56 protein-coding genes and 4 pseudogenes (1 of these 60 running past the window's edge) are annotated in these 57,671 nt (G+C 50.8%); 8 read left to right on the forward strand and 52 right to left on the reverse strand.

Translation table 11 applies throughout. From position 1 onward, the window contains the following. Nucleotides 1-473: 473 nt before the first annotated feature. From OCV64_RS12550 to OCV64_RS16280, 32 genes and pseudogenes are all read right to left on the reverse strand, one after another. The gene (locus OCV64_RS12550; RefSeq protein ID WP_262670228.1) at nt 474-1,508 is read right to left on the reverse strand and encodes a reverse transcriptase family protein; all 1,035 of its coding nucleotides are present in this window, start codon (nt 1,506-1,508) and stop codon (nt 474-476) included. Beyond that, nucleotides 1,498-1,803, reverse strand: coding sequence for a helix-turn-helix domain-containing protein (locus OCV64_RS12555; protein ID WP_083833808.1), 306 nt, complete (start codon nt 1,801-1,803; stop codon nt 1,498-1,500). The genes OCV64_RS12550 and OCV64_RS12555 overlap by 11 nt, the downstream gene beginning before the upstream one ends. A 103-nt stretch (nt 1,804-1,906) precedes the next feature. Beyond that, a complete protein-coding gene (locus tag OCV64_RS12560; protein WP_262670229.1) occupies nt 1,907-2,098 on the reverse strand; it encodes a hypothetical protein in 192 nt (63 codons plus the stop codon). Nucleotides 2,099-2,597: 499 nt separating this feature from the next. Further along, the gene (locus OCV64_RS12565) at nt 2,598-2,774 is read right to left on the reverse strand and encodes a hypothetical protein (RefSeq protein ID WP_262670230.1); all 177 of its coding nucleotides are present in this window, start codon (nt 2,772-2,774) and stop codon (nt 2,598-2,600) included. Continuing rightward, nucleotides 2,771-4,633 (reverse strand): antirestriction protein ArdA, encoded by a 1,863-nt coding sequence (locus tag OCV64_RS12570; RefSeq protein ID WP_262670231.1) that lies wholly within the window; start codon nt 4,631-4,633, stop codon nt 2,771-2,773. Before OCV64_RS12570 ends, OCV64_RS12565 begins: the two co-directional genes overlap by 4 nt. A 12-nt stretch (nt 4,634-4,645) precedes the next feature. After that, nucleotides 4,646-5,173 (reverse strand): hypothetical protein, encoded by a 528-nt coding sequence (locus OCV64_RS12575; RefSeq protein WP_262670232.1) that lies wholly within the window; start codon nt 5,171-5,173, stop codon nt 4,646-4,648. After that, nucleotides 5,163-5,777: pseudogene (locus OCV64_RS12580) on the reverse strand (DNA topoisomerase); the annotation flags it as partial. The gene OCV64_RS12575 and the pseudogene OCV64_RS12580, both read right to left, overlap by 11 nt. A gap of 41 nt (nt 5,778-5,818) precedes the next feature. After that, nucleotides 5,819-6,016, reverse strand: coding sequence for a hypothetical protein (locus OCV64_RS12585; protein ID WP_005335835.1), 198 nt, complete (start codon nt 6,014-6,016; stop codon nt 5,819-5,821). Nucleotides 6,017-6,267: 251 nt separating this feature from the next. Then, nucleotides 6,268-7,644, reverse strand: a complete 1,377-nt coding sequence (locus OCV64_RS12590) for a virulence-associated E family protein (RefSeq protein WP_262670233.1) — start codon at nt 7,642-7,644, stop codon at nt 6,268-6,270. Next, complete coding sequence (locus OCV64_RS12595; protein ID WP_110437422.1) at nt 7,556-8,194, reverse strand: CHC2 zinc finger domain-containing protein; 639 nt, start codon at nt 8,192-8,194, stop codon at nt 7,556-7,558. Before OCV64_RS12595 ends, OCV64_RS12590 begins: the two co-directional genes overlap by 89 nt. Nucleotides 8,195-8,256: 62 nt before the next feature. Beyond that, nucleotides 8,257-9,486 (reverse strand): serine/arginine repetitive matrix protein 2, encoded by a 1,230-nt coding sequence (locus tag OCV64_RS12600; protein ID WP_172592759.1) that lies wholly within the window; start codon nt 9,484-9,486, stop codon nt 8,257-8,259. Nucleotides 9,487-10,031: 545 nt separating this feature from the next. Then, nucleotides 10,032-10,889 carry a metallophosphoesterase gene (locus OCV64_RS12605; RefSeq protein ID WP_097780881.1) on the reverse strand — a complete coding sequence of 286 codons (858 nt, stop codon included), beginning with the start codon at nt 10,887-10,889 and terminating at the stop codon, nt 10,032-10,034. Between the two features lie 432 nt (nt 10,890-11,321). Continuing rightward, on the reverse strand, nt 11,322-11,612 hold the full coding sequence (locus OCV64_RS12610) for a molecular chaperone (protein ID WP_097780880.1): 291 nt from the start codon (nt 11,610-11,612) through the stop codon (nt 11,322-11,324). Further along, nucleotides 11,590-11,838 carry a ferredoxin gene (locus tag OCV64_RS12615; RefSeq protein ID WP_097780879.1) on the reverse strand — a complete coding sequence of 83 codons (249 nt, stop codon included), beginning with the start codon at nt 11,836-11,838 and terminating at the stop codon, nt 11,590-11,592. Before OCV64_RS12615 ends, OCV64_RS12610 begins: the two co-directional genes overlap by 23 nt. Nucleotides 11,839-11,947: 109 nt before the next feature. Continuing rightward, entirely contained in the window at nt 11,948-12,331 is a 384-nt protein-coding gene (locus OCV64_RS12620) for a TnpV protein (RefSeq protein ID WP_097780878.1), read from the reverse strand. After that, a complete protein-coding gene (locus tag OCV64_RS12625; protein ID WP_262670235.1) occupies nt 12,328-14,250 on the reverse strand; it encodes a recombinase family protein in 1,923 nt (640 codons plus the stop codon). The genes OCV64_RS12620 and OCV64_RS12625 overlap by 4 nt, the downstream gene beginning before the upstream one ends. Further along, nucleotides 14,247-15,719 carry a DNA topoisomerase gene (locus OCV64_RS12630; protein WP_455429794.1) on the reverse strand — a complete coding sequence of 491 codons (1,473 nt, stop codon included), beginning with the start codon at nt 15,717-15,719 and terminating at the stop codon, nt 14,247-14,249. Before OCV64_RS12630 ends, OCV64_RS12625 begins: the two co-directional genes overlap by 4 nt. Continuing rightward, nucleotides 15,716-16,465, reverse strand: coding sequence for a DUF4366 domain-containing protein (locus tag OCV64_RS12635; protein WP_262670236.1), 750 nt, complete (start codon nt 16,463-16,465; stop codon nt 15,716-15,718). The genes OCV64_RS12630 and OCV64_RS12635 overlap by 4 nt, the downstream gene beginning before the upstream one ends. Then, a complete protein-coding gene (locus tag OCV64_RS12640) occupies nt 16,455-16,736 on the reverse strand; it encodes a DUF4315 family protein (RefSeq protein WP_262670237.1) in 282 nt (93 codons plus the stop codon). Before OCV64_RS12640 ends, OCV64_RS12635 begins: the two co-directional genes overlap by 11 nt. After that, nucleotides 16,723-17,457 carry a phosphoadenosine phosphosulfate reductase gene (locus tag OCV64_RS12645; protein WP_455429795.1) on the reverse strand — a complete coding sequence of 245 codons (735 nt, stop codon included), beginning with the start codon at nt 17,455-17,457 and terminating at the stop codon, nt 16,723-16,725. The genes OCV64_RS12640 and OCV64_RS12645 overlap by 14 nt, the downstream gene beginning before the upstream one ends. Nucleotides 17,458-17,480: 23 nt before the next feature. Then, nucleotides 17,481-19,106 carry a C40 family peptidase gene (locus OCV64_RS12650; protein WP_394803840.1) on the reverse strand — a complete coding sequence of 542 codons (1,626 nt, stop codon included), beginning with the start codon at nt 19,104-19,106 and terminating at the stop codon, nt 17,481-17,483. Continuing rightward, entirely contained in the window at nt 19,067-19,381 is a 315-nt protein-coding gene (locus OCV64_RS16225) for a hypothetical protein (protein ID WP_394803841.1), read from the reverse strand. Before OCV64_RS16225 ends, OCV64_RS12650 begins: the two co-directional genes overlap by 40 nt. Continuing rightward, the gene (locus tag OCV64_RS12655) at nt 19,382-20,398 is read right to left on the reverse strand and encodes a DNA cytosine methyltransferase (protein WP_262670238.1); all 1,017 of its coding nucleotides are present in this window, start codon (nt 20,396-20,398) and stop codon (nt 19,382-19,384) included. Beyond that, complete coding sequence (locus OCV64_RS12660; protein ID WP_262670239.1) at nt 20,386-21,024, reverse strand: hypothetical protein; 639 nt, start codon at nt 21,022-21,024, stop codon at nt 20,386-20,388. Before OCV64_RS12660 ends, OCV64_RS12655 begins: the two co-directional genes overlap by 13 nt. Before the next feature lie 2 nt (nt 21,025-21,026). Then, nucleotides 21,027-23,432 carry a VirB4-like conjugal transfer ATPase, CD1110 family gene (locus OCV64_RS12665; RefSeq protein ID WP_262670240.1) on the reverse strand — a complete coding sequence of 802 codons (2,406 nt, stop codon included), beginning with the start codon at nt 23,430-23,432 and terminating at the stop codon, nt 21,027-21,029. After that, nucleotides 23,398-23,784 (reverse strand): PrgI family protein, encoded by a 387-nt coding sequence (locus tag OCV64_RS12670; protein WP_262670241.1) that lies wholly within the window; start codon nt 23,782-23,784, stop codon nt 23,398-23,400. Before OCV64_RS12670 ends, OCV64_RS12665 begins: the two co-directional genes overlap by 35 nt. 316 nt (nt 23,785-24,100) lie before the next feature. Beyond that, nucleotides 24,101-24,319 carry a Maff2 family mobile element protein gene (locus OCV64_RS12675; RefSeq protein ID WP_005944806.1) on the reverse strand — a complete coding sequence of 73 codons (219 nt, stop codon included), beginning with the start codon at nt 24,317-24,319 and terminating at the stop codon, nt 24,101-24,103. 30 nt (nt 24,320-24,349) lie between these two features. Next, a pseudogene (locus OCV64_RS12680) lies at nt 24,350-24,745 on the reverse strand (TraM recognition domain-containing protein); the annotation flags it as partial. Continuing rightward, nucleotides 24,744-26,555 carry a reverse transcriptase/maturase family protein gene (locus OCV64_RS12685; protein ID WP_262670242.1) on the reverse strand — a complete coding sequence of 604 codons (1,812 nt, stop codon included), beginning with the start codon at nt 26,553-26,555 and terminating at the stop codon, nt 24,744-24,746. The pseudogene OCV64_RS12680 and the gene OCV64_RS12685, both read right to left, overlap by 2 nt. A 582-nt stretch (nt 26,556-27,137) precedes the next feature. Next, nucleotides 27,138-28,511, reverse strand: a pseudogene (locus tag OCV64_RS12690) (VirD4-like conjugal transfer protein, CD1115 family); the annotation flags it as partial. Next, a complete protein-coding gene (locus OCV64_RS12695; protein ID WP_262670243.1) occupies nt 28,508-28,990 on the reverse strand; it encodes a PcfB family protein in 483 nt (160 codons plus the stop codon). The gene OCV64_RS12695 and the pseudogene OCV64_RS12690, both read right to left, overlap by 4 nt. Before the next feature lie 5 nt (nt 28,991-28,995). Next, nucleotides 28,996-29,897: pseudogene (locus OCV64_RS16280) on the reverse strand (DUF6017 domain-containing protein). Nucleotides 29,898-30,447: 550 nt separating this feature from the next. On the opposite strand from OCV64_RS16280, the gene OCV64_RS12710 reads away from it, so the two are divergent. Continuing rightward, complete coding sequence (locus OCV64_RS12710) at nt 30,448-31,059, forward strand: hypothetical protein (RefSeq protein ID WP_262670246.1); 612 nt, start codon at nt 30,448-30,450, stop codon at nt 31,057-31,059. 266 nt (nt 31,060-31,325) lie between these two features. On the opposite strand, the gene OCV64_RS12715 is transcribed toward OCV64_RS12710, so the two are convergent. Continuing rightward, nucleotides 31,326-32,018, reverse strand: coding sequence for an N-acetylmuramoyl-L-alanine amidase (locus OCV64_RS12715; RefSeq protein ID WP_186852587.1), 693 nt, complete (start codon nt 32,016-32,018; stop codon nt 31,326-31,328). A gap of 249 nt (nt 32,019-32,267) precedes the next feature. On the opposite strand from OCV64_RS12715, the gene OCV64_RS12720 reads away from it, so the two are divergent. From OCV64_RS12720 to radA, 3 genes are all read left to right on the forward strand, one after another. After that, nucleotides 32,268-32,735: a spore coat protein CotJB gene (locus tag OCV64_RS12720; protein WP_240287650.1), complete on the forward strand. Its 468-nt coding sequence runs from the start codon at nt 32,268-32,270 to the stop codon at nt 32,733-32,735. Beyond that, nucleotides 32,736-33,362, forward strand: a complete 627-nt coding sequence (locus tag OCV64_RS12725) for a manganese catalase family protein (RefSeq protein ID WP_147571795.1) — start codon at nt 32,736-32,738, stop codon at nt 33,360-33,362. It begins immediately after the preceding gene. A gap of 137 nt (nt 33,363-33,499) precedes the next feature. Further along, the gene (radA, locus tag OCV64_RS12730; protein ID WP_262670247.1) at nt 33,500-34,873 is read left to right on the forward strand and encodes a DNA repair protein RadA; all 1,374 of its coding nucleotides are present in this window, start codon (nt 33,500-33,502) and stop codon (nt 34,871-34,873) included. Nucleotides 34,874-35,142: 269 nt separating this feature from the next. Here radA and OCV64_RS12735 read toward each other — a convergent pair whose 3' ends face one another. From OCV64_RS12735 to OCV64_RS12770, 8 genes are all read right to left on the reverse strand, one after another. Then, a complete protein-coding gene (locus tag OCV64_RS12735) occupies nt 35,143-35,292 on the reverse strand; it encodes a flavodoxin family protein (protein ID WP_147571797.1) in 150 nt (49 codons plus the stop codon). Beyond that, on the reverse strand, nt 35,292-36,278 hold the full coding sequence (locus OCV64_RS12740; protein WP_394803842.1) for an alcohol dehydrogenase: 987 nt from the start codon (nt 36,276-36,278) through the stop codon (nt 35,292-35,294). The genes OCV64_RS12735 and OCV64_RS12740 overlap by 1 nt, the downstream gene beginning before the upstream one ends. 197 nt (nt 36,279-36,475) lie before the next feature. Then, nucleotides 36,476-37,645 (reverse strand): pyridoxal phosphate-dependent aminotransferase, encoded by a 1,170-nt coding sequence (locus tag OCV64_RS12745; protein WP_240287646.1) that lies wholly within the window; start codon nt 37,643-37,645, stop codon nt 36,476-36,478. Nucleotides 37,646-37,683: 38 nt separating this feature from the next. After that, entirely contained in the window at nt 37,684-38,394 is a 711-nt protein-coding gene (locus OCV64_RS12750; protein ID WP_262670248.1) for an ABC transporter ATP-binding protein, read from the reverse strand. Then, the gene (locus OCV64_RS12755) at nt 38,381-39,160 is read right to left on the reverse strand and encodes an ABC transporter ATP-binding protein (RefSeq protein ID WP_186852592.1); all 780 of its coding nucleotides are present in this window, start codon (nt 39,158-39,160) and stop codon (nt 38,381-38,383) included. Before OCV64_RS12755 ends, OCV64_RS12750 begins: the two co-directional genes overlap by 14 nt. Before the next feature lie 18 nt (nt 39,161-39,178). Beyond that, nucleotides 39,179-40,207, reverse strand: coding sequence for a branched-chain amino acid ABC transporter permease (locus tag OCV64_RS12760; protein ID WP_207721925.1), 1,029 nt, complete (start codon nt 40,205-40,207; stop codon nt 39,179-39,181). A gap of 15 nt (nt 40,208-40,222) precedes the next feature. After that, nucleotides 40,223-41,134: a branched-chain amino acid ABC transporter permease gene (locus tag OCV64_RS12765; RefSeq protein WP_262670249.1), complete on the reverse strand. Its 912-nt coding sequence runs from the start codon at nt 41,132-41,134 to the stop codon at nt 40,223-40,225. 141 nt (nt 41,135-41,275) lie between these two features. Continuing rightward, complete coding sequence (locus OCV64_RS12770) at nt 41,276-42,454, reverse strand: ABC transporter substrate-binding protein (RefSeq protein WP_186852594.1); 1,179 nt, start codon at nt 42,452-42,454, stop codon at nt 41,276-41,278. Nucleotides 42,455-42,871: 417 nt separating this feature from the next. On the opposite strand from OCV64_RS12770, the gene OCV64_RS12775 reads away from it, so the two are divergent. Next, the gene (locus OCV64_RS12775; protein WP_186852595.1) at nt 42,872-43,270 is read left to right on the forward strand and encodes a hypothetical protein; all 399 of its coding nucleotides are present in this window, start codon (nt 42,872-42,874) and stop codon (nt 43,268-43,270) included. Nucleotides 43,271-43,316: 46 nt separating this feature from the next. Here OCV64_RS12775 and OCV64_RS12780 read toward each other — a convergent pair whose 3' ends face one another. Both OCV64_RS12780 and fba read right to left on the reverse strand, forming a co-directional pair. Then, the gene (locus OCV64_RS12780) at nt 43,317-43,826 is read right to left on the reverse strand and encodes an amidase domain-containing protein (RefSeq protein WP_186852596.1); all 510 of its coding nucleotides are present in this window, start codon (nt 43,824-43,826) and stop codon (nt 43,317-43,319) included. 101 nt (nt 43,827-43,927) lie between these two features. Further along, entirely contained in the window at nt 43,928-44,893 is a 966-nt protein-coding gene (gene fba, locus OCV64_RS12785; protein ID WP_147571804.1) for a class II fructose-1,6-bisphosphate aldolase, read from the reverse strand. Nucleotides 44,894-45,035: 142 nt separating this feature from the next. Here fba and OCV64_RS12790 point away from each other — a divergent pair, with 142 nt between their 5' ends. Next, entirely contained in the window at nt 45,036-46,277 is a 1,242-nt protein-coding gene (locus OCV64_RS12790) for a 6-phosphofructokinase (RefSeq protein ID WP_186852597.1), read from the forward strand. A gap of 45 nt (nt 46,278-46,322) precedes the next feature. Here OCV64_RS12790 and OCV64_RS12795 read toward each other — a convergent pair whose 3' ends face one another. The 5 genes from OCV64_RS12795 to leuC form a co-directional block, all read right to left on the reverse strand. Then, nucleotides 46,323-47,609, reverse strand: coding sequence for an AI-2E family transporter (locus tag OCV64_RS12795; protein WP_262670250.1), 1,287 nt, complete (start codon nt 47,607-47,609; stop codon nt 46,323-46,325). A 140-nt stretch (nt 47,610-47,749) separates the two neighbouring features. Then, a complete protein-coding gene (locus OCV64_RS12800; protein ID WP_262670251.1) occupies nt 47,750-48,949 on the reverse strand; it encodes a pyridoxal phosphate-dependent aminotransferase in 1,200 nt (399 codons plus the stop codon). Nucleotides 48,950-49,123: 174 nt separating this feature from the next. After that, nucleotides 49,124-50,200 carry a 3-isopropylmalate dehydrogenase gene (gene leuB, locus OCV64_RS12805; protein ID WP_147571808.1) on the reverse strand — a complete coding sequence of 359 codons (1,077 nt, stop codon included), beginning with the start codon at nt 50,198-50,200 and terminating at the stop codon, nt 49,124-49,126. Continuing rightward, nucleotides 50,197-50,682, reverse strand: coding sequence for a 3-isopropylmalate dehydratase small subunit (locus OCV64_RS12810; protein ID WP_147571809.1), 486 nt, complete (start codon nt 50,680-50,682; stop codon nt 50,197-50,199). The genes leuB and OCV64_RS12810 overlap by 4 nt, the downstream gene beginning before the upstream one ends. A 178-nt stretch (nt 50,683-50,860) precedes the next feature. Then, nucleotides 50,861-52,117, reverse strand: coding sequence for a 3-isopropylmalate dehydratase large subunit (gene leuC / locus OCV64_RS12815; protein WP_262670252.1), 1,257 nt, complete (start codon nt 52,115-52,117; stop codon nt 50,861-50,863). Nucleotides 52,118-52,568: 451 nt separating this feature from the next. Between leuC and OCV64_RS12820 the strand changes: the two genes are divergently transcribed. Both OCV64_RS12820 and OCV64_RS12825 read left to right on the forward strand, forming a co-directional pair. Then, nucleotides 52,569-53,108 carry a DUF1697 domain-containing protein gene (locus OCV64_RS12820; RefSeq protein WP_262670253.1) on the forward strand — a complete coding sequence of 180 codons (540 nt, stop codon included), beginning with the start codon at nt 52,569-52,571 and terminating at the stop codon, nt 53,106-53,108. A gap of 75 nt (nt 53,109-53,183) precedes the next feature. After that, nucleotides 53,184-53,816, forward strand: a complete 633-nt coding sequence (locus OCV64_RS12825; protein WP_262670254.1) for a Crp/Fnr family transcriptional regulator — start codon at nt 53,184-53,186, stop codon at nt 53,814-53,816. A gap of 44 nt (nt 53,817-53,860) precedes the next feature. Here the strand turns inward: OCV64_RS12825 and OCV64_RS12830 are convergent, their stop codons facing one another. From OCV64_RS12830 to OCV64_RS12845, 4 genes are all read right to left on the reverse strand, one after another. After that, nucleotides 53,861-54,388 (reverse strand): dihydrofolate reductase family protein, encoded by a 528-nt coding sequence (locus OCV64_RS12830; RefSeq protein ID WP_262670255.1) that lies wholly within the window; start codon nt 54,386-54,388, stop codon nt 53,861-53,863. After that, a complete protein-coding gene (locus tag OCV64_RS12835) occupies nt 54,385-56,028 on the reverse strand; it encodes a SulP family inorganic anion transporter (protein WP_262670256.1) in 1,644 nt (547 codons plus the stop codon). Before OCV64_RS12835 ends, OCV64_RS12830 begins: the two co-directional genes overlap by 4 nt. 149 nt (nt 56,029-56,177) lie before the next feature. Further along, entirely contained in the window at nt 56,178-57,662 is a 1,485-nt protein-coding gene (locus OCV64_RS12840; protein ID WP_262670257.1) for a M23/M56 family metallopeptidase, read from the reverse strand. Next, nucleotides 57,655-57,671: the 3' portion of a BlaI/MecI/CopY family transcriptional regulator gene (locus OCV64_RS12845; RefSeq protein WP_147571816.1), read on the reverse strand. Its footprint extends 367 nt past the window's final position; only the last 17 of its 384 coding nucleotides appear in the window; its start codon lies beyond the right edge, outside the window; its stop codon occupies nt 57,655-57,657. Before OCV64_RS12845 ends, OCV64_RS12840 begins: the two co-directional genes overlap by 8 nt.

Genomic DNA, 57,671 nt, shown 5'->3' on the forward strand with positions numbered 1-57,671 from the left:
CGCCCAGGACGGAAGCCAGCGGCTTCCATCCTGACCGACGCTCTGATTCACTAAGTTCTACCGTGCAGGTGTCCAACTTACACTTGCAATTTGCGAAGAAATTTCTGTTATTGATATTATTGATAAAGAAGAAATCCCAATAAAGTGGAAAGACTTTATTCATACACATCACTATCAATATACAAAAGATTTCTATTCATCATATTTGGGGCTATTTCCTCGCCGTAGCTGTGAAATGGTATTCGCCATGTTTTGCTTAAATGTTTGGGCTGATAATACGAAAGGTTTTCGTAAAGATATGTCCTGGTCGGACTTAGAGGACCAGATATATAATCTGGTTTGTGAAGAACAAGATACGCCGAAAGGAAAGAACTACCCTATTCATTATGCTGCAAGTGATTTTTAAGTACTAAAACAAAAAAGAAGCGGGAGCGTCACCCTCGGTCTAAGCCAAAGGCGGCACTCCCGCCGTATTATTTAGTAGTTGCTCGTTGTTTTACACGGATTTTCTTGTTGTATCTGTGGATCTGTCTTTTTTGTTTTGATGCAGATTGAGCATCTGGCACCTTGATTTGGTTCGTTAACCGTCTAATCTCAGGAAACTTTCCTTCTTCGATATTGCGGGCAGCCTGTATCTGTCCTTTTAATGATAGAATTTGTTTTGCATCTTCTTCAGAACAGGCTTCAGTGCCAATGAGCGGTTTTACCTTCTGAAACGCATCATATATGGTGTTTTGAAGCCCATTAGGTACAGCAAGGGACTGTTCAGGAGTGACCACCGTTCCTGTAATTGGTTTATAGTCAGACGGACCGTAATACTTTACTTTGCGGTATTTAGGCTTGTGTCCATATTTTCTCAGTACACAATCAATCATTTGTCTCAACTGCTTGGGAGAGAAAGGCTTTTTACTAGAGAAAGTCATGTCATCCACATACAAAGTGAATTTGCAACCGCATTGCTTCGCCAGATCAGAGATTTCTGAAAACATATCAGAATAAGCATAGAAAGCCATAATCTGACTTGTTGGGCACCCGGTTGGGATACCACCATTGTATGTTATGATGTCAGTTAGTTTTTCAGCCACATCAGGGGAAGTTTTCAATTTCTGCACAAAAAACTGGTACACAGGTTCTCGTGTGCAGTTATCATAGAACTTTTTAATATCAATAGTCAGAACATATTTTCCGTCGAGATGTGCCTTTCCGTTGTCTATATAACATTTTTGCTTTTCTCCAGAGATAAGCCATTCAGGCCGGATGACCCGGTGAAGCAGGTAAAGAATTCTGCGCTGGATAGCTTTAAGTATCTTATCCGGAGCAGTTATCTCCCTTTTTTCATTAGAATGCTTTTTATCGATTTCAAATTTGTGATACCCGATGATGCTATCAATTATTTTGAGACCACCGGGTTCAAGACACAGAAGATGTTCAAGACGCTTTTTTGTCCGGCATTTATAAAGAGCACATTGAGTGATGTCATATTTTCTAATCGGCGCTTTATTCTTCATCTGGATCACCTGCTGCCGCAGACATACTTTGTATCAAGTGTGCCATCATGTTTCTGACAAAGGCAGTTCCTTTGCCAGACTTTTCTGCTTCATCCATGTTTTCAGAAAGTAGTATCAAAGAAGATAATCGGATACCGTAAATATCCGCATATTTTTGGAGTAATTCCAAAGATGGTTGCTTTTTGTTGTTTTCAATTTCCGAAAGGTAACTCGCAGAGATGCCAAGTTCTGAACTCATTTCACTGGCCTTATATCCATAAATGATACGCGTACGCTTCAATACATCTCCAATCATGCTTGCCACCTCCCAGCTATTTAGGTTCGATCTATAATATCAAAGCCACTTGGCCTAATAAACAAAAATTAGATGGGCTTCCCGTTTGCTGCACCACCTCGTCTTACTTCTTGAACATCTCACAAAAGCACTGGATGATTTGTAAAACCACCAGCAGCACTTCAAGCGCCTTAAACGCTAACCGGAATACGGTCTTGCGCCATTTACGCTTGAACTTGGAACGGTGAGAAGTCCGGGGGGCCGACGAGTTGCCGGGACTGTCCTGCATGAACAGCGATTTCTTATGCTTTTGCATAACATACCTCTTTCGAGAACCACGAAGTATAGTTGGTGTGGCTCCCTCCCGGGAAAGAGTTGGTGCATACAGGACAACCCATCTAATTCCTTTGGGCATGGCCCAAGCTCCCGGCTTGGGCCATGCCGGGCGACGGCGCATCGGGGGTCAAGCCGTGTGCCGCCCCCGTGGGGTAGAACACCGTTAAGATGTTCCGCGAGTGCGGACGCACTCCAATTTGGGGGAGAAGACCAGCAGAGCACCTGCTCTACTTTTCGCTGCAATGCTATAATAGCAAATTACAAGCCACAAGTCAAGATATAATTTCGCTATTTGCGAATAAGTTTTGAAACAAAAAATAGTGGGAGTGTCTCTTTCGGTTTGAACCGAGGGGACGCTCCCACTATGTTATGGAAAGGTGTTCAAAACGGTCTCTCTTCCCTCTTAAATCGTGAAGTGAAATCATACTGCCCCTACACGGAAAAGCCGCCACAGGCGGTTTCTTCGCCCATTTTGAACCCTAATTCCCGCACTTTTTGGAACGGAGGGAAAGATAGTGCGGACAGGACAACACCACCGCCCGGAAACTCTGCTTGTAGGGGTGGACGCAGCCCTTGCAGAGCTTGTTATACTGGCGTCTGCCGTTCTCACCCAGGAAGAACGCCCATTCCAGACGCCATTTCTTGCTCCGGCTCATAAGTCGCCCAGCTCCGGGGGCTTCTTCTGCTGGGCTCTGTCCGGGGGCTTGCGCTCGCCGCACTCCCGTTTGGCCTCCGCCAGCCGCTCCCGGATGGAGGGCTTCTTCTCCGGCGTGGTCCTGCGCGCCTCACCCTGGGCCTTCTCCAGCTCCTCACCCCTGCGACCGTTGTTCAGCACCCCGTCAATCATCCCATAGTCGTCCTCCAGGGTCATCTCGGCGGTGCGGAGAGGGTTCTCCGGCTCCACCGGCAGGGCGATGATCTGCCCGTTCAGGCTGATGAACTGCTCCGGCTGCTTGAAATGTTCCATGTACTTCTGCACCTGCTCCGGGGTCAGGGAGGTGAAGGACTCCTCACCCAGCCCTACCACCAGGAAGGTGCCGGCCATGACGTCGTAAATCTCCCCATGTTCATCCCGCAGGCCCCGGTTCAGCTCCAGGCCGATGAGCTTTCCCTCATCGTTGCAGACCAGCCCCACCGGGTCGGAGAAGGGATAAGCGGTGGCAATATCGCCGCCCACCTCTGCCTGTAACGAATGGAGGCCGGGGGCGATTTCCTTCACATAGGGCTCCTTCATGGGCTCCACCACCAGGACGGTCATCTTCTCCGGGGCGGCGTGCTCCTGGGCCTCCTCGCCGCGGATAGCAAAGGCGCGGGAACCGTTGCCCATGATGAGATACTTCCCATCGTCGGACTGATGGTGCAGACCGTACCCGGCCGCCTCCATCTGCTCCCGGCTCATATCCGTCACATAAAAGGTCCCCCTGGGGGTCCGTACCGTTTCGCCGGTCTCCCGGTCATCCGGGGAGGGCGCCGGGGCCTGCCCGGACAGCTCTGCCTCATACTCCCGGCCTGCCTGCTTCGCAAAGGCCAGCATCTCGTCCACATGGGACTTGTCCGGGTTCTGGATGGCCTCCCGGATTACCGCCGGATTAAAATCAAGAAATTCCTCATAGCCAGTGGCGTCCTTGAACTTCTCAATCTCGGAAGGCAGATAGTCCTCCTGGGTCTGCCCCAAGGCGGCCAGCTTCTCATCCAATGCGGAAATGCGGCCAGCCATCAGGTTTTCATAGATTTCTTCTTTCGCCGCGTGCTCCTCCGGGTGCTCGGCGGCGTACTGCGGGTCGTGCTGGCGGAAGAACTCGTCCATGTCGTAGGCAATGTCCATTGCCCACTCGGATTTTTCCTCCTCAGTCAACTCCTCCGTGTCCTGGAAGGCCATCACCCGGTATTCCTCCGGGATGCTGCCGTGTTCGCCGTCGTAATACTCATGGAAGCTGCTCCCGGTATCCCGCACATATCCCCGGTCGGTGAACTCGCCGCCCTCCTCCAGGGCGATGTCCCGGCCGTATGCCTCATAGTCAATGTAGCCCAGCAGATGCTCCGGCACCTGCATGGCGTCCAGCTCCTCGATGTAATACCGGCCCAGGTCGTCGTGGTCGTGGATGTCGGGGTAAATGTCGTAGCAGTCCAGGTTCTCGGTCAGGTTGATGATCTCCTGTAAGCTGCCCGAATGGTCGCCAATCTCCATGGCCGCCTGGAACCGCTCATATTCATCCTGGCTCATGTCATCCAGTTTGGAGGCCAGGTAGTTCAGTTCGTCCAGGTTTTCGTACTCGCCCAGCAGGTCATAGAGACCGCCCACATAGCAGTTGTAGTCCGTGATGAACCATTCCTCATAGGGCTGCCCGAAGTCGTCTTTCGCGCCGATCCCGATGCGCTCAAAGACCTTTTTCAGTTCCTCCGCCGTGGTGGGGAACTTCACCCATTCACCCACAAGGGCGCCCTCGTTGTATTTGCCCAGGTTGGTGATGAAAGCCGCAAAGGGATAATCCTTGTCATATTCATAATGGGGCATATACGCACCTCCTTACAGCTCCGGCTCAGATTTACCCTTGTGGGGCGCCTGGGCCTTGTTCTTGTTCCTGCACTCCTGTTTGCTCTGTTCCAGCCGCTCCTTGATGGAGGGCTTGCGGTCCGTCTGCTTTGCCTGGGGGCGGTCGTGCTGCCACTCGTCATCCGTGGGGAACAGATAACCCCGGCTGGTGAAGCACCCCCGGTCCTCCTCCAGAGCGCGCCGGCCGAAGGGGGCGGGATCAATGGCGGCCCGGAGGTCGTCCGTCAAGCCGATGGTCAGTTTCTCCTCCAGGTACTCCCATCCCAGATCCTCCAGGGTCTGGACATGGGGCTCCAGCACGAAGCAGTCCACATTTTTCTCAAATTCCAGGAACTGCTCCGCCGTGGTCAGCCGATAGGGGGTCTCCTGCACAGCGGCCAGAAGGTCCCGGTCCTCCGGGGAGAGGGCGGCAACGGCTTTCGCCACCACCGTCAGTTCCTCCCGGCCCATGTTCTGTTCCGCGCCGCCCAGAGAAATATCCGGGATCGTCTTATCTGCCATTCAAGCTCTCCTTCCGTTTGGGGAACTCCAATTTGAAGCGGACATACTTTTCGCCGGTATCGTCCAGCACCACCACCGCGTCATAGGCGGTGCCCTTCTTTTCAGACCACATCCCCTTGACGGAGGTGCGACCCTTTTTCAAAAGGTCAGCAGCCATCTTACGGGTCAGCTCCTTTTTGCGGGAGGTCCAGAAACGGTCATCCTTCCACAGCACGAAGCGGCAGGAGCGGTCGGAGCAGTAAAAATTCTTCTTCCCCTCGTAGACCGGCATGCCGCAGCGGGGGCAGACACCTATGGCCTCCCGCTCCGGGGCGAACAGCTTCTGGCCCTCCTCGGAGATGTGGGAATAGGTCTTTACCAGCTCCCGCGCCATCCCGGTGATCCCCGCCATAAACTCGGCGGGGTCCGCCTCGCCTCTGGCGATGGCGGTCAGCTTCTGTTCCCACTCCGCCGTGAGCATGGGAGAGGTCAAAGTATCCGGCAGGACGGTGACCAGGTTGATCCCCGCTTTGGTGGGGATGAGGCTTTTGCCCTTGCGCTCGGCGTCCTCCGGCATATCGTCTTTTCCGGCAGTCTCCATCGCCGCCAGGAGAGTATCCTCTGAAAGCTTTTGTCAAGGGGGTGCGTGGATATTTTTCATATTACTTACGCAGATTCTCTCTCTGCTTCTGCCTGAATAATGCGTTTCAATCTGTCCTCAGCAGTCAAACCGCTACTATGGTCAAAAAACACTTTGACTTTATAATTTGTTTTGCCTTGCTTAATCACAAAAACTCCATCCGGTTTGTTTTTCTCCGAATGGTTATTTGGGGTGGGTAGTGTACTGTTCACGATATTTGTCATACGATATTCCTCCTAATTAAATGAAAAAAGCCCGACAAGGAAAGGTCTGACAACGAAGTTCCGACAACGGACATCAGAAAACCTTTTTTCTTTATCGGGCGATACTATCTTTTTACTATTTCCTTTTTCTTTATAATATTGATTGTCATGGTTGTCAGAGAGGGAAAAGTGCCGCAATATCAAGACTTTCGGGATTTTCGCCCGACAACCAGACCGACAACCGGCTCGACAACCGAAACGACAACGGGCTTTTATTTTTGCTTCAACCATTCTTCCGGAAGTCCTAACTGTTCCATTTCCTCTGTCGGGATTTCTTGAAAACCATCCATGCTGTTGTCAGGCTCGTTGTCGTTCCTGATACGCTCCCAGCCTTTTTGTCTGCGGTAAGGCTCTGGAAAATACCTCGGATTGCTAAACGCCCTCCAGCCTGTGATGGTGTTATTCATAATGTCATTGATCTCTCGCAGTTCCCATTGTTTCGGTTCGTCATAATCATGCCCCAGTGCTTCCTTATAAAGCTGTTTGGAACAGACCATGCTGCCGGAATAGCGTTCCAGATAGTCTAAAATCTGTCCTGCCTTTGTGTCCTCCGGCATAAAATCCTTTTGGTGGGCTTTCAGATAATCGTTCATAGCCGGACTGAATCTCAGACGGAAATTGCCGCTTCTGTAAATCTCCATAGCTTCTGCCCACATCTGATTGATATACTCTCTGGAAGCCTGTTCATCCGCCAAAATATGAACCTCAGCCCTTTCAGGATAGACCATAACCGGAACGAAGCGGCGGTTGCCTGTTCGGTCAAGGGGAAGAAAGTCAAGGGTATTAGAAGAACCTCCAAACACACATTGTCGTTTTCTGTCTGCCGGATGTGTTTCATACGGTATCTTATAGGTTTCCTTTTGGCGGCTCAGAAAGGACTTGATTTCTTCAATGCTCTTAGCGTTGGCGGTTGCAATCATTTCCGACATTTCAATAATCCAATGCCCCTGCATTTTGCGGTACACATTTTCATCATCCAGCTTTTTCAAGTCATCAGAGAACCAGTCATCATTGACCGCAAGCAAACGGAAGAAAGAGGACTTTCCAGCTCCCTGACCGCCCACAAGACAGAGCATAACCTCAAATTTGCACCCCGGCTTAAAAGCTCGTGAGATAGCACCCAGCAGAAACAACTTCAATGCTTCATAAGTGTAATCATCTGTATCAGAACCGAGAAAACGGTGCAGACAGAAGCGTATGCGTTCCGTTCCGTCCCATTGCAGGGCATTAAGAAAATCACAGACAGGGTGGTAACGGTTTTCGTTGGCAATAACCGCAACTGCGTCTATGATTTTCTTCTCTACGGTCAAACCATAGTTTTCTTCAAAATATAGGAGCAGATATTTCACATCCACATCCGTCAATGTCGGGCTGTCACGATACCAGCCGAGGGACTTCACAATGTCGATTCTTTCGGTCAGAAGATTTTTTCGGATAGCCCCTTTCAAAAGTGGGTCATATTGCAGAACACGCTTATAATTTGCGGCAGTATTATAAACCTTACCTTTCTCGCTCTGCTCTAAGCTGTTTCGGATTTCTTCTACTGTGCATGGTTCTGTCTGCTGACAATTCTGCAATTCGCTGTTCATGTTTTAACGCCTCCTTTCTCTGTTCTGCCACAAGTGCTTTTCGTTCCTCCAATGAACCATACAGAAGAATATCAAGCAGATATTCGATATAGTTCTTCTTATACAGTGCTTCTGCAAACAGGGGACTCCATTCCTCATCCGGCTGTTTAGGAGCGTATTTCTTTTCCCATTCTCTAAGAAGATGAAAATAATCCGTCAGCACCTTGTAGCAATGATTTTCTTCTTTTTGATATTTCTGCTCCGGTGTCGGCTCACGAATACGAGGGCGGACACTGGGCTTTTGTCGGCTGTCATAGTTAAGACCAAAATCTTCAGCAAGTTTAACAGCAGCTTCTCTCAGCCCGATACCGAATAGCTTCGCTGTCAGATCAACAGCGTCTCCGGTTGCTCCGCAGCCAAAACAGTAATAGCGTTCATCCAGCTTCATACTGGGGGACTTATCCGAGTGAAACGGACAACACGCCATACCTGTGCGACCCACTTTCAAGCCATAGGCTTCTGCGGCTTGTCGGGCAGTAACATTTTCTTTTACAACTTCAAATACATTCATGTGACTCCTTTCCTGAAACGAAAAAAGCACCTGTCATTTTCAAAGTGAAAACAGCAAGTGCTTTAGAGTTCCATATCCTGTTTTTTGCTTTTCGCCTGATTTGTCCGGCTGACTTCACGCTCTGCAATTTCTTTCTTTTTGCGGCTCAACTGCTCTATAATGGAACTTTTGGCTTTCTTCTTAATTTGCTCCGTTCCGGCTTTTTTGACCTCCGGTTTCATCAGCGTAGTTTGGATTTTCTGAATGGTTGATTTCATAGCATTTGTGATTCTTGCAATCACGCCATCCAATCGTTTCGTTGCATACTCGATTTCTTTCTTTGAAGCCTTACGCTCAGGGGAGAGAACCCACGCTTTAGACTGCTCCACAAGCTTAATATCCTCCTTGTGCGTTTCCAGTTTCACAGTATCAGCAACGACCTCAACCGCCTTGTCATAGGCAATATCAGCAACCTCATCCACCAGAGCTTCCACATCCTCAATCTTCATCGTGAGTTCTTCCAACTTTTGCTCCTGTGCTGCCAGTTGCTCCTTTTGCTTGAAAAGAATATAGTCCTGTTTTTCCAGATAAGCACGACCACCATATTCTGGTTCTTCTTCCAGTTGTAAGCCATGCTTTTTCGCCACATCAAACAGAAGCACTCGACAGGCTGAATCGAAAGTCATCTTGCGGTTGTTTTTTCTTCCGACCGGCTTCTCCGGTTCCGGCAGTTCAAACCCCAGTGCTTCCAAAGCCTTTTCCTGTTGTGGGGCAATCTCCCCATATTGATTTTCACAGTCGAACACATGACGCTCGTGAATATGAGGGGTGCTTTCATCCAAGTGCAGCGCCCAATTCAGGATATGGACATGAGAGCCGAAACGCTCATTTACGATTTCCATAAATTCTGTGACGATCTCAATGAGCAATTCCGGTGGAACATGATTATCAAGCGTTCCAATCTGATAGACCGTTTCCTCTGGACAGGTCTTTTTGCTTTTGAGTAAATCTCCGGTTTCCTTATTCCTTTCAGGGTGTCGGTTCTTCACATTTCTTTCGTTCTGTCCGGTCACAAATTCACGATACCGCTGACGATAAAAAAGCTGTTCCACATCTTCAAAAGTGGCAGACAGTTCATTTTCCTTTTCGGGATTTTTGAAATTGAAGCCATTGTAACAGTCCCAATAGAGATTTAGTTTGGCTCGTTCTTCGTCAATGTGTTCGCTGTTGGCAATGTCAAAACTGCGGTCATTGTGCTTCGGATTATAAACGCCATTCTTTCCGGCTCGTCCATTGTGTCTTGTTAATTTCACATGAGTTCCTCCTTTTCTTTTTGATTTCCCCGACAGGGGAGAAGGGCAGCGAAGCTGATTCCTTGCGGCTTTCTGCGTCAAGTAATACCCAGTACTAAGTGGCGAAACGCCACTTAACTGGGCAAGGCTGCCGCCCTTGACCTGCACAGGGGTATTGCATTCCCTGTACCCATGCACAAAGGGTTGCACCCTCTGTACTCCCGCCCGAACAAACTGACTTCGCCCTGTCCCAAGCTCCGTCAGTTCCTTCGGTTTTACAAAACAGTCCACCGGACTATTTTGCAAAAAGAAAAACCGACGCATGATCGCTTTACGCTCAATACATCGGTTTCTTCATCGGACCTTGACGGTCATATTCAGTTGTGGCAGATTACAGATAATCTGCAAATAGATAAACAAAACTCACTAAATCCTTAAAATTCAATTTCCATCGTTTCATTCTTTCCATACTCAAGAGCATCACAACGGCAAATATTATTTTTCTTAATATTTATCTCGTCACTAAAAAATAATTAAAAATGTCTGATTTTGAAACAGGCTTATTGCTACTTGCCTAATGTAACAATTAAAAGCTCAGGAGTATTGTTAATTCGCACAGGAATGATGGAATTACCCAATCCACGACTTACTACCATATCAGTTTTTTCTTTGTGATAAACACCTTCTGTATACTTTGGAAAAAATCCCTGATTAGGAGCAATTAAACCACCAATGAATGGAATACGGATCTGCCCACCATGAGCATGACCTGCTAATACCAAATCAGCACCCAATGCAACATAATTATCAAAGAGTTCAGGTCTATGGCAAAGAACGATATTATACATTTTCTTGTCCAACAACGGCTCCATTTTTGTCTCTACAATTGCCCCTTGAATACCACCCATTGTATCTCGCTCAACAAAATCTGGATCTTGAATACCTATAATGTTAATATTTGAATTTCCTTTTTTTATAAGTTCACATTTATCGTCCATTATATGAACTCCTGCATCAAGCAGTAGTTTATGCAAATCATCATAATTATCAAGCCAAGCTTCATGATTTCCAGTAACATAGTAAATCGGGGCTATATCTCTGGCTTCGTAAATAAATTTCTTTGCTACACCGAAATCTGTGTGAGAAGAATCCACAAAGTCACCTGTTATCACAATTATATCAGGTGCTTCTTTTTGTAGCTGCTCAGTTAATTTTCCATTCCAATCATGGTTGTGTAGGTCTGACACAACAGCAATTTTATACCCATAAAAATCTTTGGGAATTTTGTCATTTATAATGGAGAGATGCGTTGAGGTAAAATGCATATTCGTCCAAAATATCCAGCCAATTAGTACAACTAAGATAATCAAAATTAGCACAATCAAATTTCTTCGTTTGTGTTGCCCTCCAACTACTATTTTCATAATTATCCTCCTTTGAATTAACTACAAATGGTGCCACTGCTTATTCAGTAGTGACACCATTTGTTAGATATTACTTAAAATAGTTATGAAATAGAATAATTACTTCATTCCATCTCCATTGGTAGCAACCAACTTATTATTGATGATACGACGGCAAGAACCATTGCTGACTTTAGTCTTAACCGCAGAAACAATCTGAGCTTCAGACTTATTGGAAACATCAATAGATCTACCAATACTATGTAATATTATACCTGAAAGCAATCGAGAAATCAATTAATATATTGTAAATTTAGATACAAGAAAATATTTGCAACACAATTTCCATATATTAAAGACAGAGCGATACTTTATATCCCCCATATGTAATTGCAGTCAAAACATCAGGTCTGCACCTGACATTTTAACCGCATATCAGCCCTTATTATCACACTATCCCTGTTGACTGTTCAGCCCATGCTTTTTCGCATATTCACTGGCTTTCTGTCTGCGTTCCTCGCTGTAAGGCGGCAGGAAGCGGATAGACAGACGGGACTTTGCCAGCACATAAGAAACACCGCCTTGAACATTGGATTTTTCCAGTCGGCAAAGGTCAGGGTACTTCTTAGTAAAAGCAGCCAGCCTCTTTTTCAATCCGGCGTTGTGGGTATAGATATTTGCCTTGTCCTCGCCCTCATTAAAGAGAACGATTGTTTCTTTCTCAATCTTCGTCAGTCTCGTCATAGCAGCCCTCCCTATGGTCTTTCAACACACGCAGCTTGCGGTAAAAGCAGCGATACCACCTTTCAACACCCTCAGCACTCAGCTTGACGGAAAGCATATAAAACAACTTCTTCGCCGCCGGATCGGGTGCAAGGGCAGCCACCATACGCAAACGCTCGACAGTTGCTTTCAGGTTCGGACAGCCAAAGGCATAAAGGGCTTCCATTTCATTCCGGTTCATCTTCATTGTGTTTTCCTCCTTAAAGTTTGATAAATGAAAAGCGACAGACACTTCATAAGGAAATACCTGTCGCTTCGTTTACGATATAAAAATGTTGGTTTTGGACTTGATAAAATCAGCAGTAAATCATTTCCTGTCTGATGATTTCCTCGGCTCGGTTACGGATAGAGTTCATGGACTGTACCCACAACATCTGATTGTCTGCTTTCATGGTTTCGGTCACGCCCTCGGCTTGTTTCATCTGCTCAATGATAAGGCTACACCTTTCCGCTGCCTGTTCGTTCAGGTCAGCAAGGTAAGTATGCAGTTCGCCGGATAAACAGAGGGCAGAGAACCTTGTAGGGCGGTACTGCTCCAAATATGTCCTGTGCAGTCTGCCCCACATACCGATAGGGCGGTGTTCCTCCGGCAGCTTCAAGTCCGGCACATAGTAATCGCCCACAAGAACATAGTCCAGACCGTTGCTTTCGTCATGGATTCGTGGTTTCAATTCTGTCATGCTATTTTTTCTCCTTTCACTTTTTGCCGATTTGATTTGGTTGCGGCGTTCTGTTCGACACGCACATTGCTATCAGAATTATTTTCTTCTGCTATACGCTCATGTTCAGCAAATTCTTTTGATTTCTCACGAATCTTTTTCATATACTTACGATTGGATTCTCGTTTTCTGCGAAGTCGTTCCGCCTCTTTTTCAGCAGCAATCCTTTCTTCCTCTGTTGGTTCATGCTGCTCCACAGGTACTTGAAATTGCCCGACATAGTTAAGATATATCTCCACCTCTGTGGTGCGGTCTGCACCTTTTCCCTGTGGCTCGTGAACCAGTATTTTGTCTATAAATTCATTTATCATGGCAGGAGTAAGCTCTGTAATGTTCTCATACTTTTTAACCAGCTTTAGAAAACGCTCCACATTATTTTGACCGCCTATAATTCGTTGCATATCAGCGGTGTCAGTCTCAATAATCTTGTTTAGCTCGTTCTGCTCATTTTCATAATCAGTAAGCATACTCTGAAAAAGCCTGTCCGATAATCTTCCAATCACATTATCCTCATAGATTTTCCTGATAAGCATATCCAATTCGTGAAGTCGCTTCTGATTTCTTTCAATGCGTTTTTTTACAGTTTCAGAAACAGCAATATCTTTCATCGCCGATTCTTCTTGCAAAGAATAGACAAACTCCTGCTCATTCAAAGAAACATAATGGCAAGTTTCCTGTATGGTTTTTAGAATGATGCTTTTAAGTGCTTTTGTTGAAATATGGTGGCAAGTACAATGCCGGTCATATTTCTGACGCCCAAGATTATATGTGGAACATTCATAACAATCTGCCGGATTGGAATAACTTGTCCTTTTTTCTCCTTTAGCAGTATAATATATTCTTTCTCGCCCTTTTCGTTCCCTGTGATTATACATTGGCGCACCACAGTCAGCACAGTAAATCTTTCCGGTCAGAACATTAGGCTCGCCCATAGGATCTGCTTTTCTTACATTCTGTCTTAACTTTTGAGCAAGCAGCCATGTTTCTTCATCGACAATAGGCTCTTGTGTATCATCAAAAACCACCCAATCTTCCTTATTTGCCCTTTTCACTTTTTTGTCCTTATAGGAATTTTTGAATGTCCTGAAGTTGACAGTCTTTCCGATATACTCTGGTCGGGCAATCAGAGTAGTAACCTGATTTCCTCGCCACATATACGGATTTTCTTTGTCATAGTTGCTTGCATGATTTCCAAGTCCCTTTTTCCCAAGATAATAAGAGGGTCTTTCAATTTTTTCTTCTGAAAGTTCTCTTGCTATCTGATAAGGTCCTTTTCCCTCAATAGTCATACGATAAATTCTGCGGACTACTTCAGCAGCTTCTTCATCAATAATCCAATGGTCGGGGTTTTCGGGGTCTTTCAAATAGCCGTATGGTGGGATATTACTTGTATGCGCATTGCCGGAAGAACCTCTGGATTTCAGTACAGCTTTAATTTTCTTACTTGTGTCCCTGACAAACCACTCATTCATGATATTCAGAAAAGGGGCAAACTCACTGGTTTCTTGACGGTCACTGTCAATACCATTATTGATTGCTATAAATCGAACTTCCTTTTCTCTAAACAGAATATCAGTGAAAAAACCTACTTGCAGATGATCTCTGCCGATTCTGGACATATCCTTGCAGATACAGGCAGTGATTTCTCCGTTTTTAACGCCTTCAACAAGTTTATTCCATGAAGGTCTGTCAAAAGTCGCTCCACTCCAACCATCATCGGTAAAATGAACAAGATTCGTAAAGCCATGTTTTATAGCATAATCTTCAAGCATTTGCTTTTGATGAACGATACTATTACTCTCGCCAGCATTATCGTCATCACGAGACAGTCTTTCATACAGAGCAGTAATGCCATTGCTTCTATCTTTTTTTCTTCTCATGCTGAACTCCTTTCTTCAATTCCTATCCACTCCTTACGCTCACAAAATATCACATCCGTGTAGGCCTTGGGCGGGGCGGTGAAGTGCTCGGTGACAGCGGCCTCCACCTGGTCAAAAAGTTGACCCTCGGTGAAATCCGGCAGGGCGGCGGGTCCCGCCTCGTCCTCTGGCTCCTCCTTCAGGGAGGCGCGGAAAATGCGGTCGATTTCGCGCCAGCCCTCGGAGAGGATGCGCCGCCCCTTGGCGGTGAAGGTCTGCCCGCCGCAGGTAAAGGTTGCCGTGACCGCCTCATACACATAGGGTTCCGCCGCCGCACACAGCAGCTCCCGGCACACCAGCAAAAGAAGGTTCCGCTCACCCACAGGCAGAGCGGACAGGTCGGCCTTCTCCAACTCCAGCGTAGGGATAATGGCGTGGTGGTCGGATACCTTTTTGTCATTCACCAGCAGGGACACATCCGGGAAGAACTCCCCGCCCCCGTCAAAGGGCGGCACCTTGGCCGCCAGGTGGAGGACCGCCGAAGCGGTCTCCGCCATGTCGGCGGTCAGATACCGGCTGTCCGTCCGGGGATAGGTCAGCAGCTTCTTCTCATAGAGGGATTGCGCATAGTCCAGCGTCTGCTTGGCCGTATAGCCGAAGATGCGGTTTGCCTCCCGCTGGAGGGTGGTCAGGTCGTAGAGCTTGGGCGGCACCTCTTTCTTCTGTTCACGGGTGACAGAAGCGCAGACCGCCTCCGCGCCGGCACAGGCCGCCCGCAGGGCCTCCGCCTCCTCCGGGGCGGCAATCTTCTCGGACACCGCTTCGGCCCCGCCCAGAGTCAGGCGCACATGGTGGTACTTCTCTTTGCGGAACATTGTGATTTTGCTGTCCCGGTCCATCAGCATGGCAAGGGTGGGCGTCTGTACCCGCCCCACATTCAGGGTGCGGTGGTAGAGGACGGAGAACAACCTTGTGGCGTTGATCCCGATGAGCCAGTCCGCCTTTTGGCGGCAGAGGGCGGACTGATACAGCGGGTCATAGTCCCCACCGGGGCGCAGGTCGGCAAAACCCTCCCGGATTGCCGCGTCCTCCATCGAAGAAATCCAGAGGCGGGAGAAGGGCTTGGAGCATCCGGCAGCCTCATAGACCAGCCGGAAGATCAGCTCGCCCTCACGCCCGGCATCGCAGGCGTTGACCAGCTCGGTCACATCCTCCCGCTCCATGAGGAGCTTCAAATTCTGGAAGGCGTCCTCTTTGCCCTTCGCCAGCACATAACAGAAGGGCTCCGGCATGATGGGAAGGTCGTCATACTTCCACTTCTTATAGGCGGGGTCATACCCGGCTGCGTCCATCGGGGACATCAGGTGTCCCACACACCAGGAAACGATGAGCCCATTTCCTTCAAAACAGCCATCGGCCCTGGATGTGACACCCAGGGCCGACGCAACGGCTTTCGCAACACTCGGTTTCTCGCAGATCACCAGCTTCATTTCGTATCCTCCGTTTCTTCCTCCTGTTTAGGTTCGTCCTCGTTGATATATTCCTCCTCATCCGCAAAATCGTAGTCGTCCGGGTCCGCGCTGGCCTTGGACGCCTGCTTGGGACGGATGAACTTGATATAGGCGAAGGCTCCGCCGCCGCCCAGCACCAGCAGCACCAGGACCAGCGCCAGGGCGCCCATGCCCCCGGACTTCTCCTCCTCCGGCTCCGGTTCGGGTTCAGGTTCCAGCTCTGCGCCGGCGCACTCGGTCATATTCTCCGCGCACACCTCGCAGGAAGTGTTCACCGCCCCGGCCTGGCATTTCTCCGTACAGGTGCAGACCGCCGGGGCCTTCTGGGTCTCTCCATCCTCCATCAGGGCCATGAGGTCCGCTTCATCCACCTGGTTGAGGAAGTGAACGGCGGTCTCCGCGTCCTCGTTTGCCCGGTCAATCAGGATATAGAAATAGTTGCCCGCCTTGGTGGTGACCGTGATAATCTGCTTGTTGCCGTAGAAATCGCCCACCAAGGTTGCGTTGCCCTCCGGGGTCAGGGGGACGCCCTCCGGTTCCATGCCCCCGGTGGCCTCCTCTGCGGGTTCCTCCTCGATTGGCTCCGTTACTTCCGGCTCGGCGGTTTCTGTATAATAGGGTTCACCCTCCCCGCCGCCAGCGAAGGCAGGGACAGCAAAGGCCGTGGCACAGAGCGCCACGGCCAGAGCCGCCGTAAACAGGCGGATGATCTTCTTATTCTTCATACTCGGTGTCCTCCATCTCATTCTCGCCGGGGTCCGCCGCGGCCTCCGCCTCCATCATGCCCTCCGGCAGGGTGATGAGGCCGCTGGCGTAGGCCTTCAGGAAGGCCGTCAGCTCCCGGTTGTCCATCTTCACCGCCTTGACCATGCGGACGATCTCCAGGTTCTCCTCCTCGGTGAGCTGGGCCTCCAGGGTGCGGAGGCGCTTCTGCTGTTCGGAGATCTTCTCCCTGGTCTTTTCAATGTCACGGCGGATCTTCTCAACAGTTGCCATGTGTGCAAAACTCCTTTCCAAATCGTTCTTTCCATGAATAGTTCCGGCCCAGGCCCTGGACCGTTTTCAAATTGGGGCGGGCGTTGTCCTCCAGGACGATGGCCCGCCGGAACAGGTCCGGGTGGTAATCCCGCAGATAGATGATTTCCTCCGCCCTCATGCTGGGGCAGAAGAAACAGGAGGACTTGCCCGGCTGGGGAAGTCCCGCATCATCAATGGCCCGCTGGCAAGCCGCCCGGTCCCATCCCCATTCCATCAGGGGATACCACTTGCTGTATTTTCGGTCGGCCAGGTCGCCCAGCAGAACCTTGTCGCTGCGGTAGCCCTCGCCTGCGTCGTAGCCGATGAACTTGACCACCCGCTTGCCCGCCGCCCACGCCTTTTGACACGGCGGGTAATGGTTGCAGAACTTTTCCTGCGGCCCGATCTTGTGTTTCAGGGAACACCGCTTTAAGCCATAGGCCATAGACGGCAGAGTGCCGCTCTGCAAACACTCCTGTTCCAAGGTCAGCCGCTTTCCGTCCCGCGTGGTCTTATACACTCTGGTGATGGGCGGCATCCCGTGGTCCTTCAGCCAGCGGTCCATGATGTCCAGGTAGGTATAGGTGTGGGGATGCTCCGCCCCGGTATCCGCAAAGAGGATCAGGTCTACCGGGATACGGTGCTGGTGCAGACCGACTAAAAGGGCGGTGCTGTTGACACCGCCCCCATAGGAAACCATATTGATGTGTGTTTCACCTCCCATCAGTTGTACGGAGGTCTGGCATACGCATAAAAATGGGACTGCCAGTAACTCGTTTCTATGGATGTGTAATTGATATGGTCGCCGGCGTGGATCATCATGCCATCTCCCACATAGATGCCCACATGGGAGATACCGCTGGTGTCATAGGTGCCCACAAAGAACACCAGATCGCCCGGCTGGGGATCGGATACCGGCGTGGAGATATTGTAGAGCCCCTGGGCGCCTAGCCGCCCGGTGTTGCACAGGCCGGTACTGGTCAGCACATAGCTGACGAAGCCGGAACAGTCGAAGGAGGTCTCCGGGCTGCTCCCGCCCCACACATAGGGATACCCCAGGTATTTCTCCGCCTCGGTGATAAGGGTGGCAAACCTCTCGTCCGTCAGGTACTCGGCGGGGATGTCCCAGGCCGTGGGCGGGTTCTCGATGTACTTGCCCACATACCCGGAGGACGGGAACAGATCCGGCCGGTTCCCCAGGGTGGACATATACAGGGCATACATGGAGAGCTGGTCCTCGCCCATGATGTAGACCGGCACATGGGAGAGATCGAAATTTTCCAGGGTAACGGTGCAGATGTACCAGGTATAGGGAACCTCTACCTCGTACTCGTTGCCCTCGCTGTCCGTCCGGGTCTCGGTGCGGTAGCGGGTCTCTGTTGTGACTGTTTCCGTAAGGATGTACTGCTTGTCAAACAGCATCTCCATATCCCCTTGTACCTCGTCCAGGGTGAACACCCCTTCGTGAAGCGCCGACAGGATGGACAGCAGCACATAAGGGTCATGCCCAATCTTATCCAGGTCAAAGTGGTACTCGTCGTAGTCGTGGGTGGCCTCGTAGGTGTCCAGGTATTCTTGCAGTTCCACCTCCATCTCACAGTAGGCGGCCTCAGCCCCGGTCAGGTCCGCGTCCTCTGAAAGATAGGAGGACGCCACCAGGCCGGAAGTCTCGCCCCCGAACATAGAGGTGCAGGACTGCATCAGCCCAATGATGAGCATGAGGATCAAGCCAATCCCGCCCACGATGAGAAGGGTGTGTTTGTTTTTGGTGACGAAGCCATCCAGCTTCTGGGCGATGGTCCCGCCGCCCTTCTTTGCGGCGGAGGCGGCGGTCTGGGGCGCTTTGCCTGCGGCCTGGGCCGCGCCGGTCCCGGCCCGGTGCGCGGCGGCGTACTGTTTTTGCAGCCGCTTTTTCTGCCACAGGCGGGAGATGGGGTTGCTGGACGCAAGTTGGGGGTTCTCCATGACTGACTTCTGCCAATAGAAATCCGCGTTGGCTTTCACCGCTGCCTGCTCCGCCTGCTTCACATCCCGCCAGGGTTTCAGCTTACGGTCTGCCCGCGCCTGGTGGAAGCGGCGGCCGCCATAACCCACGGCCTTCTCAATCTGCCGTTCTCTCAGGTGACCGGCCTGAACACCGGAGTTCTCGCCCTCCACCTTGCTCACCTCGCCGTGGAGGGTGGACTTGACCTCCTGCATCGGCCGGGACAATGGGTTGCCATGCTCCTTGCCGGGGGGCTTCACGGGGACGGCGGCTTTTGCCGCGTCCAGCTTATCCGCCGCCTTGTTGGACTTGCGGACTGCTTTTTTCAGCTCCGGCGCCGCCCGGTCTGCCTCCGAAAACTGCAAACGGGAGGAAGGGCGGTCCCTGGCCGCCTCACCCTCCCGCGGAAGGTGTCGCGCCGCTTGCGCCGCGCCTTTTTCGTCTGGTGCCGTTCCACATGGCCTTCCGCCTCGTCCGCCGCCCGGCTCAATGTCCCCGCCGTTTCATCAGCGGAGGAATAGTCCTGTTCCGGGGGACGGTCCGAAACATGGGTGGCCTCGCCAGTCACCAGGTTCACCGAAATGGCCCCGTTACGGGTCATCTTCTGGGCCTCCTTCTCGGAGGCTTTCCATTCCTGCATTTATCCGTCACCTCCTCCGTAGGGGCAGATGCTGGCGCACGCCCCGGTCTCAATCATGGAAATATAGTGAAAAATGGGATAGGCCTGGGGCGGGCAGACCGCGTTGCCCAGGGTTTTCAGCCGCAGCGCCCGGTCCTTCGTGTCCTCTGTTATGCGGGGGATGTCTGCGGGTTCCTCTCGCCAGAGGATACGGCCGTCCATCCTTTCGGGAAGCCCATAAGCCATTCCACCCAATCCGGGTTCAGCGCCGCCTTCTCCGACAGGGGTTTCTCCTGGTGGATCACCTGGGCCGAAAGGTTGCTGGACGGGGACTTGCCCCGGAAGGCCGTGGGTTTCAGGGTGGAGCGGTAGCCCTCCGACGCCGCCGGTGTCAGGTAGAACACCGCCGCCGACAGGCTCAGGCTCCAGATGCTCCCGTCCCTGCTCCGCTTGCGGAAGATTCCATTGTCCGACAGGAACACATCCAGGTTTGCCGCATCCCTGCAGGTGGATTTGTCGGAGGCAAGGGGCGTGGGAAATATCAGCCGCGACGATAAAAGTTCGCTGGCGCTCATGCCACGCGCCGACGCCGCAAGCCGGAAATACGAATGGAAGAACAGCGTATCCCGCTTTTGCCAGGTCAAAAATCGTTTTGTCGAGCCCCATATTGATGAAGCCAGCAACATTTTCCCCAAGCACCCAACGGGGCCGCAGCTTGGTAATAACCCGGCACATCTCCGGCCACAGGTAGCGTTCATCCGCAAAACCCCGCCGCTTTCCGGCGGTGGAGAAGGGCTGACAGGGGAAGCCGCCGGAGATGATGGTGACTGTTTCAAGTCCTGTTTTCTCAAAAAACGCCTCCTTCGTAAATGCGGTGATGTCCCGGAACTTCGGCACGTCCGGCCAGTGCCGCTCCAGGACAGAATAAGGGTAATCCGCCCATTCACACTGGCAGACGGTCTCGAACCCGGCCGCCTCCGCCGCCAGATCCAGACCGCCGATGCCGGAGAACAGGCTCACATGGGTCAGTCGCTCCATACCTCGTCCCCTTCAAGGTCTCCCTCGTCCTGGGGCTCATCCTCCACATCCTCCAGGCGGACCAGGTTGTGGCGGCGGATGATGGACTCCTCCAGGATGTCCTGGGCGGCGTTGCTGTCCTCCGGGAGGCCCAGGCTGCGGCAGAGCTTTTTCAGCACCTTCTCATAGCCACCGGCCTTTTTCTTCAGCCGGAGGAAATCCTTCTCCGTCTCCGCCTCCGACAGGCAGCGGGCCAGGGAGTGATAGAGAACAATCAGGTTGTAGATGTCGCCCACCAGCATACGGAAACTACTGCCGGGGATGATGTACTCATCCCGATATTTCTTAGGCTTCGGCTCCTCCTCCGGGACCACCTCCACCTCGTCCAGTTCCTTGTCCATGAGCCCCTTCAAATCCTTGGGGTCGCCGAACACCAGGTAGCGGCCGGGGATGCCCCAGCCCTGGAACTTCTCCTCGGCGATCTCACCGTACCGCTTCGCCGTGTCCAGCACATGGAGCACGTCCTCCTCGTCCTTGATGCGGCCCGCCAGAAAAGCGAGCTGGTGGAGCAGGCCATACAGATGGACCTCATCGTTGATGTGGGAGAGATAGGTCTTGCCGTTGATGACATACAGTTTGTTTTTCATATTCACGCCTCCGTTTCTGCCGCGTGCTCCACCTCGCTGGGCTTGGTGGTGAGCAGTTTGTAAAGCTCGGTATCCTTTGGGAAGTCATCCGCAAAGGGCAGGATGACATTGTTGAAGAACAGCAGCCCGTGGCCCGGCTCAGAGTTGGTCACATAGGCGAGCTGTTCGGAAGAAATGTTCAGCCGCTCCGCCAGTATCTTCCGGTCGCCCGCAGCCTGGTTGAGCATATAGATGAAGTCGCTGTTCTCCAGAATGTTTTCGATCTCCGGGGAGGAGAGCAGGTCTTTGGGGTTCTGCGTCGCCCCGGTCGGCACGCCGCCCCATTTTCTGAACCGTTTCCAGATCTCCGCCGAATAGGCCGCCGTCTGCTCCTCCTTCAGCAGAAGGTGGAACTCGTCCACGAAATACCAGGTGGAGTGCCCGATGGCCCGGTTGATGGTGACGGTATTCCACACCGCGTCCTGGACAATGAGCATCCCCGGCTTTTTCAGGTTCTTGCCCAAGCCCTTGATGTCAAAGCAGACCAGGCGGTTGGAGATGTCCACGGTGGTACGGTGGTTGAAGAAGTTCAGCGAACCGTTCACATAGAGGTCCAATGCCTGGGCCACCCGGTCGGCCTCCTGGAGGTGCTGGGACAACAAGGCGTTCATCAGGTCGCCCAGAATCGGCATATTTTCCGGTCGTGGGTCGGCAAAGTAGGGCTGGTAGATCATCTGTACCGCCCGGTCAATGACGGTTTTCTCAATAGCCTCCAGACCGGTCTTGCTGCCCATGATGAGCTCACAGAAGGACAGTACAAAGTCCGATTTCAGCGCCAACGGGTTTTCTTCCTCGGAGTAGTTGAGGTTGATGTCCAGGGGGTTCACATAGTCGGTGCTGGACGGGGACAGCCGGATCACCTGACCGCCCAGCCGCTTCACCAGGGGCGAATACTCGTCCTCCGGGTCACAGATGATGACATTGTCCTGGGTCATCAGCATGATGAAGGTAATCTCCCGTTTGCAGCTCATGGATTTGCCGCTGCCGGGCGTACCGAACACAAGACCGTTGGGACAGCGGGATTGCTTGCGGTCCAGCAGGATCATGTTATTGGAGAGGGCGTTGAGGCCGTAGTACATGGCGTCGCCGCCCATGAACACCTCCTGGGTAACAAAGGGGACGAACACCGCCAGGGCCGAAGTGGTCAAGCTCCGTTCGATCTTGATACGGTTGAGGCCCAGGGGAAGGCTGCTCATAAGCCCGTCCTCCTGCTGGAAGTCCAGCCGGGTCAGAAGGCAGTTATAGGTCTGGGCGACGCTGGCCGCCTGGGATACGGCGATCTCCAGCTTTTGACGGGTCTCCGCCGTGTGCAGCACCAGGAAGGTCATGTTGAACATTCTCTCGTTGCGGGATTGCAGGTCGGTGAGAAGGTCCTTCGCCGCGCCGCCGTAAGTAGACAAGTCGCTGGGGAGTATGTCCATATCGTAGCCGCTGCGCACCGCCCGCTTCTGTTCCTGTATCTTCATGGCGTCCAGGTCGGTGATCTTCCGCTTGACCATTTTGATGGCCTCGTTCTGGTTGATGCCCCGGATATGCATGGTCACCATGATATTCCCGTCCGCCTCTATGAAGTCGGTGAGGATGCGGTCGTGCATCTCCGGCGCCAGAATTTGCAGAAAGGATACCGCCCCGTACCGTTTGCCGATGCGGAAGGTGCGGGTCTCCCCGAAGTGGAAGGAGGACGGAGAGATGAAGTCCTTCACCGAAAGGCCGCTGGCCGGGAGCCAGTCCCACTCAAAGGCGAACTGCTCGCCCTCCGGGTGGAGGATGTTGTAAAGCAGCTCCAGCCGTTCCTTTCCGTCCAGCACATGAGCCGCTGCCCCCATGACCTTGAAGCGGTTCAAGGTGTCGGTCTCAATGCGGGCAAACCGGGCCCTCGCTGCGGGAAGGTTCTCCGCCTCGATGGTCAGGGTCACATACTTGGTTTTCACATAGCCGTTGTTGCCCCGCTTATACTGCATCCGCAGGATGTCCACCGCCTCGTCCCGGATGGGGTCCAGATCGTTGCCCTGTCTGCGGATGCCGAACAGTTCGTCGGCGGCGCTACCTCCGCTGCGGCTGTCCAAAGTGACCTGGACGCCGACGGAGGGATTATAGCCGTTATAGAAATCGCAGAGGCTTTCAAAGATGCTCCGCTGGTCCTCCGGCCCAGCCAGGCGGTAATTCACATCCTCAAAGGCAATGGTTTTGGAGAAGGTCCTGCCCTCCAGCCTGCACAGGCCGTCGGGGAACATATTCTCAAACGGGATGCTGTCCTGCACCGTACGGGCTTTCCCGTCGCCCTTTGCCTGCCGGATCACTGCCTCAATCTGCTTGCGCTCGGCACGGGTGAGCTTACGCTTTGCCGGTCTTTCTGCCTTTTCTCGCAATCCGCTTCACCTCCTGTTCCAGTCGGGATTGCCGCACCAGGGCGGAATAGAGATTGTTGATCTGGTAGATCCTCGTCTTTGGGCGGATAAACTTATTCTCAATGAGGTGCCCCAGGAACACCTCCAGCGGCTGCCCGTTCTTCTCGTACATGGCGAACAGGAAAAAGGGCAGCATCACCAGGATCATGCAGAGCGCCGCCGTGGTGGTGCCCAGCGCCTCTTTAGTCAGAAAGAAAAGCGGCACGCCGATAATTGCCGCCGCTCCAAAACAAATCACCTGCCGTTTGGTCAGCCCGAACAGGACCTTGCTCTGTACCCGGCTAAGGTCCTTTGGGATCGTTACATAGGCCAAATTTCATACCTCCTTTTATGCGGATGAATCTCATGTATGAGATAGGCTACATAACAAATCGCTTTCCGTGTATATATGTGCTATAATTCTTTAATAAGATGCTCAAACCAGATAAAGGAGATTAAACATGGAAACATATATTGCTATCATAAAAGACTTTCTCGTTGTTGTTGCCCCAATAGTTGTAGCATATATAAGCTATCGGAGTAGCAAGAAAACGGCTCGTGACATACGGTTAGAGCTTGAAAAACGGGGATCACCTCCTTTGCGGGAGGCCCCGTGTGCCGGGACCTCCCGCGGGGTTTACTGGCAAACATCAGGTGGAGAGCAGACCTGACAGCAGAGGAATCAGGGTGAGGCCGATGAGCGCGACACCGCCGCCGGCCATCAGTTGTTTGATGCCCTGGGACTTGGAGGCGGGGTTGTCCTGGCCGTAACCCTCCAAAAGGTTGATGCCGCCCCACACGCACAAGCCGCCGCCCAGGGCGATCACCAAGGTCTGCAATACGTCGATCGCATTAGTGAAAAAATCCATAAATCATAGTTCCTTTCGTTTGTAGAATTGTTATTGAAGGTCCGTTGCGGTCAATTCGTACATCTCGAAAGGCTCATCCGACTTCACAATGGCCGGTTTGCGTTTCATGTACCGTTCAATGTCAAAAATGTTTTTCTTGTCGGCGTCGGCAAGGTACTTGTAGCGGGGATGCTTCGTTATATCAAACTTGTCGCTGAAAAACGGCCGCACCCCGCGAAGCTGCAAGATGCACTTGTTTCCGTCCATCGTTGCGATCTCGTCCTGGGTCATCAGCTCCTTTCCTAATTTCTGATAGTTGAGGCCGTGAGAAACCTGGCTGCCACGGTTTTCCGATTGATTGAAACTGTCAATCGTTTCTTTCCCCAGCAGCTCCGAAATTTCTTTCAGAGTGGATTTCTCCTTGCCTCCCAAAAACAAGGTGCTGTCATGAGGTAAGGCATTCGGGGCATACCACGAGTGTTTTCCGTCTCCTTTTTCGCATGAGTAGTACCCACTCTGTATTTCCCTTTAAATCTTTGAGTTTCTTAACTTGGTGTATTACCAGATTTCTACAGTCTTTTTGGCATAATTCACAAGTATGACGTTCCACTCTCTGTTTGAGAGTGTTAGTCTTGGCATATTTTGAAAACTGCGGAAGCTCGCTTACATTATCAAACTTTGTAGCACATTCCTTCCGTTTATAACCATCCCTGTAGAATGTTGTTGTTTTCATTCCCTGCCTTGTTTCATACGCAACTGTAAATAATTCGTTTCTGCAATATCTCCGCTTAATCTCATGAACATTCGTCTTATACTTGCACGCAAATGTTTTATACATGCTGTATTTCATTACATTGGCAAATCTCCCTATTTTAAAGGAGTCATTCGCTATGGAGTAATAATTATATAGTCCACGGACTTCTGCATTGTATCTTGCGAGAATTTCAATATCGCTCTGGTTTACCAGTGTTCCCCTATGAAGGGCTACAAATCTCTCTTTTCCGTTTTCGTTGATTTTGATTTTCATTGCTTTGTATTCAATTAACTTACCTACCCATTTTTCGCGTGGAACATACAGTTTAACAACTCCTGTCTGACATCTCTGAACCCTTCCGTTAGAAGCCTTCTGTAACGTCTGCACTCTTGATACCGTAATGTCGTAACCTAGAAATCTTGCTCTGTCTCCAGTGTGCGTAACCTTTGTCTTAGTGTCTGACATTTCTAATTTCAATGCTTTTTGCAGGAATATTTTCACGTCTTTCTTGATAGCTTCTGCGTCTGCTTTGCTACCAATAACCCCGATGATAAAATCATCCGCATATCTCGTATACTGCACCCTTTTATAATTACTGTCGTTATAGACGTAAGGTGTTGTAGATTTTTCAATCATTTCCAGTTCCTTAAGATTTTTGCATCTGATTTTCTTTTCTTCATCAGACAGACTATCCCATATCTCTCTGCCCTTTTTCCTATATCTGTATGCCTTACCGACACTGGACTTATATGCAGTAGAAAAATGTTTCTTCTTGGCTTCTGTATTGAAGTTTTCTGCATAATTTTCCATAAATTTGTCCAATTCATGAAGGTAAATATTTGCCAGCACTGGACTGACTCCCGACCCCTGCGGCACTCCGCTATAGGTTCTGTTGAATGTCCATTGTTCCATGTATCCTGCTTTTAGGAATTTCCATATAAGCTGGATAAACGCTTCGTCATCAATCCTCTTTTTCAAGAGGTCGATAACTACATGGTGGTCGAAACTGTCAAAACAAGCGTGTATATCTCCTTCCACAAACCAGTTCGCACCAGTAAAGGTGTTCTGTATCTGTTTCAGTGCTGTCTGACAGCTTCTGTTTGGTCTGAACCCATGTGATTTATTACTGAACACAGGCTCATAAATACTCTCCAAAATCATCTTAACGACTTCCTGCACGAGTTTATCATCCCCCGACTGAATACCCAGAGGACGTTTTTTACTGCTGTTTTTCTTTGCAATATATTCTCTTCTTGCAGGCTTAGGTTGGTAACTTCGGTCTTTTAAGGATAAAATAATCCTCTCAATTCTCTCGTTACCCATGCCATCAATCGTTATTCCATCAGCTCCGGCAGTCATACTGCCATCATTTGCGTAGATATTTTTATACGCAAGCCAATAAAACTCCGGATTGTACAGATTTCTGTATAATCTCTGAAATCTGTAAGTTTCATTCTTTGACTTTTCCATCAAATTTTTCAATACCTCAGTTGGATTTCTCAATGCCTCTCGCACCTTCCTTCATTTTAGTATTTTCTGATAAGCTGCTCCCCTTCGCCATGTGAACGTCATTAACGTCTCGGACTACTATGGGAGCTGTGTGACCATGCCTGTTACCAGGTTTAGGTCATCCCCAGTTAGTAAATACAGGATTAGCATTCAGTGTTGTCGGCACCGACTTTCGCCATTTATCCGCTGTCTTGCGGTTGCTCTTTCATGAGTATCGCTTGCTTTCATAACTGCGAAATGAAACCAACATGAAAAGCATACGTTTCAATCCTTTTCGTATGCGGGGCACGGGTTCCCCCACTCTGGCTATCGTTTAGGCAGTTTAGCTTTGTACCTCATACACTGATTTTTATTCTTAAATATTCTGACGCATAGGATTAGCGCCTTTCCTATTTACGTTCCAACTGGAACAACAACATGCTACACTCCCCTTCGGGTTTCCCCTCTCGGATAAGTTGTAGAATAATAGGTTGTGATTTTTCATCACCTGATACTTTTACCTACCGCTTGCTAAAGGCGGTATCCTGTAAGTACCACGTCGCCAATTTATATTGCGCTGGCGACTTCTGGGCGCACGCAGTTGCCCACGATGGTATCCGCGGCGTCCTTGTAGATGGTTTTTAACTGGCTTTGCGACTGCAAAATAATAGAAGCCGATATTTCACGGCTTCGGATGGTGGCAATCAGCTTATCAAAGTTTGGTATCTGACCGATGTTGGCGAACTCGTCCAGGAGACACCGCACATGGACCGGCAGGCGACCTCCGTAGAAGTCGTCCGCCTTGTCGCAAAGGAGGTTAAAAAGCTGGGAGTACATGAGCGCCGCCACAAAATTGAAGGTGCTGTCCGTGTCTGAAAGGATGACGAACAGCGCCGATTTGCGGTCGCCCAGAGTGTCCAGCTCCAGTTCGTCCTCCGCCATAAGGTCCCGCAGCTCCTGGATGTCAAAGGGAGAGAGGCGGGCGCCGCAGGAAATCAGTATGGATTTTAGAGTTTTGCCCGCCGCCATCTTAAATTTACGGTATTGCTTCACGGCGAAGTGGTCCGGGTGCTCCTTTTCCAGCTTGGCGAACAGGATGTCTACCGGGCTTTGGAACTCCTCGTCGTCCTCCCTGGCCTCCGATGCGTTGATAAGGTCCAGCAGGGTGATGAAGTTGCGCTCCTCCGGCTCCGCCTCGTACCAGATGTACCCGATGAGGGCAGAATAGTATAGCCTCTCGGCCTTCACCCAAAAATCTTCCGAACTCTTTTCACCCTCTCCTTTCGTATTGAGGATGAGGGCGTTCACCAGTTTCAAAATGTCCTTTTCGCTGCGGATATACGCCAAGGGGTTATATCTCATGGATTTTTTGAAATTGATGAGGTTCAGGCTTTTGATGCGGTATTGCCTGCGCTCCAGCAGGGTCCCTACCTCGCATAATATCGTACCTTTCGGATTGGTGACCACATAGGAGGAATGGCATTGGAGCAGGTTGGGCTTGACAAAGAACCTCGTCTTTCCGCTGCCGGAACCGCCGATGACCAGGATATTTTTGTTCCGGGCGTACTTGGGCTCCTTGGGGCGGCTTGATATGGTGATGCGCTCCGTTTGGGTGAGGAGAACATTTTGGGAGAAGTCCTTATCCATGTAGGGAACGATGTCGGCCGGTGTACCCCAGCAGGCACTCCCGTACTCGATGCCGCGGCGATATTTCTTGGCGTTTTTGCCCTTGGAGTAGACCGCCAGCCGGATCAGCACCGCGCCGGCGGCGCCCACGGACAGGTCCAGCAGATGGAAACTGGGCGCCAAGCTGGCAAAGGCCGCCGAAAGGCCCTGCCCGATGTGGAGCAGCTTCTCCAAGGCGTCCGCCCCAGGAGCCAGCCGCACACCCTGGCAGAGCTTGTCAAAGAGATACACGAAGATGAGATACGGAAGGTTGAGGATGAGCTGCTTTTTCAGCTTATCGGTCATCGCGTCACCTCCCGGTCCTTGGTCTTGACCTTCTCCCTCTGGCGGTGCTGGGTCCTGGATTGTTCCTGAGCCTGGGCCAGCCGCTCCCGGATGTTGGGGCGCTTCTCCCGACCCAGGGTCATGGCGGTGAACTCCTTGAAGGCCGACTGGAGCTGATCCTTGTCCTTCGCCTTGAAAAACACATAGTAGTGCGGAGGGTCCGTGGTGGGGTCCTTCTTCAGGGCATAGTCAATGTCATACTTTTTCGCCACCACGGAAAACGCCTTGATGTTCTGTTCGGTGATCTCGATGTTGGTCAGGGAGGCCCCATGCTGTTTGAGCTGGTGCAGGGTCTGTTTCCCCTGGTGAAGGGTGCGCTGAGAGGGCTTCTTCTGCATCTCCTCCAGCACCTTTTTTACAGCCTGTTGGAGCAAGTCCGCCGTCATCTTGCCGGCCTCCACCGATAGGGAGACCGTCCGCTGCGTGATTTCTTCCTGCACTTGCGTCACCTCCGATCTCCGCCGCCGTACATATCGTGGCTCACCAGGGAAGTGTAATAGCTGTCGATGGTGGCTGGAGCGTTATACAGGGCAGCCAGCAGATATTTCTTGATATTGCGGACATAGGTGGTGTTCTCCGCCATACGATCCAGCACATACTCGATGTGGGAGCTGTTCAGCTTCAGGAACCGAGATTTGACCACCTCCGCCGGATAGTCGTCCCCGGCAATGCGGATCATCTCCCGATTGGAGCACACCGTGTCCACCATGAGCTCCACCAGCTCGTCCAAGCGATCCCGGTCAAGGCGGTGGTTCTGGATGAGACAGTCATACTCGATGTTCTCCAAAATCAATTCCCGATAGCTCTCTCGCTCCCGCATCCAATCCCGTCCGGCCCTATCCGAGCCCCTGGGGGGGGGCGGGGGCTTGATCGGATAGGATTTGATCCTTCCGTACTTGATAAATCTTTTTTTGATTTATCTTTACTTGATTCTTTAGTATTTAATTGTGCGGGGTTTTCCTGTTCAGGTTCTCCCAAGACAGGGTAAGCCTGTTTAGGATTATCCAAGACTGGATTTTCCCGTTCAGGTTTTCCCGGTTTAGGTTCCGGCGGTCTGGGCTGCTCCAGAATCGTGTACTCGATGGCACCGAGCTGACCGTTTGCGTTGCGGACTCGCTGGCGGATCACATAGCCGTGTTCCTCCAGCTCCCGCACCCCGGCGCAGATGCTGTCAACGCCATCTTTGCAGATCCGAGCCAGCCCCTTGGTGGTATAGTCCCATTCCTCCGGCAAGGAGAGCATGAGGGAGAGAAGGCCCTTCGCTTTCAGCGAGAGCGACCTGTCCCGCAGGTGATGGTTGGACATCACCGTATAATCACGGGTTTTCTCAATGCGGAATACCGCCATGTTGGATACCTCCTTCCTTCGGTTTTGAAAAGTGTTCGTTTCGACGGATTTTGCCCCTGTATCACCGCCCCGCCTCCCATGAGGGAAAGGATATGGGGGACTTCGTTCGCGCCGCCCACAGGAGAAAAAACAGGGGATTTTCCACCCTAAAACGCACACTGGATTTAGGGGCAGAAAAAGGGCGGCTGCTTTAAAACAGCCGCCCTAATGAGGGGGGATATACAAGATGTTTTTCTGTTCGGATGCCCGAAAACCATTGATATTACTGGGTTTTCCAAAAAGTTCTGTATCGCCACTCGGACCAAACAATGATAATCCGAACTACATTCTCTAAGTGATGAATGTGTTCGGATTTATCATTTCTGCTGAAAATGTACTTTGATTAGCAAGAATTGGGGGATTGGGAACAACATTCCAAATCCTTGCTTTTTGTTGTACTTCTTATTATAATTTATAAAACAATACATCATTTTGTCTGCCGATTTACTCCAAGAAATTCCTCAAAAATGTTACATTTAGAGCAGTATGATATCGCTGAACGGAGGTTAATATGAAAAGAAACGTAGTTATTGTGACCATATGTTTGCTTGTATCATTCGCATTTTCCGCTTGCGTACCTGCAACCCCTAGCGACCAAACACCTGAATTTTTTAATGACATTGGAAAAACACTTAGTGAATTAAGAAATGAGTATCCCGAAGGCGAATTTATTGTAAGATTAGATGGATTCCCGGATTGTGCTGCTATATGTTTTGGGGATCCGGAGGCGGAATACGTTTCCTACTTTTTCGGAACACAGAGCGGTGATGCTGAAAAGGCTATGAACGAATATGAAGACCAGTTAAAATGCGCTGGTTTCATCACAACAGCAAATGTACTTTTTCCAGACATGGAAGATGACATGTCCTTTGAAGATTTCTTCTCCTTAATTGGTGTCGATGATTATGAGTCCTTCGGAGAAGACACGATAACCGCAGAAGGCTGGTTAAGATTCATGTATAGTGATATGGAAGTAATGGTGAACACAAACGAAGCCGTTGCTGGCGGCGGATGGGATATCACAGGAGCAGAAAGAGTAAAGAGTAATGCTTCGGTATCTGTTGTAGACCAAGAAATATCAAATACCAATCTAGACTTAGCTGAGACGGTTATGTTCGATTAAACTGTGGCATGAGAACACATCACTGCAACTGGCGTGTATTTAATCCTTGAGGGATTAACGGAAAACAGGAATTTATCGTAACTCAGTAGGAGTGATAGAGGTGCAGAAAGAGAAAGCGGTGGTAGGAAAGGACTAAGGAATCAAAACGGCGTGGATAGAGCCGGCTGACGGAATTTGAATTACACGTTTGATGTGTCGTCTGTGAGAAATAAAGGAGGGCTATGCCCGCATAGAGACAACCACCAGCGAAGCTGGTGGTTGTGTTCTTATGGAGCGGTCAGCCAGGCCCCCACCAGAACAGCGGCCAGTTGTTTCTGATAATCTGGATCCAACAGTTGTGCCTCCTCTTCTGGATTCGTTAAAAATCCACACTCCACCAGGACGGCTGGACAACTAATATGATTCATAAGATAGACCGTATCCGGAATTTGCTTTACCGACCGCTCATTTTCTGGCTGGAGTGTCCCCTTGACTACCGCCTGAATATGTTCCGCCAGTTCCTTAGAGCCCTCTGTGGGCGCATAGAATACCTGTGCGCCGTGATAGCGATTATTCGGATAAGTATTCTGATGGATACTAAGCAGAGTGGCACTTCTTTGTCCCTCAATAGCAGCCACTCTATTTTTTAGATCAGATACCTTCTTTTCACGCAGTGAAACCGCACTGTTGTCGTGGAGGGAAATGTCTTCTTCTCGAAGGACCATGGGAGATACTCCGTAAAAGGCCAAAATATCCCGCATCCTCAATACCACTGCCAGATTAATCTGACTTTCCGGCATACCAGTGAGTGAGACAGCACCCCCATCTTCTCCACCATGCCCGGCATCCAGAATCAGATTGGCCTGGCTATTTACTAAAGAGGAAGATGACGCTATTCTATCCATTCTCCCCATGCATAAGCGCAGCGACCAGTTCAGCAAAAACAATACTGTCACGATAGCCAATCCTAGCAATAACATCCGCCGCCTCATAAGACCACCTCGACCTAACATATGGAGACGGACAAGAGCAATATTCCCTATTTAAAATAAAATTTATTTTGGCCACCAAATCTTGTCTTCCTTGGTAAAGAAATAGAGAAGATAACCAGAAAGCCCAAAAGTTCCATCCTTGACTCCCTTTTTCTCCAGGGACCACGTTACCGGTCAGACCATACACTGGGATGAGGGCCCATCCGCCCCTCAAATCCAACCAAGGAGGGAATCCCTTTGAATCAAGAGATCGGTAGTTCCTGCCCCCTGCAGACTAGCTGCCCTGATAATTATGGTACTCTGCCGTCCTGTGCAGGACTGGCAGTCCCTTACGTCCCATTTCAGCAGGATAGACCCAATAAATATTCCCAAAGTGAGGCTCTGAGCAACGGTACACTCTTTCCAGGCCTCAACCTCCCCTTCCATTTGAAGGTGGAAGGTTCCACTTTGCCCACAAATCCGCTGGTAGAGCTCCAGGCTCTGGAATTCGTCGTACTAGAACTTGGGATTTATCTTGACACCCATCCTGACGATACGGAGGCATTCACCCTTTTCAAGCAGTATGCCGCCATGGAAAAGTCGGCCAAAGCCGCTTACGAAAGCAAATTCGGACCCCTGACCAAAGCCGCGGCGGCGACTGGAGAGCGATACAACTGGCTCCAGGAGCCCTGGCCTTGGAATTTCCAGCAGAATGAGGTGAAGTAAATGTTTATTTATGAAAAGAAGCTTCAATTTCCAGTAAAAATTGCCACTCCAAATCCTAAGTTGGCCGCTTTTATTATCAGTCAATATGGTGGTCCAGATGGAGAACTAGGTGCCTCTATGCGCTATCTGTCCCAGCGTTATGCCATGCCTTATGCTGAGGCAAAAGGCGTATTGACGGACATCGGCACTGAGGAGCTGGGCCATATGGAGATGGTAGCCGCCATCGTTCACCAACTGACTCGAAACCTCACCGACGAAGATGTGCGAAATAATCCAACCTTTGCTCCTTATTTCGTAGACCACACCACAGGTGTCTATCCTACTGCCGCTTCCGGGTTCCCTTGGAGCGCCGGCTCTATCCAATCTACCGGCGATGTCATTGCCGACTTGACTGAAGACTTGGCGGCCGAGCAAAAGGCCCGCCTCACCTATGATAACATTCTCCGCCTTTCCGATGACCCAGATGTCAACAACGTCATCCGTTTTCTGCGAGAGCGGGAAATTGTCCACTTCCAGCGATTTGGCGAGTGTTTGCGCCTGTGCAAAGAGAAGATGGACGCAAGAAACGTCTACCTTACTAACCCGGCCTTTGACAAAGCACAACCCAGGACTCCTGCTAGAGGTTAAAAAAACAGCCAGGCTCCCCTTTATTAGGGGGCCTGGCTCTTCTCAAAGCTGATAGAAACTGTCCGTACAGATTTACAATAAGGCGAAAACCTGCTAGAATAAAATAAATCAAACTCGGCACCAGAAGGAGCAGGACGATGAAAGCAAAGACTCTCTTTTACTGTACAGAATGCGGGAACGAGATGCCAAAATGGCAGGGGAAATGTCCTGCCTGCGGCGCATGGAATACGGTGGTAGAGCAACCCACAGAAAAGCCCGTCAAAAAAGCAGGAATTAACCATCCCAGAGGTTCCGCGGCTGGCGTGGCCGGTCACCGTCCCAAACTCATGAAAGATGTGGAGATCACAGATGAGCTGAGATTTTGTACAGGAATGGGAGAGCTGGACCGGGTTCTGGGAGGCGGTGCGGTCAAGGGATCGCTGGTTCTGATAGGCGGTGCACCTGGCATTGGAAAGTCCACACTTATGCTGCAGATCTGCGATAATCTGTGCCGGTTTGCCACAGTTTTGTATGTATCAGGAGAGGAATCCGAACGGCAGATCAAACTCCGAGCGCAGAGGCTAAACGTGGCAGAGGAGGGGCTTCATCTGCTGGCGGAAACCGATCTGGAGAACATGATTGATTCAGTTCATCATCTCCAGCCTGATGTGCTCATTGTGGATTCTATTCAGACTTTATACCACGGGGATGTGAATGCCGCCCCTGGAAGCGTAAGCCAAGTAAAGGAATGCACACTGGCGTTGATGCAGCTTGCAAAGGGAGAGGGAATTACTGTTTTTGTCATCGGACATGTGAACAAAGAGGGCTTTATTGCCGGGCCTAAGGTGCTGGAGCATATGGTAGACTGTGTCCTTTATTTTGAAGGTGAGAGGCATATGGCCTACCGCATTTTAAGGGCGGCCAAGAACCGCTTTGGCGCGACCAATGAGATTGGTGTTTTTGAGATGGAGGATGGTGGACTGTGTGAAGTGCCAAACCCCTCGGAAACTCTGTTAGCTGGCCGTCCCATGGATGCTCCGGGTACCTGTGTTACCTGTGTTATGGAGGGAGTACGCCCGGTGCTGGCAGAGATCCAGGCCCTAGTGGTGCCCAGCAGCCTAGGAAATCCTAGAAGAGTGAGCAATGGCTTCGAATATAACCGCACCATGTTGTTGCTGGCCGTGCTGGAAAAACGCGGCGGCCTTTTACTGGGAAATTGTGACAGCTATCTAAATGTCATTGGAGGGCTAACATTAGACGAACCAGCGGCAGATTTAGCAGTTGTGTTGGCTATGGCCTCCAGTTTTCGGGACAGACCGGTACCTCATGATCTTGCTGCTATTGGGGAAGTGGGGCTGACCGGAGAACTTCGGGCAGTCAGTGCGTTAGGCCAACGCCTGTCCGAAGTCCAGCGGCTAGGCTTTACAAAATGTCTGATTCCAAAGCGTGTCCAGGGCAAACTAATTGCTCCGGAGGGACTAGAGTTAATCCGGGTTTCCAGTATTCGGGAGGCTCTGGCGACGTTGCTGTAAAGCTTTTTTACTTAAGGGAACAAAATTAATACAGCTGGAGCTAGAAGTTAACCCGGAGGAGGCGGCTCGGTAGAGAGAACAGTATCCGTCCTTCTGATAAACACAGGAATCAGTGCACACGATCAAGCTCATTCTTTTCACCTCCAGTATCGAGAGTAAGTAGTATGTCCTAGAGTGGAAAAGATATGAGATTTGGTTTGGAAGCTTGACGGATATATAGAAAGATACAAATTCAGTGACACGTCTCTAATTTTAAATATAAGGAAAACTTACAAAAACCAAAGGTCTAGCAGAAAAATCTGGCTTTTTTCACCACTTTTGATTCGTTTTCCTAGATCCAGGAGTTCTTCATTCAACTGCTCTGACAAAAGTTCAGCGGCATAACGGCTGTTTCCAGTTCCGGAAAAATATAAGATCATTAGGACTTCTCCCCCATCTCAATAGCCACTTTTATCACGTTATCCCGCCGATGTTCAAAGAGGTCATAGGCCGCCTCAATCTCCTCTAGGTGAAAGGTATGGGTGATTAACGGCGTGGTGTCCAGCATTCCCTCCTTGATCAGCTTTAATATCTCCGCACAGCTGCAACCATCCACACCACCAGTCTTGAAGGTCAGATTTTTCCCGTACATTTCGGGCAAGGGCAGCTGCTGAGGACCGTCATACAGCGCCACTACTGCCACAGTGCCATTGGGTCTGGCACACTGCCAGGCCATACGAAAGGTTTCCGCTCCACCAGCGACCTCGAGCACTACATCCGCGCCGCCGTGGTCGCTGTTTCGCCGTACATAGTCCAGTGCTTTTTCCGGTGTGGTCGCCAGCACCTGAGGATAGTAACGGTGGAGAAACTGGAGGCGCTGTTCTTCCCGCTCACATACAATCACACGTTTTGGACTTTTTAACAAAACACACTGTAAGGTACATATACCTGTCGGGCCGGCCCCGATGATAAGCACAGTGTCATCAGGGCTGATATCTGATATCTGGGCCGCCCAATAACCTGTAGACAGAATGTCACCTACAAAAAGGGCCTGACGGTCAGTCACGGAATCAGGGATCTTATCCAAGCTCTGGTCCGCATAGGGAACTCTCACATATTCTGCCTGCCCGCCATCGATGCGGCAGCCCAAGGCCCAGCCACCATTTGGGTCTATGCAGTTATTCACCCAGCCATGCTGGCAGAAAAAACAGTGCCCACAGAAAGTCTCTACATTTACGGTGACCCTGTCACCAGGCTTCACTGATAATACAGCAGGACCAGCCTTCTCTACTACGCCCACCATCTCATGGCCGACCGTAATACCTGGCACTGCTCTTGGTACAGAGCCATGCTTGATGTGGAGGTCACTGGTACAAATGCTGGCTAAGGTGACCCGCACGATCGCGTCTCGGTCATCCAAGATCACTGGTCTCTCTTTCTCCAACAATTTGAATGTTCCTTGTTCCAAAAAAGTATAGGCTAACATATTCATTATCCGCTCCATTGTAGTTTCTTGATTCCAGCATAGCATTTTCCAAAATAAAATTCAAGGGAATCAAAACAAAGGCAGAGGCCCTGTCCCCAGACAAGGCCCCTGCCCTTCATTTGATCATAGATTTAGATTCAAAATCCCAGGCCCTGAATATAGCCCTGGATGCGCTCAAAGCCCCTCTTAATATTTTCGTCAGAGGTGGCGTAGGTAATTCGGATGAATCCTTCCCCACTGTCACCGAATCCGGATCCAGGGACAGTAACGACCCCGGTCTTCTTCAGTAGATCCATACACAAGTCACGGGAATTCATCCCGGTGAACTCTGTCAGTTCCTTGGCATTGACAAAGGCATAGAAGGCGCCCTTTGGCTTTTTAATAGACAGACCAGGTGTCTGGTCAATCAGTGAACAGATCAGGTCACGGCGGCGAAGATAGCTCTGCCGCATATTCTCAATCTCAGACTGGCACTGACGTAGCCCACAGGCGGCCGCAATCTGGCTGGGGGCCGGCAGACAGGAAGCGCCGTTCTCGTGCAGTTTAGTCATGTTACGGATAATATCAGGCTGGGAGATCGCATAACCAAGGCGCCAGCCAGTCATGGCAAACATTTTGGAGAAGCCGCTAATGTACACAGTCTTTTCCATGATTCCATCAAAGGAGGTAATGCTGGTATAGCCCGCATCATCATAAACTAACCGGCTGTATATCTCATCGGCAATGATAAAGATATCCCGCTCGCGGAGCAGGTCAGCCAGGGCTTTGCAAGTATCCTTGTCAATCACCGCACCGGTAGGATTAGAGGGTGAGTTGAGAATGATAGCTTTTGTTTTAGGTGTGATCGCGGCCTTGATGTCATCAGGATCTGGGATAAATCCGTTTTCCTCACGTGCTGGGACACAGATCATTCTGGCGCCCACCATACCAATCTGTCCAAAATAATTAGGCCAGGCCGGTGTGATTACGATGACTTCATCACCGGGATTTACCAAGGTGAACAAAGCCATCTGGATCGCCTCAGTGGCACCGCAGGACACCATAATCTGGTTTGTGGGATCAGGCTTCAGATCATTGGCATGGTACTCCGCAATCGCTTGGCGCAGTTCCAACACGCCACTGTTCGGGGTATAGTGAGTCATACCGGACTCCCAGCATCGGCATGCCTCTTCAATGATGGGGCGCGGAGTGATAAAGTCCGGCTCGCCAACTGTAAAGCTGATAGTATCCTCCATTTTCAAGGCCTCATTGAACATCTCCCGAATGACTGATCCACCCAGATTTTGGGCCAAATTTGACAACTGCATCGTTCATTCACTCCTACAAATCAGTTTGTTGTATATGCTTAGGCACCCAGATAGGCTGCCTTCACACGCTCATCAGCTAGCAAATCCTGAGAGGCACCTTGCATGGTAATTTTCCCCGTCTCCAGCACATAAGCGTGGGAGGCCGTATTCAGAGCTAAAAAGGCGTTCTGTTCGATGAGCAAGATGCTAGTGCCAGTTTCATTAATTTGCCTGATGACGCGAAAAATATCTTCTACAACAATAGGAGCCAGCCCCATGGAAGGCTCGTCTAGCATTAACAGGCTTCCGTTGGTCATCAAGGCCCGGCCTAACGCCAGCATCTGCTGCTCACCTCCAGAAAGTGTCCCAGCCTGCTGCTTTTCACGCTCTTTCAGTCGTGGAAAGATAGTAAATACCCGTTCCAGACCATCTTTTATGAAAGCTCTATCTTTTATCAGATTGGCTCCCATAGTCAGGTTTTCAGTGACGGACATCTTCGAAAATACCCGGCGGCCTTCTGGCACATGGGCAATGCCCTGTTCTACAACCTTATGGGGCTTCATCTTGGTCAATTCTGTTCCCTGAAACAGAATTGACCCGCTTTTTGCGTGCTCCAGACCAGAGATGGTGCGCAGAATGGTGGACTTTCCAGCGCCATTGGACCCAATCAACGCCACAATCTCCCCTTTTTCCATCGAGAAGGAAACGCCTTGTACCGCATTAATGGCTCCATAGGACACATGAAGATCCCGAATCTCAAGTAGCGACATTCTGATAGCCTCCTCCTAAGTATGCCTCGATAACCTTCGGATTGGCCTGCACTTCGGCGGGCACCCCTTCCGCTATGGTCTTACCAAAGTCTAAGACTTTGATGCGGTCCGCAATAGGCATTACAAAGTTCATGTGGTGCTCGATCAAAATGATAGTCACACCAAAGTCCTTGCGAATCTGTGCTACCAGGTTCGCCATATCCTCCAGTTCAGTGGTAATCATACCAGCTACTGGCTCATCCAACAACAGGATCTTGGGATCCGTCATCAGGGCACGTGCAATTTCCAGACGGCGCTGATCGCCATAGGGCAGATTTTTTGCTAGTAAATTTGCTTTGTCGGCCAGTCCCAGACGGTCTAACAGACCCATGACCTTCTCATCCAGCTCCCTTTCGCTCTTCACCATGCCCGGTGTACGCAAAAAACATTTGGCTAGATTCTGGTCGTTATGCATAGTATGGGCCATCTTTACATTGTCCGCCACACTGGCATTAGAGAACAGGCGGATGTTCTGGAAAGTTCGGGTAATCCCCTGTCGCGCAAACTGATAGGGTTTAAGCCCTACCATATCCACCCCATCTAGCTTAATGGTACCGGTGGTGGGTTTGTAAATACCGGTCAGCATATTAAATACGGTTGTCTTTCCTGCACCGTTTGGCCCAATAATGGCAATTAATTCGCCCTTTTCAACTTCCAAATTAAAATTATCCACGGCGCAAAGCCCACCGAACATGATAGAGAGGTTTTTGACCTCAAGAAGACTCATATCACCACTTCTCCCTTCTCAGGACTTAGAGACACCCGCAGGCTCTTTATCCTTCTTTGAGCCAAACAGCGGAGTCTCGTACAGGGACGCACGAGAAATACGCATAAAGGGAACTTCCTTGCCACCACAAAGCCCCTCTGAGCGATAGAGCATCACAATGACCAGAATAGCCGCATACACCGCCAGGCGCCAGTCGGCCAAAAAGCGGAGAACCTCAGGCAGGATGGTCAACAGTGTGGCGCCCAAAATAGAACCAGTCAGAGATCCGGAACCCCCGGCATACAAGTAGACCAAGAAATCGGAGCTCTTTGTAAAGCTAAAGGAGTCCGGCTGAATGAAGGCTAGCACATGAGCATACAGGCCGCCTGCTACGCCGGCAATAAAGGCAGCGATACAGAACGATGTGATCTTGTAGCGGGTAGTATTGATGCCCATGGCATCTGCAGCAATCTCATTGTCCCGAATTGCGATAAAGGCGCGGCCGTAGGGAGAATAGATAAGGTTACGCAATAGATATAACGTCAACGCCATAAAGAATAAGATCCAGGCAAAATTGGAGTAATTTGGAATGCCAATCATGCCTCTGGCTCCGCCAATCGGCTGGATCAGACGAAGGATAGCGCGGACAATTTCACCAAAGGCCAGAGTAACAATGGCCAAATAGTCCCCCTTTAGCTTTAGGGAGGGCATCCCAATCAGCACTCCTACCAAGGCAGCCACACACCCTCCTACCAGTAGGCCTAACAAAAAGACAGGGACCTGGGCAACTACCGGAATATTCTTACCATCAAATACCATGGTGGTAATGACCGCGGCTCCATAAGCACCTAGGGACATAAAGCCAGCGTGGCCAATACAGAACTGTCCAGTAAAGCCATTGACCAAGTTCAGACTGGCTGTCATCATAATGTTGATGCCGGCAAACATCATGACTTGAATATAATAGCCATTTAGGATACCCACAGAGCGCAGGACCGTTACAACTACATATAAAAGGACAACAATTAAGGCGGGGTAAATCGACTTAATCAATTTCTTTATATTCATAAAGATCACCCCTCCTTAAACTTTCTCTATGACCAGCTTGCCCATGATACCGGCAGGCTTGACCAAAAGGATAACAATCAAAATAATGAATCCGACAGCATAGCCGAAGGTAGAGTTCAAAGCGGTAGCAAATATTTGGGCGATTCCAAGGATAAAGCCCCCCAACATGGCCCCCCTAATATCACCGATACCACCCAGAACGGCTGCGACAAATGACATATTGCCCAGCCAGGAACCCATATACACATCAACCTGAGGATAGGCACTGGCATAGCAAATACCAGACACTGCGGCCAGAGCGCCGCCTACGAAGAATGTGATGGAAATGACGCGGTTGACATTGATACCCATCAAAGAAGCTGCATCCTTGTCCATACTGACGGCCCTCATCTGTCCACCAATCTTTGTGCCATTCACCATGAAATATAGTGCCATCATAGTAACAGCAGCCAATATGATCATGATAATCTGGGTCGAAGTGATAGACGCCCCTAAAACATTAAAGGTTTTGGGCGTAAATAGTGTGGGGAACGAGCGAGGATTCGGGCCAATAAAAGGTAAGGCCCTTGGAAAGTTCTCCAAAAACATGGAGACACCTACAGCTGTGATCAACGCGATCATTCTAGGTTTATTGCGCAGAGGTCTGTAAGCAATCGCCTCAGTCGCTACAGCGATTCCGCCAGTGCCCAGCATAGCAATCAATATGATAATCCCTACAATAAGCATTGGGAATGTTCCATCAATCTGATAGCTGGAGAAAAGTTGAGCAATAAAATAGGTGCCCAATGCACCAATCATCAAAAAGTCACCATGAGCAAAATTGATCATGCCAACAATCCCATAGACCATGGTATAGCCCAATGCAAGCAACGCATATACGCTGCCCAATTGCAAGCCGTAAACTAAGTATTGTAGGATCGTAGCCACAGGAACGCCTCCTATCATGTCTAAAAAATGGATTTACTAAGAAAGGAAATGTGCCGGCTGGTATCAAACGCAGCCGGCACATTCAGTTATGCCTAAGAAAGAATTGCTGCCCTATGTCACCGATGAAAAATCCAAAAGAAATCAGCTAGGATTGATGGAAGAAACATAATGGGAAACACCATCAGCATCATACTGCATAACCACGCCACCCTTAATGGGGTTACGATCCTCACCCATCGTCATAGGACCAGAGGGCAGTTGAAGATTCTCAATAGAAGCCAGAGCGTCACGGACACCATCGCGGGTCAGCTCTTCTGCATTCTGCAACGCATAGAGAACCATCATAGTAGCTTCATAAGCCAGTTCAGCATTGGAATTGGGTTGCTCATCGGGATGCAGGGCAGTGTACTTCTCAACAAACTCAACAGCAGCGGGATCGGTAGACTCAGCAGAAAAAGCGGAAACATAGGCTACGCCATCCACAGCAGCACCAGCCACCTGTCCGACTTCAGGAGTATCAGCAGAGTCACCACAGATAATGGGGCAAGTGATGCCAGCGGAGCGGGCCTGCTGGATCTGGAGGCCGAGCTCACTCAGCAGGTTGGGGAAAAATACACTCTCTGCATTGGCAGCGGCCAGCTTCGTCAACTGGACGTTATAGTCCTTAACATCAGAGCCGGAATACTCTTCGATAGCCAAGATTTGACCGCCCAGCGCTTCATAGCTTTCAATAAATGCGTCCTTCAGTCCAGTCGCATAGGCATCAGCGTTGTTGAACATAATGCTGGCAGTCTCATATCCGGACTCCCAGATATACTGGGCAGCCATCTGCCCTTGGAAAGGATCAATAAAGCAGGCCCGGAAAATATAGTCGCCTACCTCAGTAACCGCAGTGTTAGTCGCAAAGGTAGTAACGATGGGGCATTTGGCATTCTGAGCAATCGGACCAGCAGCCAATGCGCATTTGGACATATCAGGGCCGACTATAGCAATAACCTTTTCTTCCTCAATTAATTTCTGAAACACATTTGTTGTTTTTTCCTCGGATGCCTCATTGTCCATGTAAATGAACTCGATGTTATACTCTTTGCCCTTAATGTCGATCTTACCGCCTAGCTCGTTCTCTACAACCTCGACACCATTCGTAATGTACTTTCCAGCAATAGCAGAGACACCAGAAATGGGGCAAACAACGCCAATTTTTAATGTTTCTACCTCATCTCCGCCGCTGTTGGTAGAGCCGCTATTACTACCGTTTCCACAGCCGGCCATGGAAAACACCATCGCCAAAGCCATCGCAAATGCAAGAACCTTTTTCATTGTTTTCCTCCTGTTTGATCAAATATTATACTAAAGAGAGACTTCTCTTTAATATCGTTTTTTCATATTATGAAATATTATCTCTTATTATGGAATCAAATTCTTGTTGTTTATTTTAATATCAGTACATGCAAAATGTCAACGCTAACATTTCTATATTTATTCTTTTTGTATGATATGTCAAATTTGTAGCCAAAATTTGTTTAAGTCGTAAAGATAAAATTATTGTAATTGAAACTCAGTCATATTATAATGAAATTTAATGGCTGCATTCTTGCATTACCCTATGAGTCTGTAGGCAGTTCAATTTTTATTCAAAGTGAAGTGGCATCTAAATCAGTTGACAATCATTGGTCCGCAATATATTATTATTGTTGTTAACTTTTATTTCGCTAAACAGTATTTTAGGAGGAACCCATGCCTACCGCATTCCTTGATTCCTTTCAATTAATCGTTGCTTTTTATTTGTTTTATGTTTCAATTAAAGGTTCTGGACAGATGTACCGTTTTTTTGATATTTCAGAGGAAGATCAGATGCGAGTCCGCCTCCCTCTGCGCCTCATCTATGCTATTGCTGGCATTATCGCTCTGGTGGAATCTGCTGTTTGTATGCTGCAGAATCAAATGTTTACTCAGACCATTACCGAGAATGGTGTCATTATCATACAGAATTTCTCCATTGAAGTTCTTCCTTTTCTCACCTATGATATGATGTCTACTATTAGTTCGGCTTTGACTCTTGTTATCGTTCTTCTGCTGGCCGGAGTGGTGATCTGGTTGAGGAAACTAAGCCATCGCAATTCAAAGAAGCATTAAAAAAGCACCCAAAGTATCTACTTTGGGTGCTTTTTAATGGTATCTTTCATCCCCATTGATATGTACCTAAGATATGGATACATCTTAGCTGTACATAAGGATAGGTGCTCAAGGGACGAAAATCCGTGTCCTGACTATGCGCGGCCACAAGAATAGAGCCCGGCCCATTCTCTCTTTTTATCTCTACCACGATTGGATTATGGCTAAATTCCTGATGTCCGGAGAAACGAAGCTGGATAAAATCGCCCGGTTCCACCTGCTCCAGCAGGACCTCTCTCCCAAATGGACCGGGTGTCTTTTGCTTCCTCGTTAAAAAGTTAAAAAAATAAGGTACCCCTGTCCACGCCGGAGCCCTGTCTTTCCCGCTGTTGTAGTACCAGCCAAAGGTGGGTGTGAAGTTCATGACTCCAGCCCCGGCATAGAGGCACTGGGAAGCAAAGTTAGTACAATCCCCTCCTAATTCATCGAAATTCATATATTTAGGGTTTCTTTCATAGGCCCAGCGGTGCGCATAGGAAACTCCAGCAAAACGGTCATAAGGTATGATTTTTAGCATTCTTCCTCCCCCCTTCTCTCATCTTATGCAGAGAGATCAGAAAAGGGCCCCAGACCCGCCGTAGCGGATCTGGGGCCGGAGTCGTTGCTTTTTGAAAATTATCAGGCCTTACCGTCGCAGCCCAAAACATCAATCAGCTTATGCTTAACCATAGCCTGGATAGCGGCACGGGCAGGCTTTAGATACTCACGGGGATCAAACTTATCAGGGTGTTCAGCCATGAACTTGCGGATGGTTCCAGTCATGGCCAGACGCAGGTCGGAGTCAATATTGATCTTACACACAGCGCCACGGGCGGCCTGACGGAGCTGCTCCTCAGGAATACCGACGGCATCGGGCATCTTTCCGCCGTTCTCATTAATCATCTTGACAAACTCCTGCGGCACGGAAGAGGAGCCATGAAGCACAATGGGGAAGCCGGGCAGGCGCTTCACAACTTCATCCAAGATGTCAAATCGCAGGGGCGGAGGCACCAGTTCGCCCTTCTCGTTACGGGTGCACTGAGCGGCGGTGAACTTATAGGCGCCGTGACTGGTGCCGATAGCAATGGCCAAAGAGTCACAGCCAGTCTTGGACACAAACTCTTCCACCTCTTCGGGGCGGGTATAATGGGAGGCCTCAGCAGACACATTCACTTCGTCCTCAACGCCAGCCAGAGCGCCCAGCTCCGCCTCAACCACCACGCCGTGGTCATGGGCGTACTCCACCACTTTCTTGGTGATCTCAATATTCTCGGCAAAGGGCTTGGAGCTGGCGTCGATCATAACGGAGGTAAAGCCGCCGTCAATACAGGACTTACAGGTCTCAAAGCTGTCGCCATGATCCAGATGCAGGCAGATGGGCAGGCCGGTCTCAATCACAGCAGCCTCCACCAGCTTCATCAGATAGGTGTGGTTCGCATAAGCCCGGGCCCCTTTGGAGACCTGGAGGATCAGGGGAGCATTGACTTCTTTAGCAGCTTCGGTAATGCCCTGAACGATCTCCATGTTATTGACGTTGAAAGCACCGATTGCGTAACCGCCATCATAGGCTTTCTTGAACATTTCTGTAGTAGTAACCAATGGCATAATTACCATCTCCTTTGAATTTGGTAATCCTTATTGTACCATTAACAGTTGATAATTACAAGTATCTGTGCTAGAATTTAGAAGAGAATTTCTGAGTTAAATCATTTTTCCACGTATTTTTATATTTAAGGAGGAAGCAAACATGGAGAAACTGACCGGAGCTTGTATCATTGGCCAGTCTGGTGGCCCCACCGCTGTCATCAACGCCAGCGCTCAGGGCGTCATCCAGACCGCTTTGAAGTCCGATTGCATTACCCGTGTTCTCGGTGCTGCCCATGGTATCAAAGGTGTACTGGAGGACAAGCTGTATGATATGTCCCAGGAGGATCCCGCTGAACTGGATCTTCTAAAGTATACCCCCTCTTCCGCTTTGGGCTCCTGCCGCTACAAGCTGGCTGACCCCGACAAGGATGACACTGATTACAAGCGAATCCTTGAGATTTTCCAGAAGTACAACGTCCGCTACTTCTTCTACAATGGCGGCAATGACTCTATGGATACCTGCAATAAAATCTCTAAGTATATGCAGAAGGTAGGCTATGAGTGCCGCATCATGGGCGTGCCCAAGACAATTGATAACGACCTGAACGGCACAGACCACTGCCCCGGCTTCGCCTCTGCCGCCAAGTATATCGCCACCTCCTGCGCCGAGGTCTGGCAGGACGCCCACGTCTATGACACTGGCATGGTCACTGTCATTGAGATCATGGGCCGTCACGCCGGCTGGCTGGCCGGTTCGGCCGCTCTGGCTTCCCTCACCGGCTGTGGTCCCGACCTTGTCTACCTGCCCGAAGTGGACTTCGATATGGACCGGTTCATCGCCGATGTCAAGAGCATCTATGATAAGACCGGCAAGTGCATGGTCGCTGTATCCGAGGGTATCCACTACGCCGATGGCCGGTTCGTGTCTGAGGCGGAAACCTCCGCCACCGACGGCTTCGGCCACGCTCAGTTGGGCGGCCTGGCCGTAATGCTGGCTGATGTCATCAAGAAGCACACTGGCGCCAAGGTCCGGGGAATCGAGCTCTCTCTGCTGCAGCGTTGTGCCTCCCACGCCGCCTCCAAGACCGATGTCGAAGAAGCCTGGCAGGCTGGCTCCGCTGCTGTTGAAGCCGCTGTGGCCGGCACAACCGATAAGATGGTGGCCTTCAAATGCACCCGTGAAGGCGGCTATCAGTGCCAGACCTCTCTGGAGCCATTGGACATCGTGGCTAACTTCGAGAAGAAGGTCCCCCGTGAGTGGATCAACGAGGCCGGAAACGGCGTGGAGCAGCCCTTCATCGATTATGTACTCCCCCTAATCCAAGGCGAAACTGACGCTCCCAAGGAACATTCCCTCCCCCGCTTCGCCCATCTGAAGAAAGTGCTGACCACTGATATGTAATCTAAAATATAATCAGCCCCGGAGCTGCTCTCCGGGGCTGATTTTTTATTCCTTATGACCATTTTGCAGGGACATGGGGCCTGTACGCCCCATATACACCTCTGTTTCAGTTGGCAGCTTATGACGGCGCAGGCCATAGCAGACCAGCCGCCTGATTATACTGTAGATCATAGCAAATACTGGCACTCCCAGCACCATCCCAGCAAAACCAAACAGTCCGCCAAACAGAATAATAGAAAACAAGACCCAGAAAGAGGCCAACCCGGTAGACTCACCCAAGATCTTAGGACCCAGGATATTTCCGTCAAACTGCTGAAGCACTAAAACAAAAATGGCAAAATATATGCTCTGGATGGGATCGATGATAAAGATCAGCAGGATACAGGGAATCGCTCCAATGAATGGACCAAAAAAGGGAATCACATTGGTCACACCAATGATGGTCGCAACCAAAGCCGGATAGGGAAAGTGAAAGAGATTACAACAGGCCAGACAAATAATTCCGATAATGAGAGAATCCAACAGCTTTCCATTAATAAACCCACTCATGATGCGGTAGGCTTCTCTCGTTTCAGACACAATCAAATCAGCGTGGTCTGTACGGAAGATACTGTAAACAATCTTCTTACTCTGAGCAGCAAACGTGTCCTTCCGAACAAGGAGATAGACAGAAACAATGATGGCAATCAACAGGTCCTTGATCAGCAGTAAGGCAGCCAACAAAATAGCGGATACACCGGACACAACTCCGGTAATGTTCGGTAGGACCGTAGCTCGCAGCCAGTCCAGCGTGGAGGACACCGACTCTAAATTGGGCAGGATATCTGAGGAGAGCCACTGCTCCAGAGAGGTGGCCGCCGAGTTATAGATAGGCATGATAGCGGACTGTATCTCTGGATTGTCCTCCAGGAAGGTTAACAACCACACCTGGGCGCTCTCAATGTACTCTGGGAAAGCCATGACCAATCCGACGATGCTGTCATATACCTGGGGAATTACCATGGCCAGCAGCAGATACAGCAGGATAAAGGCAACCAGCAGACTCAAGACAATGGATATTATAGATAAAAATCGGACATCGTTCTTGTTTTTCAGCTTCTGATTTGGTGTCATGGCCAACATAAACTGGAGGATATGCCTTTGGATTGGCAGCAACAGAAAGGCCAGTATCATCCCCATAAAAATAGGGCGCAGGATATGTGATAAGGTCGTGAAAAAAGCACGGACCGAGGCGGCGTTGAAGATCAGGAAAAACAGTAAAATTGCCGCGGTCACCACACAAAAGGCCGTGACTCCCGCCGCGATAAATGGCCCGTACTTCTCTCTCTTCAAACAAGCCCACCCGCTTTCTTCTTGATCGTTGTTTTCATTATATCGTATTTTCTTCTCCCCCGCTACTCTTTCTTAAAAGTTTCACAAAACTTTAATGATTGAAAATGGCCGCCCATAGGGACGGCCATTTTTCATCGTATTCAGATTGTCTCTCCCGCCAGGAATCGCTCCAGACGGTCCAGTCCCTCTTTGATGTTCTCCATAGAGGTGGCATAGGACCAGCGGACAAAATTCGGCGCCGCAAAGCCGGTCCCGGGGACAACCGCCACCTTCCCGTACTTCAGGAAGAGGTTTCCGAAGTCATCAGAGTCTTTAATCACCGTACCATGGAGCTCTTTTCCAATGAGCTTCTCAATGTTCATCATCACATAGAAAGCGCCCTCAGGCTTGATGCAGCTGACCCCCTCAATCTGATTCATCCGTTCCACCATATAGTTGCGCCGCTCCTCAAAGGCCTTGCGCATCTCCTCAATGGAGTCTTGAGAAGCGGAGAGTGCGAGAGCCGAGGCTTTCTGAGAGATAGAGCAGGGGGAGCCAGTGGAATGGCTGAGGAAATTGGCGATGACCTTTGCAATCTTGGCGGGGGCAGCCACATAGCCAATTCGCCAGCCGGTCATGGCATAGGACTTGGACACGCCGTTAATCAGCAGGGTGCGCTCTTTAATATCCTCGCCTAAGGCAGCCAGGCTGACAAACTGTCCGCCGTCATAGACCAGCCCGTAGTAGATTTCGTCAGAGATGACATAAATATCCTGCTCCACACAGACCTTAGAGATGGCCTCCAGCTCCTGGCGGCTATACATCATGCCAGTGGGGTTTGATGGGTTGTTAAGGATCATACATTTGGTCTTTGGGGTGATGGCGGCGGCCAGCTTCTCTGGCGTAATCTTGAAATTCTCTGCCTCGGTAGCCTCTACCACAACCGGAACACCGCCCACCATACGGATCAGCTCGATATAACTGACCCAGTAGGGAGCGGGCAAGATGACCTCATCCCCTGGATTGACAAGCGCGTGGAGGGCCACATAGACACAGGGCTTCGCGCCGTTAGACACAGCGATCTGGGTATATTCATAGTCTACACCGCAGTCCTCCTTCAGCCGCTGGCAGACAGCCTTGCGCAGCTCAATGGTGCCGGCTGCAGGGGTATATTTCGTTTCGTTGTTCCGAATGGCCTGGATACCAGCCTCCTTAATATAATCAGGGGTGGGGAAGTCAGGCTCTCCAGCACCAAAGCCGATGACATTCTGCCCCTCCGCCTTCATCTGCTTAAACATAGCGTCGATGGCCATAGTAGTAGAGGGCTCCACTGCCAGGGCGATCTTAGACAGTTCCTTCATATCATGTGTCCTCCTTCAACCTCTCATTCTGAGGCCCAATTTTTGCAACGCATATTATATTCGATTACGATTCAAAATGCAAGAGAAAAAAATTAATTTTGCAATTTCTACTTGTTGCCTCCGGGAAAGAGAAATAAAAAGAGACCTGGCGAACCAGATCTCTTTCTTCTATTTTTATAGTTTCCTTCGGATTAGCTCTCCCATCTGAACCGTGCCAATGGTCTGCTCTCCCGACTTCGCAATATCCTGGGTCCGCCAGCCCTCAGCCAGCACGGCATCTACCGCCTGTTCGATAGCATCAGCCTCATGTGGAAGATGGAAGGAATAGCGGAACATCATCCCCACAGAAAGGATCGTTGCGATTGGATTAGCCTTATCTTGACCGGCGATATCCGGGGCAGAGCCATGAATCGGCTCATATAGGCCGGGGGCAGTATCACCGATGGATGCAGAAGGCAGCAGTCCGATGGAGCCGGTGACCATAGATGCCTCGTCGGAAAGGATGTCACCAAACATATTTTCTGTGACCACCACGTCAAACTGGCTGGGGTCCTTCACCAACTGCATGGCGGCATTGTCTACCAGTACATCCTCATATTCTACATCAGAGTACTCCTCTGAAAGACGGTGCATGATAGACCGCCACAGGCGGGAGGTCTCCAACACATTGGCCTTATCTACACTGGATACCTTGTGGCGGCGCAGGCGGGCCAGCTCAAAAGCCCGGCGTCCGATACGCTCGATCTCCATCTGGGAGTAGGCCATCCGGTCAGATGCCTCCTCACCCCTGTCCTCAGTCTGATACCGCTCCCGCTTGCCAAAATAGATGCCGCCTGTCAATTCCCGCACCATCATCAGATCGATGCCCTTTTCCGCCGTCTCTTTCTTCAGGGGGCAGGCGTCCGCCAGGGCGGGGCGCAGGGCGGCGGGGCGTAGGTTGGCATACAGCCCCAGGTCTTTGCGAATAGACAGCAGGGCGGTCTCCGGCCGCTTCTCCGGGTCGGAGGCGTGGCCCCACTTGGGGCCGCCCACCGCGCCTAACAGCACAGCGTCACAGGCCTTGCACTTCTCGGCGGTGCCTTCGGGGTAGCTCTTGCCCACCGCGTCGATGGCGCAGCCACCCATCAGCACATCCTCAAAGGAGAAGCTGTGGCCAAATTTCTTGCCTACGGCCTCCATGACTTTGACGGCCTCGCCAACCACCTCTGGGCCGATGCCGTCGCCCCGAATCAGGGCGATCTTAAAGTTCATTTCGCTACCCCCCGCTCCTTCAGTGAGTTGAGCAGTCCGCCGCTCCGGATGATCCCTTCAATAAACTCCGGGAAGGGGGCGGCCTGATAAGTCTTGCCGGTGGTCTGATCGGTGATGACTCCGGTGGCAAAGTCCACGTCCACCTGGTCCCCGGCCTGGATCTCCTCCGCCGCCTGGGCGCACTCCACGATAGGCAGCCCGATGTTGATGGCGTTGCGGTAGAAGATACGGGCAAAGGAGGGGGCGATGACACATTTTACTTTGCAGGATTTGATGGCCAGAGGGGCGTGCTCCCGGCTGGAGCCGCAGCCGAAGTTGGGACCGGCTACGATAATGTCGCCGGGCTGGACAGAGGACGCGAATCCAGCGTCGATGTCCTCCATACAATGGGAGGCCAAAGCGGCGGGGCTGGGGTCGTTCAAATGCCGGGCGGGGATGATCACGTCAGTGTCCACGTTGGCGCCGTATTTATATACTTTCATAGGAGTTGTTCCTTTCTGTTCAAAGTCAAAGGAGTCGTTGTCGTTGGGAGTTAAGAATGAGAAACACATGGTGTCCTTTCGCTCCAGAAGCTCAAGGCAGGTTTTACCAAGCTGTGTGCTCCCTGGTAATCCCTAACTTCTAAATTTTAATGCAAACCTCAATAAAAGGCTTTGCTTTTTACTTGCGTGGATCGGCTACACACCCGGCGATGGCGGAGGCGGCGGCCACAGCGGGAGAGGCCAGGATGACCTCGCTGGTCACATGGCCCATGCGGCCCACGAAGTTGCGGTTGGTGGTGGAAACGGTACGCTCTCCCTCCGCCATGACGCCCATATGACCACCAAGACAGGGGCCGCAGGTTGGGGTGGATACAGCTGCCCCGGCCTGGATAAAGGTTTCAATGAGTCCCTCCTTCATGGCCTGAAGGATGATCTCCTGTGTGGCGGGGATAACAACACACCGGACATTTGCGGCCACCTTTTTCCCCTTCATGATAGCGGCGGCGATGCGCAGATCCTGGATACGTCCGTTGGTGCAGGAGCCAATGACCACCTGGTCAATGGGCAGCCCAGCCACCTCGCTGACCACCTTGGTATTTTCCGGCAGATGCGGCATAGCCACAGTAGGCTCCAACTGGTCGAGGTCAATGACCACCTCGCGCTCGTATACGGCGTCGGAGTCGGCGCAAAATGCCTCACAGGGGCGGTTCACACGGCCATTAATATACTCCATGGTCCTCTCGTCTACTGGGAAAATACCGTTCTTGCCCCCTGCCTCAATGGCCATGTTGGAAATGGTGAAACGGTCGTCCATGGTCAGGGAAGCTACTCCCTCGCCCGTGAACTCTAGGGACTGATACAGAGCTCCATCCACTCCGATGGTCCCGATAAGATGGAGGATGACATCCTTGCCGGACACATGGGGCTGCAGCTTGCCCTTCAATGTGACCTTGATGGCGGAGGGCACCTTGAACCACAGCAGTCCCGTGGCCATGGCGGCAGCCATGTCGGTGGAGCCGATGCCGGTGGAGAAGGCTCCCAGAGCTCCGTATGTACAGGTGTGGGAGTCGGCCCCTACGATGATCTCACCGGGGGCACACAGGCCTTTTTCTGGGAGCAGAGCATGCTCCACGCCCATCTGGCCCACATCGAAAAAGTTTGTGATCTGGTGCTTATGCGCAAATTCTCTGGCCTGCTTGCACAGCTGGGCCGACTTGATGTCCTTGCAGGGGGTGTAGTGGTCCAGGACAATGGTGATCTTATCTTTGTTAAAGACCTGGGTAAATCCGGCCTTTTCAAACTCGGTAATAGCCACAGGAGTGGTGATGTCATTCCCCAGCACCATATCCAGCTTGGCCTCAATGAGCTGCCCTACTTCCACCTGTTCCAGTCCAGCGTGTTTGGCCAGTATCTTCTGTGTCATGGTCATTCCCATAAAATTTACCTCCTTGCCGTTGTTAACGATATGGTAGCAGACGGATTTGAAAAAGAATGTAAACTATGTTACAATTAAATCAAAAATTGATTTTTCTCTTTTTGACGGGAGCCGTTGGCAGCCCAAAATGACAAATGCCATTTTCAGGAGTGAGCAGGATGGGCAAAAATAGGGCAACACTGATCTACTTGGAAGATTGTATCCTTATAAGCAAGAAGAATTATAAGGATTGGCAGGAAATCCAACTTGAGTTTTGGCGAGGCTATAAGGCGAGTCTATCTCCAATGACCAGCGAAGAAATGATCGATTTTTTCCAAGATGAGTATGGTGAAGAACCTTGCTGGCCGTTCTCTAAAAATGAGATTCTCCATTTCTTTCACTGTCAATGTGAAATGATCCGGTCAGAAACACTCAGATAAAAATATAGGCAATCAGATAGGAGCTTGATTCAATGAATCTGTACATCGCTTTTTTAAGGGGCGTCAATATCAGCGGCAAAAATAAAATTCCCATGGCGGAACTAAAAACAGGTTTTGAAAATCTGGGCTTTGGAGCGGTCAAAACATACCTAAATAGTGGAAATGTCCTCTTTTCTAGCGACCGGAACGGCAGAGAGGAATTAGCCAGTCAGATTGAGAGCATGATAAAAGTCAAATTTGGTGTTGACATACCGGTCTTTGTCATCTTAAGGCAGGAGCTGGAGGATATCCTGCAAAACGCCCCCGCTTGGTGGGGCGCCGGACGAGAAGGGATATACGATAACCTGATCTTTATTATGCCGCCGGCTGTCTTTTCCCAGGTATCGGACGAGATTGGGGCGCCCAGAGAAGGACTGGAACAGATTCAGAACTATAAAGAAGCTATCTTCTGGTCATTCAGCCGGAAGGACTATCAGAAAACAAATTGGTGGCCCAAGACCGCCAGCGCCGCTATTAGTAGAAAACTGACCATCCGAACGGCAAACACTGTCAGGAAACTGGTTGGAATGTAACATCTTCTCCCCTCCCTATCAGGACGAACTCTAATCTGTCTCGATATCAGTTGATGATCAGGAGCGATACGCTATATGAATGCCTTTGATTTGGACTTTCCCGCTCACATCTGGGCGCCTTTTGCCCAGGGGCGTCCCCCAATCCGGTGCTCACCGGGCTATCTGATCTATCTTCAGGGGACCGAGGCCACCTGCTTCTACTATCTGAAGGAGGGGCAAGTGCGCAGCTTCATCCAGTCAGAGGACGGCGCGGAGCGGGCGCTCAATGTCTACGGCCCTGGCAGCCTATTTGGAGAGGCCTCCTTTTTTGACGAGCTGCCGCGAGTATCCTCTGCTGTGGCCCTCACAAGCTGTGAGATCGTGGCGATTGACCGGGAGCTGGTCACCGAGGAGATTGAAAAGGACCCAGAACTGGCCCTGGCTATGATGAAATATCTTGCCAGAACTGTGCGCCTGCTCTCTACTCAACTGGACCAGATGGCCTTCCGCCCGGCGCAATGGCGGATCGCCCGATATCTGCTGTCACTCTCCCCCACCGGTGGCCCGGTCCGCTGTACACAGGAGGACATCGCCTCCTCTGTATCTGCCAGCCGAGTGACCGTGAGCCGTGTTCTGAACCAGTTGGCTCGGCAGGGCATCATTGAACTGGGCTACAGCACCATCTTCGTATGGGATATAGAAGCCCTGAAAAAAACCTGTCAAGTTTGAAAGGGAGGGAAAACCATCGGTTTTCCCTCCCTTTCCTGTTCTGTTTACCTTCTGTCATAGATACATTCTACCATTTCTCCCCGCCTGCAACAGTCAGTCAGATGCAGGAAGGTACTCTCCTCCCGCTCTCCGAACAAGCGGATGCCGCCCCCCAGCAGGACAGGCAGGATGGTCAAACGAATCTGGTCGATTTGGCCGGCCTCTGCCGCCTGGCGGACCAGCTCTGCCCCTCCGCACAACCAGATATTCTTCCCTTTTTCTTCCTTCAAACAGTCTAACAGTTGATCCAACGGCCCGTTAAAAAAATGGATGCCTTTTTGATCGTCCAGATGGCGGTGGGTCAATACATAGGTCGTCAACCCCTGATAGGGCCACTGATCTGGAGAGAGCTGTGTGGTCACCTGATGGTAGGTCTTATATCCCATGAGAACAGTATCGACCTTTTGGATAAACTCGTCATAGCCGCTGTTCTCCTCACCCTTAGATGCCTGTTCCAGCCAGTCCACCCCTCCCTGGCGGTCTGCGATGAAACCGTCTAAGCTCACGGCAATATAGAGAATAACCTTTCTCATACAGGCATACCACCTATTGAGATAGCTCGTTCCAGCGCTACATCGATATTCGGCTGGAAATTTTCCGCTCCTACTAAATCATACATACCAGATTTTCGAAAGACTGACATGGGCTGTTCGTTCACATGGGAAAATACTACATTAATATTTTTTCTTACACACTCGTCATAAAGGCGGCGCAGACCATTTAAGGCTGTGATATCCATAGCGGGGACTGACCGCATCCGCAAAATCAGAACCCGACATCCATTGTCCCGCTCCATATGTGGGATCTTATCGGCGGCGCCGAAAAACATAGGACCGCTGATCTCATATACCATGACATAGGCCGGTACAGGCTTCAGGCGGCCCTGTTCATCTCCCGTGTCCTCCACATACTCCCACTCCTTGACGACCGCTACGTCGGCCATACGCTTCATAAACAGCAGGCAGGCCAGGGACAACCCCACCCCAATGGCCACCACCAGATCAAAGGCTACTGTGAGGATGAAAGTGAGGACCAAAACCGCGATGTCACTTTTGGGTGAAGTCTTTGCTACCTTCAGTACAGTACGCCAGCCACTCATATTGTAGGCCACCTGGAATAGGATGGCCGCTATGCAGGGCATCGGGATCAGTGCCGCGTAAGGCATCAGAAGGACCAGAACCAGAAGCAGCACCAGAGCGTGTACCATGCCGGCCACAGGGGATGTGCCGCCGTTTTTGATGTTGGCGGCGGTACGCGCGATGGCACCGGTCGCTGGAATACCTCCGAACAGGGCCGAGGCGCTATTTCCTACCCCCTGGGCCACCAGTTCCATATTGGAATTATGCCGTGAGCCGATCATCTCATCTGCCACAACTGCGGACAGCAGAGATTCGATGGCCGCCAGCACAGCGATGGTGAAGGCGTCCGGCAGGACCGCGGACACTGTCTCATAGGACAGATCGGGCATTTGGAACTCAGGCAGCGCACTGGAAATGACATAGAGATCGCCAATCGTATTGACCGGCAGATCTAGCAGCCCAACCACCGCCGCCGTCAACAGTACCGCGATCAGTGAGGCAGGTATCCTTTGCGAAACCCTAGGCCAGAGGAGCAGGATCGACAGGGACAGTATCCCAACCGCCATGGCAGCCGGGTTGACGGTATGGAAGGTTCGAACCACTTCTTCCAGCTTTTCCATCGTTTCTACAGGGGCCTGCTGAAAGGTCAACCCAAAGAAATCCTTTAGCTGGCCAATCACGATTGTGACTGCGATACCGGCAGTAAATCCGATTGTAATAGTATAAGGGATAAACTTAATCATACTGCCCATATGAAGAATCCCCATCAGTACCAGCATGACGCCGGCCAGCAAAGTAGCCGTAGCCAGTCCAGCCATTCCGCTGCGGGCCACGATACCTGCTACAATGGTGGCAAAGGCCGCGGTGGGACCTGCGATCTGCACTTTACTCCCGCCCAAGGCAGAGATCAAGAATCCAGCCACAATAGCTGTATAGAGGCCCTGTTCCGGAGATACACCAGAGGCCAGAGCCAAAGCAATGGAGAGCGGCAGGGCAATAATGGCGACGATCACTCCTGCGGCCAGGTCTTTCAAAAACCGATCTTTGGAATAGCCCTTTAGACATCGAAAAAGCTGGGGTTTTAAATCAGTCATCTTTTCTCCTCCTCAATAATAAAACACACAACTTTTTTATCATAGTCGCTATTCCAGCCCTTTTCAAGGGTTTTCTCTATTTTGTTTCATATTAAAAATACGGGGCCGAAAAACGGCCCCGCATATGGTACAGCTTTCAATTTTCTTTCCTATGCCGCCCCGTTGGTCACCCTCGCCTCTGGGAAATAGTCCATAGGGTCTACCCAAACTCCATCCAGCATCGTTTCAAAATGGAGGTGGTATCCGGTGCTTTTTCCTGTTTTTCCCACCGCCCCGATTTGTTGACCAGCTGTGACCTGATTGCCCTCCTGGCAGAAATCGCCAGACACAAGATGGGCGTATTTGGTGCTTAGACCTCCGCCGTGGGAGAGCTCCACATAATTGCCGTACTCCGTGTTATAGCCCACTTCGGTCACTGTACCCTGAGCGGCAGCCAGCACGGGGGTCTCCTTCTCCAAAACGAAGTCGATCCCCATATGCTCCGATCGCTTCCCGGTAATTGGGTGGACTCTGCCTTCAAACAGGGCACTGATCTTGACCTCTTGCCCCCCTTCAAAGGGCCAGGACAACTCGGCAGGGACGGACACCTCCTCCGACGGCACAGGCCCCTGTACTACAGTCGGTTCCGCCGCGGAGGAGGTACGCTCTCCGCCCGCGTAGGCCCCTACCACTACAAAAGAGATCGCTGCGGCGGCTGTCACCACCCAAAGGGCCGCTTTTGTCAGCTTTGATGTTTTTCTTACCTTCATAATCGCCTCAATCCTTTCTCTCAAACAATTTTTTTGACTTCCAAAGGGTGCAGAGAGAGGACGCACTCCCCTGCCCTGGCGCTCCGCCGCCCACAATAGCGTCCTTCCATAGTTCGTCCGCTGGTGCAGGGACATATTTTTGACCACCTCCTGGTCACAAGACAGCTCGCTATCCCTGTCTATGGCCCTTGCCATCAGCCAGACAACTGGATCAAACCAGTACAGCGAGGTCACCAATACCACCAGATGTTTATAGGCCAGGTCCCGGCGCCGCCAGTGGACCAGCTCATGGGAGAGGGCATAGAGCAGGGCGCGTCGTTCCAGCTTCTCCTCTGGAAGGTAAATGATGGGGCGGAATAGGCCGATCAGTACAGGGCTTTCGACTCCCCCTGTCCGCAAGAGGAGTGGGACGTCCTTTCGCCTGCCAGCCAACTGCCGATAGACCGCCTGTTCCCATTCGTCTGCTGGGTAAGCCGTTCTGTCCAGCTCTTGCCGGAGGCGGCGGCAGCCAAAATAGCGGGCCGCCAGCGCGGTGATAGCGCCTAAGCCCCAAAGGGCAGCCAGTACATAAGGCCAAAATTTCGTTTCCGATTTATCTCCCTCTCCAGCAATCGTGATGGCCCCTTCCTTTTCCGGAACAGGCCGCCCCTCCCCTGCTTCAGAAACCGTCACCCAAAGCTCCGCCGGCCGCTCCATCAGCCGGTCACTCAGGCTCTGCTGGGTACCCAGAGGGCACAGGAACCGGAGCAGTGCCAATAGCCAAAGATAATACCAAAAGGCTCTCGGGGTTCGTTTCTTTAACAGGGTGCGGAAAAATGCCACTGTCACAGCCATCAGGCTTCCTGAAAGGGACAGCGACATCAGCAGCAGCAAGTGATCAGCCATGGCTCCCCT

Source organism: Muriventricola aceti, assembly GCF_025567565.1.
Classification (GTDB): Bacteria; Bacillota; Clostridia; order Oscillospirales; family Oscillospiraceae; genus Lawsonibacter; species Lawsonibacter aceti.

Bases quoted from the DNA above. Each gene is read 5' to 3' on its own strand.
- OCV64_RS12550 (WP_262670228.1), bottom strand. From the start codon at position 1,508: ATGAAGAATAAAGCGCCGATTAGAAAATATGACATCACTCAATGTGCT.
- OCV64_RS12555 (WP_083833808.1), bottom strand. From the start codon at position 1,803: ATGATTGGAGATGTATTGAAGCGTACGCGTATCATTTATGGATATAAG.
- OCV64_RS12560 (WP_262670229.1), bottom strand. From the start codon at position 2,098: ATGCAAAAGCATAAGAAATCGCTGTTCATGCAGGACAGTCCCGGCAAC.
- OCV64_RS12565 (WP_262670230.1), bottom strand. From the start codon at position 2,774: ATGAGCCGGAGCAAGAAATGGCGTCTGGAATGGGCGTTCTTCCTGGGT.
- OCV64_RS12570 (WP_262670231.1), bottom strand. From the start codon at position 4,633: ATGCCCCATTATGAATATGACAAGGATTATCCCTTTGCGGCTTTCATC.
- OCV64_RS12575 (WP_262670232.1), bottom strand. From the start codon at position 5,173: ATGGCAGATAAGACGATCCCGGATATTTCTCTGGGCGGCGCGGAACAG.
- OCV64_RS12585 (WP_005335835.1), bottom strand. From the start codon at position 6,016: ATGACAAATATCGTGAACAGTACACTACCCACCCCAAATAACCATTCG.
- OCV64_RS12590 (WP_262670233.1), bottom strand. From the start codon at position 7,644: ATGAACAGCGAATTGCAGAATTGTCAGCAGACAGAACCATGCACAGTA.
- OCV64_RS12595 (WP_110437422.1), bottom strand. From the start codon at position 8,194: ATGAATGTATTTGAAGTTGTAAAAGAAAATGTTACTGCCCGACAAGCC.
- OCV64_RS12605 (WP_097780881.1), bottom strand. From the start codon at position 10,889: ATGAAAATAGTAGTTGGAGGGCAACACAAACGAAGAAATTTGATTGTG.
- OCV64_RS12610 (WP_097780880.1), bottom strand. From the start codon at position 11,612: ATGACGAGACTGACGAAGATTGAGAAAGAAACAATCGTTCTCTTTAAT.
- OCV64_RS12615 (WP_097780879.1), bottom strand. From the start codon at position 11,838: ATGAAGATGAACCGGAATGAAATGGAAGCCCTTTATGCCTTTGGCTGT.
- OCV64_RS12620 (WP_097780878.1), bottom strand. From the start codon at position 12,331: ATGACAGAATTGAAACCACGAATCCATGACGAAAGCAACGGTCTGGAC.
- OCV64_RS12625 (WP_262670235.1), bottom strand. From the start codon at position 14,250: ATGAGAAGAAAAAAAGATAGAAGCAATGGCATTACTGCTCTGTATGAA.
- OCV64_RS12630 (WP_455429794.1), bottom strand. From the start codon at position 15,719: ATGAAGCTGGTGATCTGCGAGAAACCGAGTGTTGCGAAAGCCGTTGCG.
- OCV64_RS12635 (WP_262670236.1), bottom strand. From the start codon at position 16,465: ATGAAGAATAAGAAGATCATCCGCCTGTTTACGGCGGCTCTGGCCGTG.
- OCV64_RS12640 (WP_262670237.1), bottom strand. From the start codon at position 16,736: ATGGCAACTGTTGAGAAGATCCGCCGTGACATTGAAAAGACCAGGGAG.
- OCV64_RS12645 (WP_455429795.1), bottom strand. From the start codon at position 17,457: ATGGTTTCCTATGGGGGCGGTGTCAACAGCACCGCCCTTTTAGTCGGT.
- OCV64_RS16225 (WP_394803841.1), bottom strand. From the start codon at position 19,381: ATGCAGGAATGGAAAGCCTCCGAGAAGGAGGCCCAGAAGATGACCCGT.
- OCV64_RS12655 (WP_262670238.1), bottom strand. From the start codon at position 20,398: ATGGAGCGACTGACCCATGTGAGCCTGTTCTCCGGCATCGGCGGTCTG.
- OCV64_RS12660 (WP_262670239.1), bottom strand. From the start codon at position 21,024: ATGAAAAACAAACTGTATGTCATCAACGGCAAGACCTATCTCTCCCAC.
- OCV64_RS12675 (WP_005944806.1), bottom strand. From the start codon at position 24,319: ATGGATTTTTTCACTAATGCGATCGACGTATTGCAGACCTTGGTGATC.
- OCV64_RS12710 (WP_262670246.1), top strand. From the start codon at position 30,448: ATGAAAAGAAACGTAGTTATTGTGACCATATGTTTGCTTGTATCATTC.
- OCV64_RS12715 (WP_186852587.1), bottom strand. From the start codon at position 32,018: ATGTTATTGCTAGGATTGGCTATCGTGACAGTATTGTTTTTGCTGAAC.
- OCV64_RS12725 (WP_147571795.1), top strand. From the start codon at position 32,736: ATGTTTATTTATGAAAAGAAGCTTCAATTTCCAGTAAAAATTGCCACT.
- radA (WP_262670247.1), top strand. From the start codon at position 33,500: ATGAAAGCAAAGACTCTCTTTTACTGTACAGAATGCGGGAACGAGATG.
- OCV64_RS12735 (WP_147571797.1), bottom strand. From the start codon at position 35,292: ATGATCTTATATTTTTCCGGAACTGGAAACAGCCGTTATGCCGCTGAA.
- OCV64_RS12745 (WP_240287646.1), bottom strand. From the start codon at position 37,645: ATGCAGTTGTCAAATTTGGCCCAAAATCTGGGTGGATCAGTCATTCGG.
- OCV64_RS12750 (WP_262670248.1), bottom strand. From the start codon at position 38,394: ATGTCGCTACTTGAGATTCGGGATCTTCATGTGTCCTATGGAGCCATT.
- OCV64_RS12755 (WP_186852592.1), bottom strand. From the start codon at position 39,160: ATGAGTCTTCTTGAGGTCAAAAACCTCTCTATCATGTTCGGTGGGCTT.
- OCV64_RS12760 (WP_207721925.1), bottom strand. From the start codon at position 40,207: ATGAATATAAAGAAATTGATTAAGTCGATTTACCCCGCCTTAATTGTT.
- OCV64_RS12770 (WP_186852594.1), bottom strand. From the start codon at position 42,454: ATGAAAAAGGTTCTTGCATTTGCGATGGCTTTGGCGATGGTGTTTTCC.
- OCV64_RS12775 (WP_186852595.1), top strand. From the start codon at position 42,872: ATGCCTACCGCATTCCTTGATTCCTTTCAATTAATCGTTGCTTTTTAT.
- OCV64_RS12780 (WP_186852596.1), bottom strand. From the start codon at position 43,826: ATGCTAAAAATCATACCTTATGACCGTTTTGCTGGAGTTTCCTATGCG.
- fba (WP_147571804.1), bottom strand. From the start codon at position 44,893: ATGCCATTGGTTACTACTACAGAAATGTTCAAGAAAGCCTATGATGGC.
- OCV64_RS12790 (WP_186852597.1), top strand. From the start codon at position 45,036: ATGGAGAAACTGACCGGAGCTTGTATCATTGGCCAGTCTGGTGGCCCC.
- OCV64_RS12800 (WP_262670251.1), bottom strand. From the start codon at position 48,949: ATGAAGGAACTGTCTAAGATCGCCCTGGCAGTGGAGCCCTCTACTACT.
- leuB (WP_147571808.1), bottom strand. From the start codon at position 50,200: ATGAACTTTAAGATCGCCCTGATTCGGGGCGACGGCATCGGCCCAGAG.
- OCV64_RS12810 (WP_147571809.1), bottom strand. From the start codon at position 50,682: ATGAAAGTATATAAATACGGCGCCAACGTGGACACTGACGTGATCATC.
- leuC (WP_262670252.1), bottom strand. From the start codon at position 52,117: ATGGGAATGACCATGACACAGAAGATACTGGCCAAACACGCTGGACTG.
- OCV64_RS12820 (WP_262670253.1), top strand. From the start codon at position 52,569: ATGAATCTGTACATCGCTTTTTTAAGGGGCGTCAATATCAGCGGCAAA.
- OCV64_RS12825 (WP_262670254.1), top strand. From the start codon at position 53,184: ATGAATGCCTTTGATTTGGACTTTCCCGCTCACATCTGGGCGCCTTTT.
- OCV64_RS12830 (WP_262670255.1), bottom strand. From the start codon at position 54,388: ATGAGAAAGGTTATTCTCTATATTGCCGTGAGCTTAGACGGTTTCATC.
- OCV64_RS12835 (WP_262670256.1), bottom strand. From the start codon at position 56,028: ATGACTGATTTAAAACCCCAGCTTTTTCGATGTCTAAAGGGCTATTCC.
- OCV64_RS12840 (WP_262670257.1), bottom strand. From the start codon at position 57,662: ATGGCTGATCACTTGCTGCTGCTGATGTCGCTGTCCCTTTCAGGAAGC.